This window comes from Apibacter adventoris, assembly GCF_002964975.1.
Classification (GTDB): domain Bacteria; phylum Bacteroidota; class Bacteroidia; order Flavobacteriales; family Weeksellaceae; genus Apibacter; species Apibacter adventoris.
The window spans coordinates 173,015-230,685 of record NZ_PSZM01000036.1 but is presented as its reverse complement, the minus strand read 5'-3'; the positions used below and the strand labels follow the sequence as shown (position 1 = coordinate 230,685).

General features: G+C 30.3%; 51 protein-coding genes and 1 riboswitch (2 of these 52 running past the window's edge). Of the genes, 11 read left to right on the top strand and 40 right to left on the bottom strand.

What is annotated here, in order from left to right; genetic code table 11:
• From C4S77_RS06060 to C4S77_RS06025, 9 genes are all read right to left on the bottom strand, one after another.
• A protein-coding gene (locus C4S77_RS06060) for a hypothetical protein (protein WP_105246796.1) crosses the window boundary here: on the bottom strand, positions 1-99 show its 5' portion. Its footprint begins 207 nt before the window's first position; the window shows 99 of its 306 coding nt (coding positions 1-99); the start codon lies at positions 97-99; the stop codon falls past the left edge of the window.
• Between the two features lie 12 nt (positions 100-111).
• Entirely contained in the window at positions 112-816 is a 705-nt protein-coding gene (locus C4S77_RS12805) for a hypothetical protein (RefSeq protein ID WP_146106053.1), read from the bottom strand.
• A gap of 162 nt (positions 817-978) precedes the next feature.
• Positions 979-1,107 (bottom strand): hypothetical protein, encoded by a 129-nt coding sequence (locus C4S77_RS13365; protein ID WP_260209501.1) that lies wholly within the window; start codon positions 1,105-1,107, stop codon positions 979-981.
• Between the two features lie 203 nt (positions 1,108-1,310).
• A complete protein-coding gene (gene pnuC / locus C4S77_RS06050; RefSeq protein WP_105246794.1) occupies positions 1,311-2,003 on the bottom strand; it encodes a nicotinamide riboside transporter PnuC in 693 nt (230 codons plus the stop codon).
• 6 nt (positions 2,004-2,009) lie between these two features.
• Positions 2,010-2,900, bottom strand: a complete 891-nt coding sequence (locus C4S77_RS06045) for a DMT family transporter (protein ID WP_221405098.1) — start codon at positions 2,898-2,900, stop codon at positions 2,010-2,012.
• 121 nt (positions 2,901-3,021) lie between these two features.
• On the bottom strand, positions 3,022-4,443 hold the full coding sequence (locus C4S77_RS06040; protein ID WP_105191962.1) for a glutamate synthase subunit beta: 1,422 nt from the start codon (positions 4,441-4,443) through the stop codon (positions 3,022-3,024).
• Positions 4,444-4,449: 6 nt separating this feature from the next.
• Positions 4,450-8,949: a glutamate synthase large subunit gene (gene gltB / locus C4S77_RS06035; protein WP_105246792.1), complete on the bottom strand. Its 4,500-nt coding sequence runs from the start codon at positions 8,947-8,949 to the stop codon at positions 4,450-4,452.
• Between the two features lie 285 nt (positions 8,950-9,234).
• Positions 9,235-10,194 (bottom strand): transketolase family protein, encoded by a 960-nt coding sequence (locus C4S77_RS06030; RefSeq protein ID WP_105246791.1) that lies wholly within the window; start codon positions 10,192-10,194, stop codon positions 9,235-9,237.
• 4 nt (positions 10,195-10,198) lie between these two features.
• Positions 10,199-11,053 carry a transketolase gene (locus C4S77_RS06025; protein WP_105246790.1) on the bottom strand — a complete coding sequence of 285 codons (855 nt, stop codon included), beginning with the start codon at positions 11,051-11,053 and terminating at the stop codon, positions 10,199-10,201.
• Between the two features lie 220 nt (positions 11,054-11,273).
• On the opposite strand from C4S77_RS06025, the gene C4S77_RS13200 reads away from it, so the two are divergent.
• From C4S77_RS13200 to C4S77_RS06015, 3 genes are read left to right on the top strand one after another with little or no spacing between them, the layout of a single operon-like run.
• Positions 11,274-12,275: a dihydroxyacetone kinase subunit DhaK gene (locus C4S77_RS13200; RefSeq protein WP_221405097.1), complete on the top strand. Its 1,002-nt coding sequence runs from the start codon at positions 11,274-11,276 to the stop codon at positions 12,273-12,275.
• Between the two features lie 24 nt (positions 12,276-12,299).
• The gene (gene dhaL / locus C4S77_RS13195; protein WP_181044021.1) at positions 12,300-12,938 is read left to right on the top strand and encodes a dihydroxyacetone kinase subunit DhaL; all 639 of its coding nucleotides are present in this window, start codon (positions 12,300-12,302) and stop codon (positions 12,936-12,938) included.
• 18 nt (positions 12,939-12,956) lie between these two features.
• Entirely contained in the window at positions 12,957-13,751 is a 795-nt protein-coding gene (locus C4S77_RS06015; protein ID WP_105191970.1) for a triose-phosphate isomerase, read from the top strand.
• Between the two features lie 220 nt (positions 13,752-13,971).
• On the opposite strand, the gene recA is transcribed toward C4S77_RS06015, so the two are convergent.
• From recA to rimP, 14 genes are all read right to left on the bottom strand, one after another.
• Entirely contained in the window at positions 13,972-14,985 is a 1,014-nt protein-coding gene (gene recA, locus C4S77_RS06010) for a recombinase RecA (RefSeq protein ID WP_105191972.1), read from the bottom strand.
• A 2-nt stretch (positions 14,986-14,987) separates the two neighbouring features.
• Entirely contained in the window at positions 14,988-15,383 is a 396-nt protein-coding gene (locus tag C4S77_RS06005) for an effector binding domain-containing protein (protein ID WP_105246789.1), read from the bottom strand.
• Complete coding sequence (gene bcp / locus C4S77_RS06000; protein WP_105191976.1) at positions 15,380-15,835, bottom strand: thioredoxin-dependent thiol peroxidase; 456 nt, start codon at positions 15,833-15,835, stop codon at positions 15,380-15,382. Before bcp ends, C4S77_RS06005 begins: the two co-directional genes overlap by 4 nt.
• Positions 15,836-16,044: 209 nt before the next feature.
• Entirely contained in the window at positions 16,045-18,354 is a 2,310-nt protein-coding gene (locus C4S77_RS05995; RefSeq protein WP_105246788.1) for a multicopper oxidase domain-containing protein, read from the bottom strand.
• 411 nt (positions 18,355-18,765) lie between these two features.
• Complete coding sequence (locus tag C4S77_RS05990; RefSeq protein ID WP_105246787.1) at positions 18,766-19,689, bottom strand: GYDIA family GHMP kinase; 924 nt, start codon at positions 19,687-19,689, stop codon at positions 18,766-18,768.
• A gap of 59 nt (positions 19,690-19,748) precedes the next feature.
• Complete coding sequence (locus C4S77_RS05985; RefSeq protein WP_105246786.1) at positions 19,749-20,465, bottom strand: nucleotidyltransferase family protein; 717 nt, start codon at positions 20,463-20,465, stop codon at positions 19,749-19,751.
• Positions 20,466-20,469: 4 nt separating this feature from the next.
• The gene (locus C4S77_RS05980; protein WP_105246785.1) at positions 20,470-20,877 is read right to left on the bottom strand and encodes an acyl-CoA thioesterase; all 408 of its coding nucleotides are present in this window, start codon (positions 20,875-20,877) and stop codon (positions 20,470-20,472) included.
• Positions 20,878-20,912: 35 nt separating this feature from the next.
• Positions 20,913-22,853, bottom strand: coding sequence for a putative porin (locus tag C4S77_RS05975; protein WP_105246784.1), 1,941 nt, complete (start codon positions 22,851-22,853; stop codon positions 20,913-20,915).
• A gap of 95 nt (positions 22,854-22,948) precedes the next feature.
• Positions 22,949-24,871, bottom strand: a complete 1,923-nt coding sequence (locus C4S77_RS05970) for a S8 family serine peptidase (protein ID WP_105246782.1) — start codon at positions 24,869-24,871, stop codon at positions 22,949-22,951.
• Between the two features lie 121 nt (positions 24,872-24,992).
• Positions 24,993-26,408, bottom strand: a complete 1,416-nt coding sequence (locus C4S77_RS05965) for a RagB/SusD family nutrient uptake outer membrane protein (RefSeq protein WP_105246780.1) — start codon at positions 26,406-26,408, stop codon at positions 24,993-24,995.
• Between the two features lie 10 nt (positions 26,409-26,418).
• On the bottom strand, positions 26,419-29,574 hold the full coding sequence (locus C4S77_RS05960) for a SusC/RagA family TonB-linked outer membrane protein (protein ID WP_105246778.1): 3,156 nt from the start codon (positions 29,572-29,574) through the stop codon (positions 26,419-26,421).
• Positions 29,575-29,805: 231 nt separating this feature from the next.
• A complete protein-coding gene (gene infB, locus C4S77_RS05955; protein WP_105246776.1) occupies positions 29,806-32,619 on the bottom strand; it encodes a translation initiation factor IF-2 in 2,814 nt (937 codons plus the stop codon).
• Between the two features lie 67 nt (positions 32,620-32,686).
• Positions 32,687-33,922, bottom strand: a complete 1,236-nt coding sequence (gene nusA, locus C4S77_RS05950) for a transcription termination factor NusA (RefSeq protein ID WP_105191995.1) — start codon at positions 33,920-33,922, stop codon at positions 32,687-32,689.
• Positions 33,923-33,930: 8 nt separating this feature from the next.
• Positions 33,931-34,401, bottom strand: coding sequence for a ribosome assembly cofactor RimP (gene rimP, locus C4S77_RS05945; protein WP_105246774.1), 471 nt, complete (start codon positions 34,399-34,401; stop codon positions 33,931-33,933).
• A 358-nt stretch (positions 34,402-34,759) separates the two neighbouring features.
• Between rimP and C4S77_RS05940 the strand changes: the two genes are divergently transcribed.
• The 4 genes from C4S77_RS05940 to C4S77_RS05925 all read left to right on the top strand — a co-directional run bounded on the left by C4S77_RS05940 (position 34,760) and on the right by C4S77_RS05925 (position 38,545).
• Positions 34,760-35,488 (top strand): CDP-alcohol phosphatidyltransferase family protein, encoded by a 729-nt coding sequence (locus tag C4S77_RS05940; protein ID WP_105246772.1) that lies wholly within the window; start codon positions 34,760-34,762, stop codon positions 35,486-35,488.
• Entirely contained in the window at positions 35,469-36,233 is a 765-nt protein-coding gene (locus C4S77_RS05935; RefSeq protein ID WP_105192001.1) for a 3'-5' exonuclease, read from the top strand. Before C4S77_RS05940 ends, C4S77_RS05935 begins: the two co-directional genes overlap by 20 nt.
• Positions 36,230-36,838 (top strand): fumarylacetoacetate hydrolase family protein, encoded by a 609-nt coding sequence (locus C4S77_RS05930; RefSeq protein WP_105246770.1) that lies wholly within the window; start codon positions 36,230-36,232, stop codon positions 36,836-36,838. The genes C4S77_RS05935 and C4S77_RS05930 overlap by 4 nt, the downstream gene beginning before the upstream one ends.
• A gap of 63 nt (positions 36,839-36,901) precedes the next feature.
• Positions 36,902-38,545 (top strand): AMP-binding protein, encoded by a 1,644-nt coding sequence (locus C4S77_RS05925; RefSeq protein ID WP_105246768.1) that lies wholly within the window; start codon positions 36,902-36,904, stop codon positions 38,543-38,545.
• 248 nt (positions 38,546-38,793) lie between these two features.
• On the opposite strand, the gene metE is transcribed toward C4S77_RS05925, so the two are convergent.
• The 5 genes from metE to tpx form a co-directional block, all read right to left on the bottom strand.
• The gene (gene metE, locus C4S77_RS05920; RefSeq protein ID WP_105246766.1) at positions 38,794-41,103 is read right to left on the bottom strand and encodes a 5-methyltetrahydropteroyltriglutamate--homocysteine S-methyltransferase; all 2,310 of its coding nucleotides are present in this window, start codon (positions 41,101-41,103) and stop codon (positions 38,794-38,796) included.
• A 175-nt stretch (positions 41,104-41,278) separates the two neighbouring features.
• Positions 41,279-41,462, bottom strand: a riboswitch (cobalamin riboswitch).
• Between the two features lie 61 nt (positions 41,463-41,523).
• Complete coding sequence (locus C4S77_RS05915) at positions 41,524-42,630, bottom strand: NADH:flavin oxidoreductase (protein WP_105246764.1); 1,107 nt, start codon at positions 42,628-42,630, stop codon at positions 41,524-41,526.
• A gap of 15 nt (positions 42,631-42,645) precedes the next feature.
• Positions 42,646-43,380 carry an SIMPL domain-containing protein gene (locus C4S77_RS05910; protein ID WP_105192011.1) on the bottom strand — a complete coding sequence of 245 codons (735 nt, stop codon included), beginning with the start codon at positions 43,378-43,380 and terminating at the stop codon, positions 42,646-42,648.
• Between the two features lie 100 nt (positions 43,381-43,480).
• Positions 43,481-44,548, bottom strand: a complete 1,068-nt coding sequence (gene fbaA / locus C4S77_RS05905; protein ID WP_105192013.1) for a class II fructose-bisphosphate aldolase — start codon at positions 44,546-44,548, stop codon at positions 43,481-43,483.
• A 126-nt stretch (positions 44,549-44,674) separates the two neighbouring features.
• Entirely contained in the window at positions 44,675-45,175 is a 501-nt protein-coding gene (tpx, locus tag C4S77_RS05900; protein WP_105246762.1) for a thiol peroxidase, read from the bottom strand.
• A gap of 251 nt (positions 45,176-45,426) precedes the next feature.
• On the opposite strand from tpx, the gene C4S77_RS05895 reads away from it, so the two are divergent.
• The 3 genes from C4S77_RS05895 to C4S77_RS05885 all read left to right on the top strand — a co-directional run bounded on the left by C4S77_RS05895 (position 45,427) and on the right by C4S77_RS05885 (position 48,798).
• A complete protein-coding gene (locus C4S77_RS05895; RefSeq protein WP_105246760.1) occupies positions 45,427-45,954 on the top strand; it encodes an NUDIX hydrolase in 528 nt (175 codons plus the stop codon).
• A 605-nt stretch (positions 45,955-46,559) separates the two neighbouring features.
• Positions 46,560-46,877, top strand: a complete 318-nt coding sequence (locus C4S77_RS05890) for an MGMT family protein (RefSeq protein ID WP_105246758.1) — start codon at positions 46,560-46,562, stop codon at positions 46,875-46,877.
• A 61-nt stretch (positions 46,878-46,938) separates the two neighbouring features.
• Complete coding sequence (locus C4S77_RS05885) at positions 46,939-48,798, top strand: Nramp family divalent metal transporter (RefSeq protein WP_105246756.1); 1,860 nt, start codon at positions 46,939-46,941, stop codon at positions 48,796-48,798.
• A gap of 78 nt (positions 48,799-48,876) precedes the next feature.
• Here the strand turns inward: C4S77_RS05885 and tsf are convergent, their stop codons facing one another.
• From tsf to rplM, 4 genes are all read right to left on the bottom strand, one after another.
• Positions 48,877-49,695 (bottom strand): translation elongation factor Ts, encoded by an 819-nt coding sequence (tsf, locus tag C4S77_RS05880; RefSeq protein WP_105246753.1) that lies wholly within the window; start codon positions 49,693-49,695, stop codon positions 48,877-48,879.
• Between the two features lie 29 nt (positions 49,696-49,724).
• On the bottom strand, positions 49,725-50,525 hold the full coding sequence (gene rpsB, locus C4S77_RS05875; protein ID WP_105192022.1) for a 30S ribosomal protein S2: 801 nt from the start codon (positions 50,523-50,525) through the stop codon (positions 49,725-49,727).
• A 153-nt stretch (positions 50,526-50,678) separates the two neighbouring features.
• Positions 50,679-51,065 carry a 30S ribosomal protein S9 gene (rpsI, locus tag C4S77_RS05870; RefSeq protein WP_105192024.1) on the bottom strand — a complete coding sequence of 129 codons (387 nt, stop codon included), beginning with the start codon at positions 51,063-51,065 and terminating at the stop codon, positions 50,679-50,681.
• A gap of 13 nt (positions 51,066-51,078) precedes the next feature.
• Positions 51,079-51,534 carry a 50S ribosomal protein L13 gene (gene rplM, locus C4S77_RS05865; RefSeq protein ID WP_105192026.1) on the bottom strand — a complete coding sequence of 152 codons (456 nt, stop codon included), beginning with the start codon at positions 51,532-51,534 and terminating at the stop codon, positions 51,079-51,081.
• Positions 51,535-51,706: 172 nt separating this feature from the next.
• Between rplM and recO the strand changes: the two genes are divergently transcribed.
• Entirely contained in the window at positions 51,707-52,417 is a 711-nt protein-coding gene (gene recO / locus C4S77_RS05860; RefSeq protein ID WP_105246750.1) for a DNA repair protein RecO, read from the top strand.
• A gap of 4 nt (positions 52,418-52,421) precedes the next feature.
• Here the strand turns inward: recO and mnmA are convergent, their stop codons facing one another.
• The 8 genes from mnmA to C4S77_RS05820 all read right to left on the bottom strand — a co-directional run.
• Positions 52,422-53,612 (bottom strand): tRNA 2-thiouridine(34) synthase MnmA, encoded by a 1,191-nt coding sequence (gene mnmA / locus C4S77_RS05855; protein ID WP_105246817.1) that lies wholly within the window; start codon positions 53,610-53,612, stop codon positions 52,422-52,424.
• 73 nt (positions 53,613-53,685) lie between these two features.
• Positions 53,686-54,006, bottom strand: coding sequence for a preprotein translocase subunit YajC (yajC, locus tag C4S77_RS05850; RefSeq protein WP_105192032.1), 321 nt, complete (start codon positions 54,004-54,006; stop codon positions 53,686-53,688).
• Between the two features lie 14 nt (positions 54,007-54,020).
• Complete coding sequence (locus C4S77_RS05845) at positions 54,021-54,479, bottom strand: DUF1573 domain-containing protein (RefSeq protein WP_245915768.1); 459 nt, start codon at positions 54,477-54,479, stop codon at positions 54,021-54,023.
• Between the two features lie 13 nt (positions 54,480-54,492).
• Positions 54,493-55,398 carry a transcription antitermination factor NusB gene (gene nusB, locus C4S77_RS05840; protein WP_105246748.1) on the bottom strand — a complete coding sequence of 302 codons (906 nt, stop codon included), beginning with the start codon at positions 55,396-55,398 and terminating at the stop codon, positions 54,493-54,495.
• A gap of 77 nt (positions 55,399-55,475) precedes the next feature.
• On the bottom strand, positions 55,476-55,796 hold the full coding sequence (gene secG, locus C4S77_RS05835) for a preprotein translocase subunit SecG (protein WP_105192038.1): 321 nt from the start codon (positions 55,794-55,796) through the stop codon (positions 55,476-55,478).
• A 21-nt stretch (positions 55,797-55,817) separates the two neighbouring features.
• Positions 55,818-56,978 carry a hypothetical protein gene (locus tag C4S77_RS05830; protein ID WP_105246746.1) on the bottom strand — a complete coding sequence of 387 codons (1,161 nt, stop codon included), beginning with the start codon at positions 56,976-56,978 and terminating at the stop codon, positions 55,818-55,820.
• Positions 56,979-57,485 (bottom strand): LptE family protein, encoded by a 507-nt coding sequence (locus C4S77_RS05825; RefSeq protein ID WP_181042834.1) that lies wholly within the window; start codon positions 57,483-57,485, stop codon positions 56,979-56,981.
• Positions 57,475-57,671 carry the final stretch of a sigma-54 interaction domain-containing protein gene (locus C4S77_RS05820; protein WP_105246743.1) on the bottom strand. Its footprint extends 1,069 nt past the window's final position, so 197 of the gene's 1,266 nt are visible here — the last part of the coding sequence; the start codon falls outside the window, past its right edge — the gene reads right to left on this strand; its stop codon occupies positions 57,475-57,477. Before C4S77_RS05820 ends, C4S77_RS05825 begins: the two co-directional genes overlap by 11 nt.

The following is a 57,671-nucleotide window of genomic DNA, read 5'->3' as shown; positions in this document are numbered from 1 at the left end:
TAATGTTTCCGAATCTAAAGACCGGAAAACTCCGCAGGAAATCCCTTTACCACATTCTAATACGGCATTTTCCGTTACTATAAAATTGTACTTTTTCATAAGATTTTAACTTTAAAATCCAAACAAGCGGTCAAACCATCCTTTGCCTTTGTTTTTTAAATATTTCTGATAGACTACCTCATCTTCATCCAGCTTTTTTCTTTCTTCTTCGTATTGCTTTTCATAATCTATTACCGGCTCTTTTTCTCGCTGTTGCCATATACTTACTTCCGTAAGTGGTTCTTTATGTCCTTCTTTTATACGGAAAAGCGTTGCCAAAATATCTTTGATGGTAAACCGTTGCTTTTCCAGATTATACTCTACTTCCAGTTCATAGCGCACCCCTGCTTTTATCGCCTGTCCGTGAAAATGAAGAAATACACCTCCTACCTGGTTATATTCTTTTTCCACCCATTGTTTTCCCTTAAAAAGAAGAGGCCGGTTATACTCTCCTATATTGAACCAAAGGCTGCTTTCTTTATCTAATTCCGAAGAATATTCTCCGTACAAGGAATGACAATAGAGAGAAAAAAACAGATCATTGCTAAGTAAAGACTTTCGAAACCGATGGTCATCGGCCAATTGTTCTTCAATTGTATGCTTATACAACTCTAATAACGCTCCGCCATATTCTCTTTCTAAATATGGAACCAGTTTATTCCAGTTATTTTGTATTTCTTTTCGGTTAATTATTTTTTGTTTGCGGGTATTATAATCAATATGTAATTCCAAAGGATACAAGGCTCGGGTAGTAAGTATAGCCAGTTCATCGGCCACCCTCTCCGGAGAATGACCATTAACAAAGAACCGGTCTTTCTGAAACCGAATCCGGGTTATATTCTGAGCAGTACCCCGCCCTTGTGTTGTAATTTCATAATTTATCTGCGAAGATGATAGCGGATATTTAATGAGTACTCGATATACCCTTAGGGGAAGATCTTACAGGTATAAGGAATTTTTTGCTCCCCAATGTACTTTTTTTGATTGAGTAGAAGCTAATACTTCTTTCTTTTCGCTTTTTAAAAATTGCTTTTCCGAGTCGTCTATATAAAAACCTAAATTAGACATATAAGTATTTAACCATTGGATAAATTTACTTATTTTTATTTTAAATTAAAAATTACACATAAAAAATTTATTAGATATTTAGTTTTTTTTACATCTGAAAAGTAAAATACGAGTATTCATTTCAAAAAAATAAATAAAATTTTACACATATCGTGTACAATATTCATCTAGAAATTACTATTTAAGTATTTGATATACAAATATTAATTACGAGCTTCTTTATACCATTTATAAACTCCTACAAGGGCATTAATCTCATAAAGAACCGATTGTATAGCAAAAATATAGTTATGAGATAGTATATTTAATATAAACCAAACGCAATTGCTTATACTCCACAAAATCCAGGAAAAAGGCTGACGCATGATCATGGTAAATTGAGCTGCAACCCCCAACAGAAAGGCTATACTATTCAGGACAAATACATACATATTTTTTTTATCCTTAAATAAAAAATCTCCGTAATTATATAAAAAAAATATTCCTGCTATACAGAAAATAAGAGTAAAAATCAGTGCTTTTTTATTAGTATGTGAAATTTTCACTTTTCCTTCTTCATCCAGATTTTCTTTCCGGGTCCACAGATACAATCCAAAAATATGAGTAATAAAATAATACACACTACTAAGAGCCATTCCCGGGTTTCTAAACAAAATCTGCATATAAATTTCTCCGGTATTGGCAGACATTCCCAACACATTGGAAAATACAGGAGAGCGGCTCACTAAAACACTTACACAAATGTATCCCAAAATAACGGTTATCATTGAAATAACGGTTACATAGAATGGAATTTTGCCGGTTTGTAAATCACTAATTCCTACATATAATGTGAGTCCAAAGGCAGCTATATACCAAAAAATCCTGAATATTTTTTCTGATTTTACTGAAATCATATTTTTCTATATTCGTTTTTGAGTTATATTTTTTATGAATTGAAGGTTTATTCCTCTTTCTGCCATATATACTCCCAATAGAATACAAATAGAACCTAAAATAGCTATTTTGGTAATCTGCTCTTCTAAAACCAGAGAGGAGGTGAGTAAGGTTACTAAAGGAACTACGTATATATAATTGGAGGTTCTGACTACTCCTAATTTTTTGACAGCAGTATTCCACATGAAAAAACAAAGCATGGAGGCTATAAAGCCTAAAAATGATAAATTTAAAATCACGGATGGTCGAAATAAAATATCCTTATTAAAGTGTATAGGCTGAAAATACATAATGGGCAAAAGGGTAACTATTCCATAAAAAAAGACTTTGCGGGTGATAAATAAGGTAGGATAATTATTTTCCATCTTCCTTAAAATCAACCCATAAAAAGCCCAGGACAAGGCTGCCAATACAGTTAAAAAATCTCCTAAAGGATTTAGCTGTAATACAAAACTCCCGTTAAAAATTACCAAAGTGACACCTACCAAAGCTAGCAATGACCCATATATTAAATTTTTGGTAGGTTTTTCTTTTTTTCTGTACACAATAAATGATAAAAAGGCTGTAAGTAAAGGAGCTGTACATATAATCAGAGATACATTGGAAGCTAGGGTAATCCCTAAAGCCATGTTTTCTGCAACAAAATATAAAGACCCTCCGCACAGTCCTAATAAAACAAAAAGAAATTCATCTTTTTTACTTTTTGAAAGTAATGTTTTAGGTGTAAAAAACCAAATACAGAGATATGCCATTAAAAAACGGTAAAAGAATATTTCTACCGGGCTAAGACCATTATTGATAAGGATTTTCGTCGAAATGAATGTAGTTCCCCAAATAATTACCGTAATTACAGCCATTAAATGGTATTTTATACTCAAATTTTTCGTTCCCATTATTTCATAATTTTATAAATATACTGGCAGCTATTGATATAGCTGCCAGTAAAATGCTCTAAAATGTATTTTTATTTTATCAATCTTATTTTTTTAAAAATGCATCTATATGCTCAGCCGTTTTTCTTCCTGATGCAATACAGCTAACTACCAGGGATTGTCCGCTTACGCAGTCTCCGGCGGCAAATACTTTATCGATATTCGTTTTCCTAACCTCATCAGTATGAATATTCTTTCGCTCATTCATAACAATTTCCATTTCTTCCAAAAATCCTTCTTGTATGGGGTGTATAAAACCTAAGGCTAAAAAAACCAAATCAACTTTTAAAATTTCTACTTTACCGGTTTCTTTCATTATAAATTTACCGGACTCATCTTTTCCCCATTCTATTTCTACCAATTCTACGGCTGTTAGTTTCCCATTTTCTCCGATAAATCTTTTGGTATTTAATGCCCAGCGCCTTTCTCCTCCCTCGAGGTGAGATGATGAAGTTTTTAAATACACAGGAAATGGAACCGGCCAACGATTTTCTATATCTTTTAATTCTTTTGGCTTAGGCAATATTTCAATTTGGGTAATACTGGCAGCTCCTTGTCTGTTTGCAGTACCTATACAGTCTGAACCTGTATCCCCACCTCCGATTACCAATACATTTTTTCCTTTTGCATTTATTAGTTTTTCTTCTGAAACAGGCTCTCCCGCATTCAGTTTATTTTGCACAGTAAGGTATTCCATAGCATAATAAACCCCTTGCAAATCTCTTCCTTCTATGGGCAAATCGCGAGGTACTTGAGAGCCAATGGCAATACAGATTGCATCATATTTTTTATGCAATTCTTTGGCTTTAATTTCTTTTCCTATTTCTGTATTGGTTATGAATTCTATGCCTTCTTCACGCATTAAATTCACTCGTCTTTCTACTATATTTTTATTAAGCTTAAAATCTGGTATTCCATAACGTAACAATCCTCCGATACTGTGTTCTTTCTCATATACAGTAACCTCATGTCCTTTTTGGTTTAATCGGTTAGCTACGGCTAATCCGGAAGGCCCCGAGCCTATAACCGCAACTTTTTTTCCGGTTCTAAATTGTGGGATTTTAGGCTTCATATATCCTTCGGAATAAGCCTGTTCCATAACAGCAGCTTCGTTTTCCCTTATGGTTACGGGTGAATCATGAATGGAGAGAACACAAGTCTTTTCACAAGGGGCGGGACACACTCTACCTGTAAATTCAGGAAAATCGTTGGTTGATTGCAAACTTAACATTGCTTTCTTCCAATTTCCTTTATATATGTAATCTTGCCATTCGGGCATTTTATTTCCTAAGGGGCAACCATATTGACAAAAGGGTACTCCGCAGTCCATACACCGGGATGCCTGAAGTAATCGGTCTTCTGCATTTAATGTTTGTTCTACTTCACCATAGTCTAATATTCTTTCATGCTTAGGACGGTATCCTGCCTCTTTTCTATGTACTGTTAAAAATGCTTTTGGATTTCCCATTTTTTCTTAATAATCAAATTCTAATTTTGAAATTTTTTCGTTAATTGCCGCTATTTTTTCATCATGTAATACTTTTTTGTATTCTATTGGCATCACTTTTATAAATTTATTTACCTCTTCTTGCCAGTTGTCTAAAATTCTTTTAGCCATTGGACTTTGGGTATATTCAAAATGAGTTTTTATTAAATGATGTAATTCTTTATTTTCAGAAAGATCTTCGATTAAAGATAGTTCAACCATTTCCATATTACAATAGTAGTCAAAATCGTCATCAATATTATACACATAAGCAATTCCTCCGCTCATTCCTGCCGCAAAGTTTCTACCGGTTTTTCCAAGTACTACGGTTCTTCCTCCCGTCATATACTCACAACAATGGTCTCCTACTCCTTCCACAACCGCTATAGCTCCACTATTTCTAACACAAAAACGTTCTCCTACTTGTCCGTTTATATACACTTCGCCAGAGGTAGCGCCATATAATAAAGTATTTCCGGCTATAATATTGCTTTCTGGTTTAAAATTTGAAGATCCGGGAGGTAATAGAATAATTTTTCCTCCGGAAAGTCCTTTTCCTAAATAATCATTAGCATCTCCATTTAAGGTAAAAGTTATTCCTTTAGATAAAAATGCTCCAAAACTCTGTCCGGCCGATCCATTAAAGGCACATCTGATAGTATCGTGAGGAAGTCCTGTATTTCCGTATTTCATAGCAACTTGTCCGGACAACATAACTCCTACGGCTCTATCGGTGTTATTTATTTTATGAGTAAGGTCTACCGGCATGGCTTTTTGTATAGCCAAGCGACAGGTTTCAATAAGTTCTTTGTCTAAAACTTTTTCTAATTTATGATCTTGAGTTTTGGTATGACGTAAAGAATTTGTATTATTTTTTGGATAATAAAGGATTTTTGAAAAGTTTAATTTTTTATGTCTCGAATCTTCTATTCCTGTTTTTTCTTTTAAAAGGTCTGCTCTACCTACTATATCTTCTAATTTTTGGAATCCTAAATTTGCCAGATGCTCTCGGACTTCTTCTGCTAAGAAATTGAAAAAGTTAATTAAATAATCGCTTTTCCCGTTAAATTTAGCTCTGAGCTCTTTATTTTGTGTAGCTACACCTACCGGGCAGGTGTTTAAATGACATTTTCTCATCATTACACAACCTAAAATAATTAACGCACTGGTAGCAAAACCAAACTCTTCCGCACCTAACATAGCTGCAATTACTATATCTTTACCGGTTTTTAATTGTCCATCGGTTTGTAATCTGATATTTCCTCTTAAATTATTTAAAACTAAGGTTTGCTGAGTTTCAGCCAGCCCTATTTCTAAAGGTAAACCGGCATGTTTAATGGAACTTAATGGACTGGCTCCGGTTCCTCCGTCACAACCACTAATCAAAATCAAATCTGCTTTAGCTTTGGCTACTCCTGCAGCAATAGTACCTACTCCACTTTCAGAAACTAATTTTACACTTATTATTGCCTGAGGATTAACATTTTTTAAATCGAATATTAATTGTGCCAAATCTTCTATGGAATAAATATCGTGATGAGGAGGAGGGGAAATCAAAGAAATTCCCGGAATAGAATGACGCGTTTTGGCTATAATTTTATCTACCTTGAAACCAGGCAACTGCCCTCCTTCTCCTGGTTTCGCACCTTGTGCTACTTTGATTTGTATCTCGTTTGCATTAACCAAATATTCTGCAGTAACCCCAAACCTTCCGGAAGCGACTTGTTTTATAGCTGAACGCGCATTGGTAGCAAAACGTTCAGACAATTCCCCTCCTTCACCGGTATTACTTTTACCCCCAATGGTATTCATAGCTACTGCCATTGCCTCATGTGCTTCCTGACTGATTGACCCGAAGGACATGGCTCCTGTAACAAACCTTTTCATAATTTCTGAGGCAGGTTCTACCTCATCTATTGATATAGGATGAGCAGTATAATCTATAAAGTCTCTTATAAATATTTTATCTGTTTTATTATCTACTTCTTGAGTAAATTCTTTGAATTTCTTGTAATCTCCTAAACGAGTAGCTATTTGAAGTTTAGCTATTGTTTCAGGATTCCATGCATGGGATTCTTTTCCTTTTCGCCAGGAATAAAATCCTAAGTTGTCTGTAGTTGAATCTACCTTATGTTCTTCAAATGCATTTTCAAAAGATTTTATGGCATCTTCTGCAATGTCTTTGAGATCTATTCCTTCTATTTTTGAAAGAGTATCTCCAAAATAAGTGTTTAATACTTTAGTACTTATTCCAACAGCTTCAAACACTTGAGCTCCTATATAACTTTTAAGTGTAGATATTCCCATCTTTGAAAGTACTTTCAACAAGCCTTTATGGATGGACTTCATATAATTCCTTTCTGCTGTAGAGAATATCATTTGAATTTCTCCATTTTTTACTAAATTATTTAAAATAGCAAAGGAAAGGTATGGATTTACTGCGTTGGCTCCGTAGCCAAATAAAAGTGCAAAATGCATCACTTCTCTTGGCTCGGCAGATTCTAATACAATATCTATCTGCATTCTTTTTCTTTGAGAAATAAGATAGTGATGTACCGCAGAAACAGCTAGCAATGAAGGAATAGCTACTTTTTTATCATTGGCAGCTCGGTCACTTAATATGATATAATTACTACCGGCATCTACGGCCTGTACTGCTAATTGACAAATTTCTTCCAATCCTTTTTCTAATCCTAATGCTTCTTCCTGTGAATCAGGTGTAAAGAGTATAGGAATAACCGTTGATTTAAATCCTTTATATTCTAAGTTTTGTAAAAGGTCTAATTCTTTATTGGTAATTATAGGATAAGATAATCCCACCATTTTACAGTGTTCCGGCATTGGTTCTAATATATTCTTATGAATAGAACCTATATAGCCTTCTAATGACATAACCAATTCTTCACGTATAGGATCGATGGGCGGATTGGTTACCTGTGCAAAATGTTGTCGAAAATAACTGAATAAGCGATTGGGCTCTTTAGATAATATAGCTAAAGGAGCATCGTTCCCCATAGAACCTATTGGTTCTTTTCCATCTAATGCCATAGGAACTATAAGCTTTTCTATATCTTCCCGATAATATCCAAAAGCAGAAAGTAAGGTTTCAAAATTGTCTACTTCATATTTTACGCTTCTTCCTGAGCTTATATCATCTAAAGATATTCTATTTTTGCTTAACCATTTCTGGTAAGGATAGGCCTTGGCTAAATCTTCTTTTAATTCTTTATCATATTGTATAATACCGGTTTCTGTATCTATCATTAACATTTTGCCGGGCTTTAGTCTTCCTTTTTCTCTAATTTCTGATGGATCAAAAGACAATACTCCGGTTTCTGAAGCAACAACCATTACGTCTTTATGGGTAATCAGATATCTGGCAGGACGTAATCCATTTCTGTCTAAAAGTCCTCCGGCATATCTGCCGTCACTAAAAAGAATAGTTGCGGGTCCATCCCAGGGTTCCATCAATATGCTATGATATTCATAAAAAGCTTTGAGTTCGGAAGAAATTGGATTTTTTGAATTCCAGGACTCAGGAACCATCATCGCTAACGCATGGGGAAGAGATTTACCAGACATGACTAAAAATTCCAATACATTATCAAAAGAGGCACTATCACTCATCCCTTGTTGTACTATAGGCCAAATATCTTCTATTTTCCCAATTTTTTCTGATTTAAGTACACTCTCTCTGGCTTCCATCCAAAGGCGATTCCCTTTAATTGTATTAATTTCTCCATTATGCCCTACAAAACGAAAGGGTTGGGCTAAATCCCAAGTAGGAAATGTATTGGTACTAAATCGTGAATGGACAAGAGCTATAGCACTTGTAAAGTTAGGATGTAATAAATCAGGAAAATATTGTCTTAGCTGCATTGAAGTTAGCATTCCTTTATATATTATTGTTTTAAGGGAAAGACTCACTATATAGCAACTTCTTTTGTCTTGAATTTTTGAATTTAATAGTTCTCTTTCAAATTTTTTGCGTAATAAATATAATTTAAGTTCTAAAACATCCTTTGAAAAATTATCTCCGGTTATAAAAATCTGTTTAATTACAGGCTCACTGGATCTAGAAATTTCTCCTAATATATGCGTGTTAACCGGAACATCTCTTACTGCTAAAAGATGCAAATCTTCTTTTAAAATTAGATTTGTAAGCAACATCATAGCTGCTTCTTTTTCTTCTTCATCCTTAGGAAGAAACATTAATCCCGTGCCATATCTTCCTCTTTCCGGAACTGCTACTCCCTGTAGTAAAATGAACTCATGGGGAATTTGAACCATAATTCCGGCTCCATCTCCGGTTTTATCATCTGCACTTTCTGCTCCCCTATGGGTCATATTTTCCAAAACCTGTAATCCATTTTCAATAATAGAATGAGATCTCATTCCTTTGGTATGGACAACTAAGCCTACACCACAAGCATCATGTTCAAAATCAGGACTATATAACCCTTTTTGTACTACTTCTTTTTGTTGCATATTTCTTTTCGGATAAATTGAGACTATAAAGCTACAATTTTTTTTAATTATATAACCATTTTTGTGTCAATAAATTATATTTATTATCACAATTTTGTTTGATTAATAATTATTTAGAAATATTCTTAATAAAGTCACAGAGTAATTTTATTTTAAAATAATAATAATTTTAAACATTCTCTTAAATTAATTTAAATTATTATTGTTTTAAACCTGTTTTTTTAACTAATTATTATTTATAAAATTATAATTACCTCAATTATAAAAAATAAAATCAGTATTATTTTATTTTTCCGAATTTGAAATATTTTGTAAAAAATCTAGTACTTCCTGATAAATGCCCTGAGCATCTATTTTGTAATATGCAAATATTTCTGATGGTTTGGCATTAATTACATTTTCATCAGGAATTCCTAATATTCTCGTGGGAACCGGGTAATTTTGAACAACTATCTCTGATACGATGGCACCTAATCCGCCATACACGCTATGTTCTTCAACCGTTACTATTTTCCCCGTTTCTCTAGCTGCTTTTAATACAGCTTGTTCATCTGAAGGTTTTAAAGTATGCATATCAATAACCCGTGCACTAATTCCTTCTTTTTTTAGAAGATTGGCTGCCTGTAAACAATGATATACGGTTTCGCCCGTTCCTATTATGGTAATATCTGTTCCTTCTATTAAAGTATTGGCTTTTCCTATTTCAAAACTTATATTATTCTCTGAATAAATTTTCGGAACAGAATTTCTCCCCATTCTTACATAAACCGGGTTTTTATGATCAGGCAATATTTCCGTTATTTTCTTAGCCTGAATAGCATCACTTGGAGAAATAATTTGTATACCCGGAAAAGTACGTAAAGTAGCTATATCATGTAAGCAATGGTGGGTTGCTCCAAAGGCACCATAACTAACCCCTGCATTTACTCCAATAATTTTCACATTTATTCCGGAATAGGCAATATCCACTTTTATTTGTTCTAAACTTCTGGAGGTATAAAAACAAGCCGGACCGCAAACAAATACTTTTTTCCCTACTGATGCAATACCTGCCGCTACTCCTATTGCATTTTGTTCAGCAATTCCTACATCTATAATTTGGGAGGGCAATTCCTTTGCAAATTTATTTAGTGTTACCGTTCCTGCTGCATCTGAAGTTACTATTATTATTTCTTTATCTTTTTTTGCAAGCTCTAATATTGTATCAGTAAAACTTTGCCTACAAGGTATATGGAATTGTGACATAATTTTATTGCGTTATGGTATTTTCTAATTTTTGGATTTTTTCTGATATTTCTTTTTTCGCCTGTATATATTGAGCTTCTGTAGGAACTCCATGGTGCCATGATAACTGATTTTCCATAAATGAAACCCCGTACCCCTTGGTTGTCTTTGCTATAATAAGAGTAGGTTTATGATTTTCGTAATCTATAGATTTTAAAGTTTTTAACAGCTCAGAAGTATTATCTCCATTAGATTCTTTAACGTCCCACCCTAAAGACTCCCATCTATCTTTTAAAGGTTCTAACCCCATCACTTTTTCTGTAGAATTACTAATTTGCAAACCATTTCTATCTACAATTGCTACTAAGTGATCAAGTTTGTAATGACTTGCAGCCATAGCAGCTTCATAGATAGAACCTTCGCCCAGCTCTCCATCTCCCATTAATACAAATGTTCTAAATTTTAATTTATATAGTTTTCCTCCTATAGCCATTCCAACCCCAATTGAAAGTCCATGCCCCAAAGATCCGCCACTTATTTCTATTCCCGGAACTTTATGTGATGGATGACCTGTCAATAAAGTATTAAAGGAACCATATGTATTCAACTGTTCCGAACTTATAAATCCACAGGCTTCTAATATAGAATATAAAGCTTCTATACTATGCCCCTTACTCAGAATAAATCTATCCCTATCTTTTTTCTCTTTATTTTTCGGATTTACATTTAATATGTTAAAATACAAGGTTGCTAAAATATTTAAAGATGATAAGTCACCTCCAGTATGTCCTGTTTTAGAATTATAAATAACGTCTAATAAACGCAAACGCGCCCTTTCCGTTTTTAACTCCAATTGTTTCAGCACATCTAATTCATTCATATTTCATACATTTTTATACAAAAGTAGAAAAACAAACTTTATTTTTTTATGCTTCCTAATTATATAAAATTATAATTCATAGCCAAGACCTCATTTATATTTATAATATAATCCACCCATTAAGATCTTAATGAAATGATAAGAATCACTTATAATTTATATGGAAAATTAATATGTTTTTATAATATTTGTAAGTATAAAAACTAATTTGTTTTATAATATGAAAGAAATTGTAAACCATATAGATTATATAATCCCTGAAGTAATGGAAGGCTTTATAGGAGCACATAGCAGGTATTATGATAAAGTAGAAGATGTAAACGGAATCTTATTAAAAAACAGGAGAAAAGAAAAAGTTTCTTTAGTTATTGGAGGAGGCAGCGGCCATGAGCCTATGTTTGGAGGGTTTGTTGGAAAAGGGTTAGCCGATGCTGCTGCTTGTGGAAATATTTTTGCTTCTCCTGACCCAAATACTATTTACCAAACAGCCATGGCCGCACATGCAGGAAAGGGAATTTTGTTTGTGTATGGAAACTATGCGGGTGATAATTTAAATTTTGACATGGCTGAAGAAATGCTTCAGGATGAGGGTATTAAAACTGCCACTGTTAGAGTTTGGGACGACTGTGTTTCTGCTCCAAAAGATAGGATAGAAGACCGAAGGGGAATTGCTGGAGATGTATTTATGGTAAAAATTGCAGGAGCAGCCTGCGATGCTGGTCTATCTTTAGAAGAGGTAGTTAAGGTAGTTGAAAAAGCCAGAGAAAATTTACGTAGTATTGGTATTGCTACTTCTCCCGGTCAAATTCCAGGAAATGAAAAGCCTACATTTGAATTAGGCGAAAATGAAATTGAATTTGGAATGGGTTTACATGGAGAAGCCGGAATAAAACGTACGATCATGCAACCAGCAGATATATTGGTAGAAACTTTATATGAAAATTTAAAACAAGACATTACTCTTAATAAAGGAGATGAAGTTTGTGTTTTAATCAATGGTTTGGGTTCTACAACTCTTATTGAAATGAGCATTGTTTACCGTAGAGTAAAGCAACTTTTAGAAGCAGATGGTATTTCTGTATACGATGCAGATATAAATAATTATTGTACTTCTATGGGTATGGGCGGTTTTTCCATAAGTATTTTAAAATTGGATTCTGAATTAAAAAAATATTATAATGCTCCTTGTTTCTGTCCTTACTATGCAAAAGAAGGAAAATAATTTAACAAATAAATATTAAAATATATGACTGAAGCTCTGAATGTTAATAGTACCAAAGAAATGCTTATTTATATAGCTGATAAAATTATAGAAAGTAAGCCTTTTTTAACCGAAGTAGATAGCAAAATAGGGGATGGAGATCATGGTATCGGGATGGCTGGCGGATTGCAAAAAGCAAAAAATAAGCTTTTGACTTTAGACAATATTTCAAATGTATATGATTTATTCAATACCGTTGGAAAAACTATGCTTATGTCTATGGGAGGAGCTTCGGGTGTAATTTTTGGAAGTTTGTTTCTTGCCGGTTCTAAAAATGTTGATCCAAAAACAGAACTAAATGCACAAGATATTGCAGAAATAATGGAAAAAGGCTTAATTTCCATAAAAGAAAGAGGAAAAGCTCAGGTAGGAGATAAAACTATGATAGATGCTTTGGAACCTGCTGTGGAATCTTTAAAAGCCAATTCATCGAAAGGTCTTCACCTTATGTTACTGGAAGCAGAAGCCGCTGCTGCACAAGGAGTTGAAAATACAAAAAAGTATGTAGCAAAATTCGGTAGAGCTAAATCTCTTATGGAGCGAGCAATTGGTTATCAAGATGCTGGGGCTACTTCAGTATGGATTATTTTCCGTTCCATGCGAGAATATGTAGAAAAAAAATAATTTTATATATCTAAAACCATGACTAAAAATCGAAAACTATTGATCGGTACTAATACGAAAATGTATAAGACGATCGCTCAAACCGTTGATTTTCTCACTTGTTTACATAAATTAACCTCTGATATAGATCGCAAGCAAATAGAAATTTTTGTAATTCCATCCTTTACTACATTAGAAAATGCGAGAAAATGTGTTCCGAAATCTTCAATTACTATTGGTGCACAAAATATGTGCTGGGAAGATGAAGGTCAATTTACCGGAGAAATATCTCCTTTAATGTTGAAAGAGGTAGGTGTTGATTTAGTAGAAATCGGGCACTCTGAACGTAGGCATGTTTTTCATGAAACCAATCTGGAAGAAAATAAAAAAATTCTTTGTGCTTTACGTCATAATTTTACCGGATTATTATGCATTGGAGAAACTTTAGAGGAAAAAAATTACGGTATAAGTGACGAAGTATTACGCACTCAGCTAAAAATAGGTTTATGCGGAGTGAATCCTGAACAAGTCCATCATCTTTGGGTAGCTTATGAACCTGTATGGGCTATAGGGGTAAACGGAATACCTGCCAGTAAAGAATATGCAAGTGAGAAGCATGGGGTAATTCGTAAAACTTTAGTTGAATTATTCGGAAAAGAAAAGGGAAATGAAATCCCAATTTTATATGGAGGAAGTGTAAATCCTGAAAATGCCTCTGAATTAATCCAAATGCCTGAAATTGATGGTTTATTTATTGGAAGAAGTGCTTGGCAAGCAGATAATTTTAATAAGATAATACGTGAAGTATTACCTTTATTTCAGAAAAAAAATTAAGTTTAAATTTCGTAAAAAGCCAATGAAATGGAATCTGTAGTTTTTTATGATATGTTTATTCTTAAAAAGTATTTATAAAATATTATTTTGCAATATTCTATGATTAGTTTATTTTTTATTAAATGTAATCAATAGATAAATCCTATTAAATTATTTTCAATTAAAAAAATAAAAAGGCAGATTAAATCAATCTGCCTTTTTATTTCTAAATAAATGTCTATTATTTTTCTGCTAATTTTTCTTTTATTCTAGTTTCTATTTCTTCTAATAGTTCAGGATTGTCTTTTAATAATTGTTTTACAGCATCTCGTCCTTGTCCTAACTTAGTATCTTGATAACTAAACCATGAACCTGATTTACCAACTATTCCCATATCCACACCTAAATCTAGAACTTCTCCCACTTTTGAAATACCTTCTCCATACATAATATCAAATTCTGTTTGACGAAAAGGCGGAGCGACTTTATTTTTAACTACTTTAACTTTTACACGACTCCCTATGGCATTTTCTCCATCTTTAATAGGTGAACCTGATTTTCGTATATCTATTCTTACTGAAGCATAGAATTTTAATGCGTTTCCTCCTGTTGTTGTTTCAGGATTTCCAAACATTACTCCTATTTTCTCTCGTAATTGATTAATAAATATTACCGTACATTTAGCTTTATTAATAGTTGCAGTAAGCTTCCTTAGTGCCTGAGACATTAAACGGGCATGTAATCCCATTTTAGAATCCCCCATTTCGCCTTCTATTTCCGCTCTGGGAGTTAGCGCTGCTACAGAATCTATTACTACAATATCAATAGCTCCGGACCGAATCAGATTATCAGCTATTTCCAACGCCTGTTCTCCATCATCTGGTTGAGAAATAATTAATTCATCTAAATTTATACCTAAATGTTGTGCATATGTAGGATCAAAAGCATGTTCTGCATCTATAAAAGCGGCTACTCCTCCTTTTTTTTGAGCCTCAGCTATAGCATGCAACGTTAATGTTGTTTTTCCTGAAGATTCCGGACCGAATATTTCAATTACTCTCCCTCTGGGATACCCTCCTACGCCTAAGGCTAAATCTAATCCAAATGAACCAGTAGGAATTACATCTATCTCTTCTACAGGTTTATCCCCCATTCGCATTACTGCTCCTTTTCCATAGGTTTTATCTAATTTGTCTAATATTAAATTTAATGCTTTCTTTTTTGCGTCTGAGTTATTTGCTTCTTTTTCTGCCATGTTTATTTTTCTTTTATATAAATTTCTATCCTTCCAGAAGGATCGTATTTTTCAAAATCATAAGTATAAGCTCTATGTAATTTCCCATCTTCTTCTAATTTCCATATTTTATGCCAAGTTAAAAAAACACTTTCTTTATCAGTCTTTTCTTCGTTAAATATTTTATAATTTTCCAAAGATAACTCTATTCCTTTCTTATTGTCTTCTATCATTATGCTTACTGTATAGTCTCCTTTGTAGTTTGACTCATATTTATGATATACTCCGTAAATATTTCCTTTATAATTTAATTTTTGAATATCTTGCATAGAGTCATTCCAAAGAGTTTGAATTTTATTAATGATTTCTGAATCATTAAAATTATTTGTTCTAACTTCTCTTATAACCGATAATTTCATTCGTTTTTTTCTAGTATTTGTTCTGCATGGTTTTTGGTCTTTACTTTAGTATAAATTTGGGAAACAATACCTTTTTGATCAATTAAATAAGTGTATCTTAAAATTCCCTCATATTCTTTTCCCATAAATTTCTTTTTTCCCCAAGCTCCGAAAGTTTCTATTATTTTTTTATCTACATCTGCTATAAGTGGAAAAGGAAATGAGTATTTATCATGAAATACTTTTTGTTTTTCTACAGGATCTTTACTTATTCCTATAATTTGATAACCTTCTTTTTGTAATGCATCATAATTATCACGCAAACTACATCCTTCGGCAGAACAACCTGGGGTATTAGCTTTAGGATAAAAATAAATTATAAGTTTCTTTCCTTTATAATCTGTAAATTTTATAGTTTTGCCATCTTGATCTACCCCTTGAAAATCAGGTACTTTATCACCTACTTTTAGCATATTATTTTTTTAAAAAATATTAAACATGTAAAGATATTTATAAAAAATATAAGATTCAATTTTAATGGAATTATTTTCGAGGATTCTTTGATTTAAAATTCTATAAATTACTAGAAATTTAATTCAATAAAATAACTTTTAAATGTTATCTAATTTTTCACACCATTTTTAGTTTTTTATTTTTATTCGATTAATTTTAAAGTTATTTATTAATATCTAAATGTTAAGCCTGCTCCCCATTTCATTTTACTATCATAAAAGCCTGAGATGGAAGTAGTTTTTGTAAGTATATATTTTGCTCTTGTTGTAAAATCTAAATGATTGTTTATAAGTAAATCCATTCTTATTCGTGGAGCAATTACCATACCTTCTTTCTCAAGTTTCATTGTTACTTCTCCATCATGTGATACTCTTGCATCTAAAAAAACTCTCATGGGTAGTAGGTAACGAAAACCTGCAGTAAATAAATTCCGAGTATCATCTGTATACTTTTGACCAAAAATATTTTTGTCCTTTTTGCCTCTATTGTAAGAAAAATTATATCCTATATAGGGAAAAAACCATTGCATTTTCCCTATATATCTTCCAAATCTTGCTTCCACGTCATATCCCGGATCTGATTTATATGCTAATTTCCATTCTGCCTGTGTGCCCCATCGTTTGTTTTCTAACCTAGCTTTTCCTATATTTCCTTGGTTACTAACTTCATTCTGAATCATAAATCTTTTCATTTTATCCATCATGGTAAACATTTTCCAATCCATTTTGGGATCATGTAATTGTGGATTTTTCGGAGAGTTTACATAACTAAAAACTCTACCCATCCCACTCATCATATGATATAAAATATGACAATGGAAAAACCAGTCTCCGGATTCACTGGCTTCAAATTCTATTGTATCTGTTTCCATTGGCATAATATCTATTGTATGTTTTAGAGGAGAGTATTCTCCCTGACCATTTAGAATTCTAAAAAAATGACCATGAAGATGCATCGGATGTCTCATCATTGTGTTATTGTACAGGGTAATTTTTATTTTTTCTCCTTTTTTGATCAAAATCTTATCTGATTCTGAGACTGTTTTATTGTTAATAGCCCATAAATACCGATTCATATTTCCTGTCAATTCAAATTTTAATTCTTTTACCGGACCTTCTGGCAATATTGTAGGTACAACAGATTTTAAGTTAGTATAATTTAATGTTACAGGGGTAGAAGAAAGTGTTGTGTTTGATATATGATGCATACTTTGTTCCATTGATCCCATATTTGCCATATGAGATTCAACGTTTTCTGAATCATGATTTGACCTATGTATGGTGTTTTGATCCTTCGTATTTTTTTCTTCATTCATTTTCCCATTGTTTTGATTTCGCTTAGGCTCCGGTGATATTTCTGGATACATTACTGCATTCATATCCATTTTCTGTAGACTCATATCCATATGAGATTTTTCTAAATCCCCATTCATTTTCATCATTCCATTCATCATTTTCATTCCTTCAAAATATTTTAAAGGCTTTAAAAATTCAGCATAATGCTTTTCTCCATTTCCTAACCATAAAGAAGTACTTCGTGTTCGGTCTTCAGTAGTAGCTAATAACTGGTAAGATTTATTATCGGGTATTGTAACTATTACATCATAAGTTTCCCCTATTCCTATAATTAATCTATCTACACTGACCGGTTGTACTTCTTTACCATCTGTTGCTACTACACTCATTTTCCCTCCGGCATAATTTATCCAAAAGTAAGAAGATGAGCCACCATTTATTAGTCTTAATTTAATTTTATCACCCGAATATAAGGGTAATAAACACTGATCTTCTTTTTTTCCGTTAATTGTTACTATATCATAATAAATATCACTAACATCCATAGCTTCCATCCGTTTCCATTCATTTTTAAGTTTTGTTCCTAAATATCCTTGTTTTAATGCATCCCAGTAACTTTGAGTGACTCCTTTCTGAATTTTATTTTTTTGAATGGAAAACCAATCCTCTCCAAAATATAATCTTCTCATTACATCTTTAGAGTTTGCATTAGTCCAATCTCCTAATAATACTGTATATTCAGGTAAAAGCTGTTTTTCGTTTCTTTTATGTATTATAAAAGACCCATACATTCCATCTTGTTCTTGGAATCCCGTGTGTGAATGATACCAATAGGTTCCGTTTTGTATTATAGGAAATTTATAAACAACAGTTTCTCCTGCTTTTATAGGGGCTGAATTTATATAATCTACTCCATCATACTGACTGGGAAGAATAATCCCATGCCAATGTAAGGATGTTGTCTTTTTCTTTAGTTTATTGTGTATGTAAATGAGTGCGGTATCTCCTTCTGTAAATGTAATGGTAGGCATGGGTATTTTCCCGTTTACAGAAAAAGCTTTTTTTGTTTTTCCTGTATAATTAACTATTGTATCTTTGATAGTAAGATCATATCTTATGGTTTTTTGGGCTTTTACTATTAGATTGAAAAACACAAATAGTAATAAGAATAATTTTATTTTCATATAGTAAATGATTTTGCATCTTATATGCTTTGTGATAATTTCAACACAAGGTAGTGATTTTTATTAAATACGCATAAAAACAACTTTAGTTTATATTAAAATATTTAACAAACATTTCATTTATAAAAAAAATAGAAGTTTTTTTTGAGGGAGCTACTAATCGTATTTGTGCAAAAGCTTAAATTTACAAATTTTAAACAAGTATCTATATTTTGTGATGATGTTATTATTCTTCATCACATATTTTATATTTTGTTTTAAAATAATTATAATTTATGGACTTATAGTTTTTAAAGCTTAACTTAAATTTATTTATATTAGATGAAATTATTTTTATGGGTAATTGTTTATTTAATATATTAGATATATCGATAAACCCAATGCTTATAATTTTTTACACAAAAAATCCTATTACAATAAAAATTCATCGTAGGTTTTTAAAATTTTATGTCCTTTATTTTTAAAATAGTTTTCTGCTCCGTAAATTTTTTCTGCCATTATAAAATCTCCCCCCCAAGCACCTAAACTTTTTATAAAACCTGAATAATCTGAAAATAATTTCTTTTTTATCGTAGGAATTTGAATATGTTTTGAAATTAAATCCTCATGCTCTTGTATTAATTCTGAAAATTGTTTAAAACTACAATTGGGTTCTATAATTTTTTGTGTTATATAAGATACTTTTTCAATTAGCTCTTCCGATTTTTGCTTATTTTTGTAGTGATTAATTCCTTCTCTCGAATCTTGTTTTTTATTTAAATAAATAAATAATAAATTGTCTGTAATTTGAGATGGAAGAAATACTTCTTTCACTATAGGTTTCTTATTTTGTAACTGATAGGTTATAGGTGAATGTGCTTCAGCACAAGCTAGGTCATATCCACTTCCGCCAAATGTTTTTTCTAACAATAAATAGGGGCTTATTTTTAGCCATTTAGCTATATTATTTATTAGTGTTGAACTAGATCCTAATCCCCATTTTTGTGGAAATTCTAAATGGGTTTCGCATTCATATCCAAAGTTAGGTTGATTTATAATGATAGAATCTAGTTTTTTTGCTTGTATAAATATATTTAAAAGAGTTTTTGCTATTTTAATATCATTAGTTTCTATAATTTTTTGTTGTGATATATCTAAAATTGTCTTACTCCATAATTCACCATTATATTTATAAGCGAGCCATGAAATAATATTTTTTTTTTCTTCTGTTGGATAAACCGTTAAAGATTGACCTAATTGCGTAGGAACCGCCAAGGCTAAAGCTCCGTCTAAAACCGTATATTCTCCTGTAAATAGGAGCTTCCCCTTACTTTTATATTTATGTAATGAATCCACTTTATAGATTTAATGCGTTTTTAAAATGTATTATTTTTATTATTGAAAAATTCCTTCCTTTATTTAAAATGTTTTTCAGCTTCTTTAATAGACTCCGGCTTTCCTACATCTAATATATAAGATTGATGTTTATACCCTAAAATTTTCTGTGTTCTCATTAAATCTAAATATGTATCAATTATAGAAAATTTACCTTCCTGAGTTATTAATGAAAATATTTCAGGATTTAAAACTTGAATTCCACTAAATGCCAAAGGAATAGATTTTTCTTCTTCTTTTGAATTAATAAATATTTTTTGTTGTGTTTGTAAATTTTTCCAGCCTACTAATTTTTTATCTTCGTTAAAGTATAATTTTCTAGAAGATTGTCTATCAGAAACAGCTAAAGTAACCAGAGATTGGTTTTCATAATGATCTTTAATAAGAGCGTGAAAGTCCATATTAGTAAGTATGTCAGCATTCATAACTAAAAAAGACTGTTTACCAAAAAATTTTTGCGCATATACTAATCCTCCGCCTGTTTCTAAAAGTTTTTCTTTCTCGTGTGAAATATTAATGACACAATTGAAATAGTTATGTTTTTGAAGATAATCTAAAATTTGATCTGCAAAATGATGAATATTGATTACTATTTCACGGATACCAAAAGATTTTAAATAATTGATATTTCTTTCTAAAAGAGTTTTCCCATTTATTTCTACTAATGCTTTGGGGTGTTTTTCTGTAAAAGGTTTTAACCGCGTTCCTAAGCCGGCAGCAAAAAGCATAGCTTTCATTTTTTTATTTTAGGTATTGACTAAGAGTTTTATCTAAAATTGCAGGAAGACTTACATGTCCTTTAACTAAGGTTACAACTTCTGCTCTTGCTTCAGAACATATTTTATTATCAGATAAACGTATTATTTTCTGATTAAAAAAATAGCGAATTCCTTCTTTTTCTATTGAATCTATGGTGCATGCTAAAAGATCTCCGCCTTTTAATGAATTGCTATATTTCACAAAAATACTTACTAAAACTAGGTCTATACCTTGGGTATGCAATTCATAAAAATTTAAACCATTATATTCTAAAAATTCATGTCTACATACTTCATAATAATGTTGATAATTTGCATTGTTTACAATTCCTTGTGCATCACATTCATAATCACGCACTTTTAAGTTAAAATTGAAGATTGAATGTTCCATAACCGTTTATATTTTCATATATAATGTAAATTTTGTTAGGTAAAAATGTACCATAGTATTCCGACATTTAAACGGAAATCTATATAGGGATTACCCGGAGTACTGTAAAAATCATAACCGGTAAAGCTGGAATTGAAATGTTGCCCTTCTAAAATAATCAGCATTCTTTTTACTTTAAAGTGTAAAAAGATATCTAAAATTGGATATTCTCCTATTTTACTTCCATTTTCTGATTGTAATTTAAATTCATTGGTGACCGGAAAAAATTCTCTTGATTTAAATTTAGTAAAATAATAAGCATTTAAACCTAACTGTATTTCTGAGTTCTTTTTTAATATTTGTGATTGATAATATAATGTAGCTCTTCCCACAAATTCAGGAAGTGGTAAGTATTCATCATTACTTGTTACCTTTTGATACATTAAAGATGTTTCTAAATGAAACTTTTTATATTCAAAAGAATTTTGTAATCCTAATTGAACTAAATTAACAGAAGAACTCAATTGTTGAGGCTTATAATCCGAATCTACATATACGTAATTATCTATATTATAGAATTGTGCAGAAATTCTAGAATTAAAAGGTTTTAAATGTATTTTACCACCAACTTGTACAGTTCGTTCATTTTCAAAATTATCATTAAAGTAATTAAATTTTTTATAAAAACTTTGGTTATATAACTGATTTAAAGATGGTATTTGCGATTTGATTCCTAAATTTACCTCAAGAAAATAATTTTTTAAAGGTTGTAGAGTTAAATAATTATTTAGAAAATATGAATTCCCAAATTTATCTCCTGTTAACGCTTCTGCTTCTGTATTTAATTTAACATCTTCCTTCCAATTGAATGATAATTTCCCTGCTATTCCTAATCTATTATCAATAATAGTTCTGGGAAATGTAATACTGGGATCTATCATTCTGTCAAAACTAAATTCTAAATGTTCATATTTCAATCCGGCTTCTACATGCAATTTTTCAGTCCAGTCAACTACTGCTGATGAAGTATTAGAAATTTTTCTAAGTTTTTTAGTATTATTATGTGAATCTAATGTACTTCCAAACATATTTTCAGAAGTATCAAAATATTGATTTAAGAATTCTTTTTCTTCATATTTATAATGTGCCGATTCTGCGCTAAATATATTTTTGACAGATACAGGATACTTATTATTCAAAGATTTAAAAATACCCAATTGTTGCCCAAAATAGAATCTTCTTTTTTCATATTCTGATTTAGCACCTGTTAAATTCACTTCCATATTATTCCGGTTTTTAAATCTAGAATCTCCATCTTCAAAATTATTCGGATATTTTATCCCACCATTCTCTTCATTATTTACATGCGTAACTAAATAATGTGTCCAATAATTATATCTTTGATTTTTGGTATGATAGTTAGAAGTTATTAATAAAGTATTATTTTCTGCTAATTGCTCCATATATTTCCCTGAAGACCTTAAACCTTTATATTGAATGGAATAGTTAAATTGTGAATTTATATTGTGGGTGAATAAGCTTGAAAGAGAATGACCTTGTTTGTATCCGTTATTATATTGAAATTCTGTCATGGGTGTTTGAACATCAAAATATCTTATATTTTTTTCATCCATTAAATTAAAGGATTTACCTTGAGGTAACAGATCTATGGATGAACTTATATTAGTAGTATACAATAACGGATTGAAAGCTTGACCTATATTAGAAAAAGGCATAAGTCCGAAACTGTCTTCATGATTATACATTTTATTTTTATAATATTTATCAAGGGTCAAAACTGTATCAAAAATTGCCTTAGCCTTATCTTCAGTCCAATATTTATAAGATTGTATGGTAGGATTATAATACTTTACAGAATCATTTTCTGTTCCCGATTTTATATTGAATAATGAGTTTGCTTCCTCTTTCTTATTATCTTGAGAAAAAGAAAAAATATAAAAAAGAGAAGCCAATACTAAAAACTTTGTTTTAATCATTTATGCAAACAATATGCAAATATATAAATAAAATGCCGGCAGAAAAGCCGGCATTTTAATTCAGTATGTTAAATTATTATGGATATTGTTAATATTTATAATATTATAATTTTTTGTGTATGTGATTTTGAACCGGTTTTTGATTTAAAAAAATACACTCCTGCAGATAAATCAGAAACTTTAATTGTATTTTCTCCTTCTAACAATTCTCCTGATTGAATGAATTTCCCGGTAACATCATAAATCTCATATTTTCCTGCTGATTTTATAAAAATGTTTAAAATATCTTTAGCAGGATTGGGATATAATTGATTAGCTTCTAATTTAAGAGGAGCCTCGGGATTTAAATTTAATCCTGAACTTGTTATAATTAAAGAATACTCTTGATTCCCAATAATTTGGTTTCCAGAAGCATCAATTTCTTGTAAATTTCCTTTATGTGAAACTGTAATTGTATATATACCTTTCTTAGGGTTAGGAATGTCAATCCTTTCAAAATTATCCACTATATTATCTCCTTGTGTAGCTGATAGCCATGGTTTTTTGCCATCTAATTTCCAAGGGTAATATATTTTTCCTGAGGGATCTGTTACCCTTACATCTAAGTCATTAACTAAATATACTACATCAGGATCAGTTTCATCTAAATTAAAATTTTTTGCCGGTAGATCTGTCCATGAAATTGATACTATCAATGGTTTTTTATCATCTTCTATGCTAATTATTTTAGTATAAGTTTTATTATTTTCCAAAATATTTTCTTCTATTAATGAAGCATTTTTATTATTGGTAATTGCTTCAGCTGAAGCTTTAACATTAGCCAAACCCCATCCAAAAGAATAATCCGGACCATCAAATGCTCCAGCCTCTAGAGCTGTATGTTGTAATAAACCTCTGACGGTTGCTGATCGCATATACACAGTATTCAGATTTTTGTAATGCTGCTGCAATAGTAATACAGCACCAGTAATCGCCGGTGCAGCCATTGATGTACCTGGTAATTCTTTATAACTTTTATTATCAGGATTATCGTAAGTGGAATATACTTTTACTCCTTTTGCTGAAATATTAGGTTTTATACGTCCGTCATCTGTCGGTCCTGGACTACTGAAGGTAGACATTTTAACATCTGAAGGTTTTGTATAGTTTAATAATTCTTCTACAGCAGCTACTGTTAGCACATTTTTAGAAACGCCTGTAGTTGTTATTAATTCATATCCTTTTTTATGTGGATTAATATACCATGCATTTGCCCTATCATTTCCTGCCGCTTGCACTATTTGATAATTTTTATTGGCATAGGTTATTAAATCTGCCTGATAAGCTGATTTCATATAAGAGCCAAAATACAAAGTTGGCAGCACAAATTTATTATTATCAATAGATGCTTGCCCATAAGAATGATTAGATACTAAATATCCATTTGCTGCAAAATTTGACATTTCATCAAAATCGTTAATCCAATCATATGAAATAATGGAAGATTCGGGGGCTATTCCTTTGGCTTTTGGATCTATACCTTTTGCAGCTATTGTTCCTGCTACATGTGTAGAATGCGAGTTTACTTTTTGCACCCCATCTCCTACCGTTATCTTCCCTCCTGCAAATTCTACATGAGTAGGCAAGACTAATCCTGAATCCCACACCCCTGCAACCATATTTTCTCCATTTATTTCTAATCCTAATTCTCCTCCTGTATATAGGCTAGATGCTTGTATGGTTTTAGAAGATCCTTCGTTTAGTGTTTTATAATAAATCGGAGTTCCGAAGGGAGAAATATCTGCTATTTCATAGATTACACCATCTTTTTCATAACGTTTTAAAACTTCTGGATTTTTATTTAAAAAGTTATCAATTTTTTGCTTTTTATCTACGCTAAAAGCTTGGATTTGCTTTTGCATCAAGGATATTGTTTCTTCATTATTAGATCTTATAATTGCTTGTCGATCTTCAAGAGATTGTGAAAACACCCAACAAGCAAAATAAAAAAACAAAATAGAAAATAATTTTTTTTTCATTTTATTATTACTTAATTACACAAAATTATAAAAAAATAAAATGCTCAACATAGTTTAGTTAATATTAATCTAAATAAAAAGCCCCCTGTTTAGGGGGCTTTTTTTATAAATATATTTTTTATTAATATTTTTTATTTTGATTTCCTTGTAGCCCAGGATTATTATCTACTTCTTTTTGCGGAATAGGGAAGGCTAATTTATAATCTTCACTTATTTGAAGTGTTTGTAAAGGTTTACCTGCTGCATTTACTGGAGTTAAAGTTTTATTCCATCTTAATAAATCCCATACTCTAAATCCTTCCCCTACTAATTCCTTTCTTCTTTCTTCTTTCAATTCTGTCATAGTAATTGTAGATAAAGGTGCTATTCCTCGTTCAACTCTAATACCATTAATTAAATTCAATGCTTCTGTAACGGATCCTCCGCCTCCCATTAATATGGCTTCTACTTGATTTAAGGCTATTTCTTCATATCTTACTAATTTTTGATTAGCTTCTCCTTGTAATATTGGATATTTACCTTCTAAAAACGCTACTTCTGTAGAAGTTTTTCTAAGCATCCCAGTCTTATCGTCTGGATCATTATTATCTTTTAATTTAGCTCTTATATCGGTAGGATCATAAGCTTTCAATAAACTTGGATTTAAACGAACATTCGCATATCCAGTTGACCAAAACATATATGCAACCCCAGATGTTCCAACAGAACCACTAACTCCATAGGAAAGTTCAAAAATTGAATTAAGTCCTTCAATTCTCCAACTAATTACGTATAATCCTAAATTAATGGGTTTATATTTACTAGTAACTTCGCTTGCATATTTATATACATTAGCATAATCTTCTTTATATAAATAATATCTAGACATCAATCCGGCAATTGCGCCCTTTCCTAAACGGGTTGCAGTGGAAGTATTTTTAGAATTGTTATATGCCATAGTAAAATCTGATTCTATTTGAGCATAACATTCATCTAGAGTAGCCCGAGAAGGAAAAAATGATATTGGTTCTTTTGTATTTTCTAATACTAGTGGTACTCCTAGGTTTTTATCGTTAGTATATTTTTGTCCGTATAATTTAATTAAATCAAAATAGGCCCATGCTCTGATTGCATAAGCTTCTGCTTTAATTGCATTAACATTTTCAATTGAAGAACCATCAGAAATATTTGCATTTATAACAATATTTGCATTAGCTATAACACTATAAATTGCTTGCCAAGTGTCACTAGCATAAGCATCATTTGAATTTAAAGAGAACATAGAAGGAGTAATGTAACGACCTGACCTACCCGTAGAAAACATTTCATCGCTCCCTCTCACCTCTCCAAATACTATATAATCACATCCGTAATAATACTTGGATCTCATCAAAGCATATGTACCATTCATAAATGTTTTTAACTGTTCTAAAGTTGTAATTGGTGTATCTTCAATTATGTCGTTTTGTTGTAATTGAGGATCAGTAAAATCATCGGAACATGAATATGTTAAAAATCCTAATGATAAAATAGCTACAATTAATATTATTTTTTTCATCTTTTTTTTATTAAAATCCGATATTAACTCCTAATGTAAATGTTTTTAAAATGGGTTGTTCAAAATTAGTTCCACCTCCATTTAAATTTTGCTCCGGTTCAAGATCTAGATCCCTAACTTTTTTATCAAAGCAATACGTCCAAATATTAGTTCCTCTTAAATAAATTTTCAAATTTGTAATACCTATTTCTTCTATAACATTTTTAGGAAATGAATATCCTAATGTTAAATCTCTTAATCTTATAAAATCACCATCATATAAATATCTTGTCGAACGATCATTTGAATGAGAGTTATTAAGTAAAACCGGTTTAGGATTGGATGCATTTGGATTTTCCGGAGTCCAAAAATCTCCTTGCATTTCATATCCTCCATAATTATAAATAAATTGACCATCACTTGTTGTATACGATCTAAAATTATCATAAATCTTATGACCAAAAGCCCCACTAAAAGATGCAGATAATGAAAATCCTTTATATGAAAAATCTGTAGAAAATCCAGCCATAAATTTAGGAAGAGGTGAGCCTTTAACTACTCTTTGAGCTTTAGCATAATTAGTTGTAATAAAATTACCATTTTCATCATAATAAACATCTTTAATATCATCTTTATCGACCTGTTTCAATTCATCATATTGAGCTTGATAGGCTTTATCATTTACAAACCATTGAGCTGAACCATTAGAAGCATTAACACCAGCCCATTCTTTCAAATACCAACTATTTACAGTTTCTCCTTTTCTAACAATATTAATTCCATTAATAGATTCCCCTACTGGTAAATGGGTAACTTCATTTTTAATATATGTGAAATTCGCTGAAACATGCCAGTTAAATCCGTTAGGATCTTTTGATTTAATAATAGTTCCACCTAAATCTATTTCAACACCTTTATTCACCATATCTCCAGCATTTACTCTAATATCAGAAAATCCTGTGGTCATAGAGATCGATTTAGGAAATATTAAATCTTTTGTTTTTTTATGAAAATAAGAAGCTGAAAAGTTCATTCTTCGGTTAAAAAATTCTGTTTCAAAACCAGCATCAAACTGACGGATTTTTTCCCATGTGAATTTTCTATAGCCTAATTGATAAATATAGCCTCCTGCCGCATCATTATAATTTAAATCATATCCATAAAGTGAAAATGAATTATAATCATCATATAATAATTGATTACCCAACTCACCATAAGAAGCTTTAATCTTTAACAAATTTATAGAAGACAAACCAGACAAAAATTGTTCATTAGAGATATCATAGGCTGCTCCTACAGACCAAAAACTCCCCCACTTATTATCAGAGCTAAAATTATTTAATGCTTCTCGTCTTACTGTTCCATCAAAATAATATTTTTTTGAATAATTATAACTTAAGTTTGCGGCATAAGCATTTCTTGTAGCCACAAATCCATTTCCTCTATTAGACTCATTTTTAACAAATACATCTGAGGCATAAAGACCTATTCTTCCTAATCGAGTATTACTTAGTCGTAAAAACTTATAATCTTTTTTGTATGCTTCTTGAATAATTCTTGCATCAAAATTATGATTTTCTCCTAAGGTAAAATAATAATTTAAAATATTCTGTACATTCCAATTAAAATATCTTGTTCTTTCATTTCTTAGTCTTCCTTTAACAGATGCCCCATCTCCATGAATAGGGTTATTATAAATTTCACGCTCTATGTTAATATACTCAGGTGCAAAATTTAATATATATCTAAAATTATTTAAAATCTTATATTCTCCTTGTAAATTAGCAAAAACCCTTACTGTTTTAGTTTGTGTATAATCATTATCTAAAATGTAAGCTGAATTATAAAGCCCATTAGTTAAAAAACCATCTTTTCCTAAATTATAACTACCATCAGCATTTTTAGCAGGTTCTGTTGGAAGCATAAAGTATTTAGATAATAATGGATTAGAAAAATATGCTCCATTTAACACGCTATTTTGTTTTGTATATGCCGCATTAATATCTGTACGTATTGTTAATTTATCTGTAGCTTTATAATCTGTAGCTAATCTTCCTGCAACTCTATCAAAATCAGAGCTTCTAACCACTCCTTCTTGTGTAAAATAATTTAATGAAGATGCGTACGTAAGCTTATCTGTCCCGCCTGTAACACCGATATTTACATTACTTTGAGAAGTATAATTTCTTTCTATCAACTTTGTCCAATTTGAAATCGGAGATTGACCATCCCATAAAGGTAAAGTAAACCCGTCAGGGGCCAATTCTGTATTAATATAGTCAATTGCATCTTGGTGTGTAGCCCCAGAAGGTAAATAATTTTTAACTGACTCTGTAAGTACTTTATTCCAAGTTTCTGCAGAAATAGACTTTGGTCCATCTAAAGCTTTTTTCCCAAATCCTCTTTCTAAGTCAACATTAAATTTAGCTTTACCTTGCCTTCCCTTTTTAGTAGTAATTACAATTACCCCTGCCCCGGCATCTGCCCCATAAAGTGCAGTAGCTGCAGCATCTTTTAATACTGTATATGATTCAATATCATTAGCGTTTAATGTTGCTAAAACATTTGATGAAGGATCGGAAGTAAGGTTATTCCTATCATTAGACAAATTGCCTGAAGAAATCCTAACCCCGTCAATAATATATATTGGATTATTATTTCCATTTACAGAAGTTACCCCTCTTAATCTTATTTGGGCTAACCCTCCAGGCTGTCCAGTAGTTGAATTAACTGATAAACCTGAAACTCTTCCTACTAATGCCTTATCAAAAGAAGCTATAGGAGCATTAGCTATATCTGCTCCTTTAATGACAGATGCTGTACCTACTACCTCTTTAGCATCTCTTACTCTACCAAATCCTAAAACAACAACATCTTCAATTTGTGTTTCTTTTTTAGTTCCTAAAGGTGCCGAAAACTTAAAAACCAAATCATCTGAGGCTTTTACCTCTTGTTTTTGATCATCTAAATTCGTTATTACTAATACATCTCCAACTTTTGCAGTAGATAATTCAAATTCACCTTCATCATTGGTTCGTGTAAAAGTTCCTGTTCCTTTAATTTCTACTTTAGAACCTATTGACGGAAGCCCGTCAGATTCTTGCACTTTTCCCTTAATTTGAGCAAAGGCCAATTGGCCTGTTAAGGATAGGGCAAGCACACTTAAAATTTTAAGTTCTTTCCTCATACAATAATTTATACTTAGTTAATTGGCAAAGCTCTAACATTTTTTTAAGAAAAACAAAAAAATAACAATATTTTCCGATAATTTGTAAAATTAACATAATAAGTGTTATAATAATTATATAATTATATTAAAAAATCAAAACAAAAGCTGTTTTTTTATTATTTAATTATAAAATAAAAGCTGTTTATCTATAGATAAACAGCTTTTATTTACTATTTTAAATATTATTTTTTAGATTTTTAACTTTTTCTTCACTTCTACTTCTTCAAAAGCTTCTAATAAATCCCCTATTTGTATATCATTAAAGTTTTTAATATTCAGACCACATTCATATCCTTTAGTTACTTCCTTAACATCATCTTTAAATCTTTTTAAACTTTCTAATTCTCCTGTATATACTACGATTCCTTCTCTAATAATTCTAATTTTAGAGTTTCGTGTTATTTTACCATCTAAAACCATACATCCGGCAATAGTTCCAACTTTAGAAATTTTAAATGTTTCTCTAATTTCAACATTCCCTATAATTTGTTCTTTAATTTCTGGAGAAAGCATGCCTTCCATTGCTTCTTTGACTTCATTTATTGCATCATAAATTATAGAATAGGTTCTAATTTCTATTTCTTCTTTTTCTGCTAAATCTTTAGCACTTAAATTAGGTCGTACATTAAATCCTATCAATACAGCATCTGAAGCTACTGCTAATAAAACATCTGATTCAGTAATTTGGCCAACTCCCCTATGAATTATATTGATTTGAATCTGATCATTAGATAATTTTTGTAATGAATCTGTTAAGGCTTCTACTGATCCATCAACATCTCCTTTTATAATGATATTCAATTCTTTAAAATCACCTAAGGCAATACGTCTTCCAATTTCATCTAATGTGATGTGTTTTTGTGTTCTGATAGATTGCTCTCGCATAAGCTGCTCTCTTTTATTAGCTATCTGCTTAGCTTCTCTTTCGTCTTCAAACACCCTAAACTTATCTCCGGCTGTAGGTGCCCCATCTAAACCTAATATAGTCACCGGAACTGATGGTCCCGCTTCTTTCATAGGTTTTCCTCTTTCATCTAACATGGCACGTACTTTTCCATGATTTTTACCTGCCAACACATAATCTCCTACACGTAAGGTTCCATTTTGCACCAAAATGGTTGATACATATCCTCTACCTTTATCTAAGGTTGCTTCAATTACTACTCCACTTGCAGATCTATCCGGATTAGCTTTTAAATCTAATAATTCAGCTTCTAATAATACTTTTTCGAGTAACACATCTACGTTATTACCAAATTTTGCAGATATTTCCTGAGATTGAATATTTCCTCCCCAATCTTCTACCAATAAATTCATTTGAGATAATTCTTCTTTAATTTTATCTGGGTTAGATGTGGGTTTATCTATTTTATTAATTGCAAAAATCATTGGAACTCCCGCAGCTTGCGCATGGCTGATTGCTTCTTTCGTTTGAGGCATTACATTGTCATCTGCAGCTACTACAATAATAGCTAAATCTGTTACTTGCGCCCCTCTAGCTCGCATCGCTGTAAAAGCCTCATGACCAGGGGTATCCAAAAATGTAATTCTTTGTCCATTTGCTAATTTAACGTTATAGGCTCCTATATGTTGGGTAATTCCTCCGGATTCTCCGGCAATTACATTTGTTTTTCTTATATAATCCAGTAAAGAGGTTTTTCCATGATCCACATGTCCCATTACGGTAACGATAGGTGCTCTTTGCACTAAATCTTCAGGATTATCTATTTCTTCATCTGCTGCGGATTCTTCTACTTCAGCATCGGTAAATTCTATCTTGTATCCAAATTCCTCTGCGACTAAAACTAATGTATCTGCATCTAAACGTTGATTCATAGTAACCATAACACCTAGGGAAAAACAAGCAGAAATAACCTCTGTTGGAGAAACATCCATCAAACTAGCTAATTCGTTTACTGTAATAAATTCTGTGGTTTTTATTACATTATCTTTTGCCAATTGTTGATATTGTTCTGCTTCTTGTTCTTTTCTTTGAATCCTTTTATCTCTTCTAAATTTAGAACTTTTCGATTTACCTGTTTTAGAGGTTAATTTCTCTAATGTTTCTTTTATTTGATTTTTAACTTGTTCATCAGTTAGTTCAACCGGACGTGTATTTCTATTATTGTTTCCTCCTGATTTTTTATATCTATTTTGTCCTTGACCTGATTGTCCTCCAGATTTTTTTTCTCCATTTATCGTTTTAGCAACCTGGTTCACATCTACTTTGGAATCTTTTACAATTCTTTTTCTTTTTTTCTTTTCTGCATTATTTTCTTTACTGACTTTCTTTGGTCTTTGAAATTGAGTTAAATCAATTTTTTGACCAGTCATTTTAGGACCATCTAATTTTTGATATTGTGTTTCAATTTTTTCAGGTTCTGATGCATCTCCTCCATTTACAACGACTGCTTCCTTTTCTTGTTCATTTATTTTTGAATTTTCCTCTACTTCTTCCTTCTTATTTTCAATTGTATCTGTTTTTTGTGGCTCTTGAACATTCTTTTCTTTTACCTTCTTTGTAGGATGAGTGGGTTCTTTAGATCTTTTTAATTCTTCGGGAGACATTTTACCAATAATTTTAACTCCTGAAAATTTCTTAGATTTGTCTTCTTCTACAATAGGCGCTTCCTTCTTTTCTTCCTCTGGAACAACCAACTCTTTTTTTGTTTCTGTTTTGGTTCTTTTTTGTGATTCCAGGTCAATTTTACCTAAGGTTTTAGGCTTAGAAATTTCTTTTGCTTTGGCTTTAATAACTTCTGTTTGAATCGGCTTTTCTTCCTTTTTCTTCTCAGGAATTTTATTAATGACCACATCTAAAGACGCCACTTTTTTTAGTTTATCTTCTGAAAATTCAGTTACTAATAATTCGTGTGCTTTTTGATCTAACTTCACGTTAGGGTTCTTCTCAATCTTAACATCCTGGGATATTAAATATTCCACAGCTCTGTCAAGAGAGATATTAAGGTCTTTTATTACTTTACTTAATCGAATACCCGACATACTATATTTTGTTGTTATTCTTATATTTATTTACAAATATGATAAAATTATTTGGTGTAATTCCTATTTATTCTTCAAATTCTTCTTTAAGAATACGAATTACATCTAAAATTGTTTCTTCTTCTAAATCTGTTAATTCTAATAAATCGTCTACATCTTTTTCTAATACTGATCTTGCTGTATCTAAACCAACTTTATTGAGTTCTTCTATAACCCATGAGTCAATTTCATCAGAAAATTCTGTTAGTTCAATATCTTCTTCTTCCGGTTCATCTCTGCGAACATCTATTTCATATTCTGTAAGCCAACTGGCTAATTTTATATTCTGACCACCTTTCCCTATTGCTTTAGAAACTTCTTCAGGTCTCAAATATACAACTGCATGTTTATTTTCTTCATCTATTTCTATAGAAGATATTTTTGCCGGACTTAAAGCTCTTTGTATATAAAGTTGTTTATTATTTGTATAATTAATCACATCTATATTTTCATTCCTAAGCTCTCTAACTATAGAATGAATTCTTGACCCTTTCATTCCAACACAGGCTCCCACCGGATCTATTCTGTCATCATAAGACTCAACAGCTACTTTCGCTTTCTCTCCAGGAATACGTACTGTTTTTTTAATGGTAATTAAACCATCGTATACTTCAGGAATTTCAAACTCAAAAAGCTTTTCCAAAAACTTAGAAGACGTTCTAGATAATACAATCTGCGGCTTCCCTCCTTTCAACCCTACTTCTTCAACGACAGCCCTAATTGTTTCACCTTTTCTAAAAAAATCTGAAGGAATTTGATTTTCCTTAGGAAGAATCATATCATTTTGTTCTTCATCCATTAGGATTACTTGTTTGTGTCGAATATGATGAACTTCTCCGCTTACAATATCCCCCTCTATTGATTTGAATTTTTCATATAAATTTGAATTATCATATTCTGCTATTTTAGTATTTAAAACCTGTTTAAATGCTAAAATATTTCTTCTTCCTAATTCGTTTAATTCTATCTTTTGGGTATATTCTTCCCCTACTTCAAAGCTGGGATCAATTTTTCTAACTTCGCTTATTTCTATTTCTAACAAATCATCCTCAGACATTTCATCTTCAACTATTTTTCTGTTTAAATATATTTCCAAATCTCCTTTATCTGGATTAACAATTACATCAAAATGATCATCTGAACCATATCTTTTCCTTAATACAGTTTTCATCGACTCTTCAACTATAGCCATTAAAGTAATTCTATCTATATTTTTCTCGTCTTTAAAATCTGCAAATGACTCGATTAACTCTATACTGTCCATTGATTCGCTTATTTAAATTTTAATGATATTATTGCTTTCTTTATATTTTTATAAGAAATAAATTCTTCTAATTCTACGGTTTCTTTACCTTTCCCCTTTTCTTTGGGCCGCCTTTCTTTCCATACTAAATAAATACCTTCTTCATCTACCCTATCTATAATACCTGTGAGTTCTTTATCTTCTATAGTAATAAGATTAATTTCCCTTCCTATATTTTTTTTATATTGCCTAGGAATTTGTAAAGGACTAGAAATCCCAGATGAATACACTGATAATTCAAAATCTTCTTCTTCTCTATCTAAATTATTCTCTATAGCTCTACTGCAATCTAAACAATCTTGAATAGAGACATTGCTGTCTCCGTCTATAATCACCTCTATTTTATTTGTAGGAGAAATTTTACAGGATATCAAAAATAAATCTGATCTTAATAATAAAAATTTTTCTAAAAATAAATTAACTTTTTCTTCTAACGTCATTTTATACTTTAATCTAAGAAACTGAATTTAAAACATTTGTACTACAAATACCTTACAGAGCATAAATACAAAAAAAAGCCCTTGTAAATAGGCTTCACATTTTTAATTAGTCCCAAAAACTATGCAAATATAACACATTTTTTTCAATTATAAAAATATTAAGCCCTTAGAGTTAATTGATTATATAAATGTTTATTATATTTTGTAAATATTGTATTTGCTACCGTTATTCTAGTTATCTTTAATCTTTGTTTACTTTCTTTAAAAAGAAATCTTTTATGTATTAAAAATGAATAAAAAAATTAGAAGCTGACTCTCTATTTTAAAAATTCATAGATTTGTGATGAAATATTCAATAATGAAACAAATTCCAAATGTACTTACGCTTTTAAATTTATTATGTGGTTGCATAGCTTCCATTTTAATGATTAAAAATTCAAATTTTATTGATACTGCTATTATATTGCTTTGCTTAAGTTTAATATTTGATTTCTTTGATGGTTTTGCTGCCCGATTAACTGGATCTAATGGGGATTTAGGCAAACAACTGGATAGTTTAGCTGACATGATTTCTTTTGGTTTTTTTCCAGGAATACTCATGATGTTACTTTTTAAAGAATCAATTTCTTTTTCTTTCTTTGGACAATATATTTATAGTAATTACTTACCATTTTTAGGGTTATTAATTACATTATTTTCTGCATTAAGGTTAGCGAAATTCAATATTGACCAAGAACAAACATATTACTTTAAAGGATTAAATACTCCAGCTAATACTATTTTTATTTTTTCACTTTTCCATATCCATAAAAATTATACATTTGAATTATTAAATAATTTCTGGTTCTTATTGATTATTACTTTTATATGTAGTTATCTTTTAATTGCTAATTTACCTCTATTCTCTTTAAAGTTTAAAAGCAAAAAATGGAAAGATAATTCTCTAGTTTTTTCTTTTATTTTTATTTGTTTAATTCTTTTTATTTTTCTCAAAGTACTAGCTATTCCGTTGCTAATCATTATATATATTATATTATCAATTATATTTAGAAAAAAAATTATTGCCCATGGAACTAAAACTACATAAACCTATCTGCTTTTTTGATCTTGAAACTACCGGAATTAATGTTAGTAAAGACCGTATAGTTGAAATAAGTATATTAAAAATTTCCCCTAATCAATCTCAAGAAAGTAAAACTTGGCGTATTAATCCTCAAATACCTATTCCTGAGGAATCTTCTTTAATTCATGGCATCTATGATAAAGATGTAATTAATGCTCCTACTTTTAAGGAAATAGCTCCGCAAATACTAGGAATGATCAAAGATTCTGATTTAGCAGGGTATAATTCCAACCGATTTGATATTCCTTTATTAGCAGAGGAATTATTAAGAAATGATTTTGAATTCGACATTAAGAAACATCGTCCCATAGATGTCCAAGTTATTTATCACAAATTGGAGCCACGCACATTATCTGCGGCATATAAGTTTTATTGTGATGGAATTTTAGAAAATGCTCATTCTGCTTCTGCAGACACTTTAGCCACTTATGAAGTTTTAAAGTCTCAGATTGAAAAATATGATGAGATTGAAAATGATATCAAATTTTTGCACGAATTTACTACACAAAATAAAAATGCAGACTTAGCAGGATTTGTTGGTTTGGATAAGGAAAACGATGAAATATTTAATTTTGGGAAATATAGGGGAAAGAAATTAAAAGACATTTTTAAAACGGACTTAGGGTACTATTCTTGGTTAATGAATGCAGATTTTCCTCTATATTCAAAAAAAATATTTACTAGAATTAAATTAAAAAATGGGTTATGAAAATAATTTGTGTAGGAAGAAATTACTCTAACCATGCTAGAGAATTACTTAATGAAATTCCTAAAGAACCTGTTCTTTTTTTAAAACCCGATACATCAATCTTAAGAGCAGGCGAAGATTTTTATATCCCCGAATTTACTGATGATTTACAACATGAAGTAGAAATTTTAATAAAAATATCTAAGGTTGGAAAGTATATACAGCCGCAATTTGCCGGAAATTATTATTCTGAAATTGGCTTAGGTATTGATTTTACTGCTCGCGACTTACAAAACAAACTTAAGGCTAATGGGCTTCCTTGGGAAAAAGCAAAAGCTTTTGACCATTCTTCTCTTATAGGTAATTTTGTACCAAAAGAAAGTTTGAATCTTTCCAATATCAATTTTAGTTTATTAAAAAATAAATTATTACAACAAAAGGGAAATACAGCCGATATGATTTTTTCTTTGGATAATCTTATATCTTATATTTCGCAATATTTTACGTTAAAAACAGGAGATATTATTTTTACAGGAACTCCAGAAGGAGTATCAAAAGTAGTACAAAACGATTTTTTAGAAGGATTCATTGAAAATAAAAAGGTTTTTGAAGTCTCTATAAAATAATCCCATATTTTATATACATTAATATTCGTAAATATTACACAAATACTATTTAACAGACACATTATGAACAAACAACTTTCATATATATTTGGAAATTCCAATAAACCACTTTTAGGAGAAACTATTGGACAAAACTTAAAAAAAACTACTCTTAAATTCCCTAAAAGAGATGCTCTTATTTGTGTGAAACAAAATTATAAAGCTACTTATCAACAATTTTGGGACCAATCCAGCGTGGTTGCAAAAGCTCTTATTTCAAGCGGAGTAACTTCTGGTGACAGAATAGGAATTTGGGCTCCGAATCGTTATGAATGGGTTTTACTACAATATGCAACTGCAAGAATTGGAGTTATTCTGGTTAATATTAATCCCGCATATAGAAGTAGTGAACTCAAATTTGTATTAAAACAATCTGGTGTAAGGCTATTATTTTCTGACTTAGTTTTCAAAACCAGTGATTACAAAAAAATGGTGGCTAAAGTTGCTAAATATTGTAATGAACTAAAAAATACTATTTTTTTTGATGAAACATGGGATGAATTTTTAAAATCAGCATCTTCTGTTTCAGATGAAAAATTAGAATTATTTGAAAATTCCGTTCAATTCGATCAGCCGGTAAATATACAATACACATCAGGCACTACAGGTTTTCCCAAAGGGGTTACTCTTTCACATCATAACCTTATAAATAATGGTTTTTTTGTAGGAGAAAGACTTCACTATTCAGAACATGACCGAGTATGTATACCTGTCCCCTTTTACCATTGTTTTGGTATGGTCATAGGTAATTTAGCCTGTACTACTCACGGAGCGTGTATGGTTGTTCCCGATGAAAGTTTTAATCCGGTTTCAACACTAGAAACCGTTGAAAAAGAAAAATGCACTTCCCTATATGGAGTGCCTACTATGTTTATAACAGAATTGCAACTCCCAAATTTCGATGACTATGATTTATCATCATTACGTACAGGAGTAATGGCAGGCTCTCCTTGTCCAGTTGAAATAATGAAACAGGTACAATCTAAAATGTTTATGAAAGAAGTATCTATTTGCTATGGAATGACAGAGACGTCTCCTGTTTCTACTCAAACTATAATTGGTACCTCAATAGAAAAGCAAGTAAGTACCGTAGGTACTATTCAAGATCATTTGGAAATAAAAATTATAGATTATGAAACGGGTGAAATTGTAGAAAGAGGTGTTCCCGGAGAAGTCTGTACACGTGGTTATTCTGTGATGCTCAAATATTGGAATAACCCTAAAGCTACCAATGAAGTAATTGATGAGGCTCGCTGGATGCATACAGGAGATTTAGGTGTTATGGATGAGGAGGGATATATTAATATATCAGGAAGAATCAAAGATGTTATAATACGGGGAGGAGAAAATATCTCTCCTAGAGAAATTGAAGAATTTTTACACACATGTCCTGCTATAGAAGATGTTCATGTAATTGGAGTTCCCAGTGAAAAATTTGGTGAGGAAATTATGGCTTGGGTAAAAGCAAAAAATGACGAAGTGGTGACTAAAGATAGTTTAACTCGCTTTTGTAAAGAGCAAATTGCACATTATAAAATACCTAAATATTGGAAATTCGTAGATGCTTTTCCTATAACCGTAACAGGTAAAGTAAGAAAGGTAGAAATGAAAGAAATTTCAATAAAAGAGCTTGGGCTTGAATCTATTGCAAAAATTAAAACTTCATAAATAAAATATTTTCAACTTTTTACTTATAAAAAAGCCATATCTGCTTTTAAAAAATCAGATACGGCTTTTTATATTTCTTCTATAATTCTTATATAATTTATCTATAGATTTTTTTCTCTTTGATCATGTAATTTAAATTTATTTTTTTAATAATCCATTAAATTTAAATGATTAACTATATTATAATTTTACAAGACGCCATACCGAGATTACAATTTTATTTTATATTTTTTATCTATTAAATATTATTACATTATTAATTGTTTTCTCATTTCAGAAGCTGCCAAGACCATTTCTTTTAATGCCTTTTCTGTCTCTTCCCAATTACGTGTTTTAAGTCCACAGTCCGGATTTACCCATAATCTTTCAACAGGAATTACTTTACTCGCTTTGTCTAAAAGTCGTTCCATTTCCTCTTTAGAAGGAATTCTTGGTGAGTGTATATCATATACTCCTGGTCCTATATCATTAGGATAATTGAATTTTGAAAAAACATCTAATAGCTCCATATTAGAACGTGAACATTCAATGGTTATAACATCTGCATCCATTTCCGCTATATTTTCAATAATATCATTAAATTCAGAATAACACATATGGGTATGTATCTGAGTTTCATCTTTTACACTACTTGATGATATTTTAAAAGATTTTACAGCCCAATGCAAATATTCTTGCCAATCAGATTTTCTTAAAGGAAGACCTTCCCTGATCGCAGGTTCATCAATTTGAATAATTTGAATTCCGGCTTTCTCTAAGTCTTCTACTTCTTCTTTTATTGCTACCGCAATTTGATTACATGTTTCTGAACGTGGCTGATCATTACGAACAAAACTCCATTGCAAAATAGTTACCGGACCTGTTAGCATTCCTTTTACTTTTTTGTCAGTTAATGATTGAGCATAGGAAGACCATTGAACAGTCATCGGTTCAGGCCTTGAAACATCTCCATAGATGATAGGTGGTTTTACACATCGGCTACCATAACTTTGAACCCATCCATTTTTAGAAAAAACAAAACCTTTTAATTGTTCTCCAAAATATTCGACCATATCATTGCGTTCAAACTCACCATGAACTAATACATCTAATCCTATTTTTTCCTGAATACGAATTGCTTTTTCAGTTTCTGCTCTTAATAATTGTTCATATTGCTCTGCACTTATTTGTTTTTTTTTGTATTGAGACCTCCAACTGCGAACCTCTTTAGTTTGTGGAAATGATCCTATCGTAGTTGTGGGTAATATAGGTAGTTGTAAAATATAATTCTGTTTTTCTTTCCTTATTGGAAAAGTATTTTCTCTTTTAATTTTTAAATTTATATCGGTTATTTTACTTTTTATTCTTTGGTCATGAATTAAATCTGATATTTCTCTATTTCTATGTGCTTTTATATTTTCTTTTAGTAAAGTAGTATTAGGTTCTGAATTTCCTTTTTCAATAAGTTTTTTTAAAGAAGCTAATTCTTCTATCTTTTGCTTTGCAAATGCCATCCATTGTTTAATCTCTGATGTAAGGATTTCTTCGTTAGTCTCTAAATCCAAATCACATGGAGAGTGTATTAAAGAACATGATGGAGCTATCATAACATTTTCTTCCCCTATTTTTTCAATTGTTTTGTGTATCGTTTTTAAAGACTGTTGATAATTATTTTTCCATATATTTCTTCCATCAACAATACCTAAAGATAGTTTTTTACCACTAGGAATTTTTTGTAATATTTCATCTATTTGTTGCGGACAACGAACTAAATCTAAATGAATTGCCTGTACTGGTAAGGATAAAGCTAAGGTAGTATTGTCTCTTAAACCTTCAAAATAAGTAGCTACTAATTTTTTAAGAGTTGGAAACTTTTTATTTATTTCTTCATATGCATATATAAATGCTTCTTTTGCAGTTGAATCTAAATCTAAGCCTAAGAATGGTTCATCAAATTGCACCCATTCCACTTGTGCTTCTTTTAGCCTGGTAAGAATATCAATGTAGACAGGTAACAAATTTTTTAGTAAATCTAATTTATGAAACCCTGTTTCTTTTTCCTTTCCTAATAATATAAATGATACAGGTCCTATTAATACAGGCTTGGTTTGTATACCTAAATTTTTTGCTTCTAAAAATTCATCTACAATTTTTGTAGAAAACAAACTAAATTTCTGGTCTTTAGTAAATTCCGGAACAATGTAATGATAATTAGTATCAAACCATTTAGTCATTTCCATTGCTTTTATGTCTAAATTATTTTTTTGATATCCCCTAGCCATTGCAAAATATAAATCAATTTCCGAATTTGATTTATCTAATATTACTTTATGATATCGCTTAGGTATAGCTCCTAACATCAATGACATGTCTAATACATGATCATAAAATGAAAAATCATTAGATGGAATTAAATCAATACCAGCTTTTTTTTGCAATTCCCAGTTGGATTTACGTATTCCAACTCCTGTACGTATCAGTTCTGTAACTGATATTTTTCCAGCCCAATATTTTTCACTGGATTTTTTTAGTTCTCTGTTACTACCAATTCGTGGATAGCCAAGGTTGTTTGTCTGCATTTTTTAACTTTTTAAAGGATTAACTATAAAAAGTTCTTTTGCTAAACTTCACAATGCTCTATATTTATGAAGAGAAATAGAATTACATTATAACTAGAATTATATTACAAAATTTATCATATAATAATCCCAATTACAATACACATCCTGACTCTTAACTTTATACCGCGAAAGCATTGTCAATTCAAAATAGGCAGGTCTCCTGGCTTATAACATTTTTACCATCCTTCTCGCTATTTGCAATGGAATGCTATGGGTAAAAACTTTTTTTATTACTTACAGTTGCGCGTCAGCTCATGATTTTCACATGATTCCCTATTAATTTGCAGTTAAGCAAAACCTAATTTTAGTTGATAAAGAAATTAAGGAAAGAACTTAACTCAACAAAGATAGTAAAAATAAATATTGATTAAATATTTTTTAAAATAAGGTTTTTAAATACTCTTTTTTAAAGTCTTTAAAATCATGAATATTATTATTTTTAACTTTTATAACCCACTCCGGGTCTGCTAATAAGGCTCTACCGACAGCTATTAGATCAAATTCATTTTTTTGCATTTTATTTAATAACTGTTCTATAGACCCTGCATTAGGCTGTGAAGATTCTCCTTTAAAAGTACCTAAAAAATCTGAGGTTAATGCCACTGATCCTACAGATATAGAAGGTTTATGAGTTATTTTTTTAGCCCAACCGGCAAAATTTAAATCAGAACCTTCAAATTCCGGCTCCCAAAATCTTCTTTGAGAACAATGAAAAATGTCTATTCCGGCTTCTGACAAAGGTAATAGCCATTCTTCCATTTCTTTAGGATTGGTTGCTATCTTAGCTGTATAGTCCTGTTGTTTCCATTGAGACAATCGTATAATAAGAGGAAAATCTTCTCCTACAGCTTTTCTAATAGCTTTTATAACGGCTATGGCAAATTGATTGCGATCCTTAATAGTTTCTCCTCCCCAATGATCGGATCGCTTATTCATCTTTTTCCAAAAAAACTGATCTATTAAATAGCCGTGAGCCCCATGAATCTCTACTGCATCAAATCCTAGGTTTTTTGAATTTAAAGCGGCTTCTGCATAGGCGGATATTGTTTTTTGAATATCTTCCTCTGTCATTTGTATTCCGGATTTTTGTTCCGGATTAATATAACCAGAAGGTCCTTCCATCGGAACTGAGGGTCTCCAGTTTTTCATATATGGAACAATTCCCATATGCCATAACTGCGGGGCTATTTTTCCTCCTTCTTCGTGCACTCTATTCACTACTTGTTTCCATCCTTCCAATGATTCTTCACCATATATATGAGGAACATTGGGATCGTTAGATGCTGAAGCCCTATTAATCACTGTTCCTTCCGTAATGATCAATCCGACATCAGCCCTAGCCCTTCTGGCATAATATTCTGCAACTTCTGTTGTTGGAACTCCATTCGCAGAAAAGAAACGAGTCATCGGGGCCATAACAATTCTATTTTTCAGATCTAATTTAGAACTGTTGAATTTCTTAAATAATACATCGGATTGATTCATTATTATTCTACATTTTTATTTAACTTCATAATCTAATCTAATGGTTATACTTGCTGTCTTGTTTTTAGAAGAAGTATTAAATGTTCCTCCCCAGGAATAATCTTCGTCTGATGAGTTTTGTGCAGTAATTTGAAAAACTCCTAAGTTCGCCTTTTTTAAATTGCCTAACTTTCCTCCTGCATTAACTGCAATTTCTTCTGCTCTTTTTCTAGCATCTTTAGTGGCATCCGCTATCATCTGTATCTTAAGATCTGCCAACTTGGTATAATAATAAGAGGGAGCTCTAGAATACAGTTCAACTCCGTTATTAATTAATTCAGTAATCTGGCGGGAAAGGTTTTCCACTTTTTGAACATCTTTAGACTCTATTGATACGGTTTGCTGCAACTTATATCCTGTAAAAATTCTCTGACTGCCTACATCATAACCTTTATAATCATATTCCTTGTCAATATCTACGGCAGAAAAAACAATATCTGCTTCTGCGAATCCTTTAGACATAAGATATTCTTTTATTTTTTGCCTGTCTTGTTCTAATCCTACATAGGCTTCTTTTAAATCCATATTTTTCTTAGAAAATCCTCCATTCCACACTATAAGATCTGATACAAAATCTTTAGTTCCCGACCCTGTCACGGAAATAGAAGTTGTTTTATTTTTATTTTTAATAGAATTCCCTAAAAAGTAGGCAGCTAAAATTATAGATAAACCTCCAATTATTGCTGTTATTAAATACTTTGATTCTTTCATAGTTTTTAATTTTTAATTAAGTATAGATTATAATTTATAAATGTACAAAAAAAAAGACTCCCGAAATCATGGAAGTCTTTTTTATTTTTGATATTATTTTTTATAAAGTGTTGATATTATTTAAATCTTCAAAAGCTTTTTCTAATCTTTTAGAAAAAGAATCTTCAGCTTTTCGAACCCATACTCTTGGATCATAATATTTTTTATTAGGAGCATCTTCTCCAGTTGGATTACCTACCTGAGATTTTAAGTAATCTATATTTGTTTCCACATAATTTCTTACTCCTTCTAAATAGGCAAATTGTAGATCTGTATCTATATTCATTTTAATTACCCCATAACTAATAGCTTCTCTTATTTCTTCTAAAGAAGAACCTGATCCTCCATGAAACACAAAGTTAATTGGCTTGGAAGTACCTCCAATTTGCTTTTGAATATATTCTTGGGAATTATGTAAAATTTTAGGTTCTAATTTTACATTTCCAGGTTTATAAACCCCATGTACATTACCAAAAGCTGCTGCTATTGTAAAATTGGGACTTATAGCGTTTAGTGCTTGGTAAGTTTTATATACATCTTCCGGTTGTGTATATAGTTTAGAACTGTCTACATCTGAATTATCTACTCCGTCTTCTTCTCCTCCGGTTATACCAATTTCTACTTCTAAAGTCATTCCTATTTTAGCCATTCTTTCAAAATATTGGGAAGAAATTTCTAAATTTTCATTCAATGGTTGTTCTGAAAGATCTAACATGTGAGAAGAATATAAGGTTTTCCCTTCTTTTTTATAAAATTCTTCATTTGCTGTTAGTAACCCATCTATCCAAGGTAATAATTTTTTTGCACAATGGTCTGTATGTAAAATTACAGTAGCACCATAGGCTTCTGCTAATGTGTGTATATGTTTTGCTCCTGCAATAGCTCCTAGTACATCTGCTCTTTGGGTTTCACTTTTAAATCCTTTTCCGGCATTAAATTGTGCTCCTCCATTAGAAAACTGTATAATAATAGGTGCATTTAACCTAACAGCAGTTTCCAACGCTGCATTTATATTACTAGAACCTATTACGTTACATGCGGGTAAAGCAAATTGTTTTTCTTTAGCATACTCAAATATTTCTTTTACTAATGAACCGGTTGCTACACCAGCAGGAAATTTTCTACTCATGATTTTTATTTTTTATTATTTTTTGATGTAAAGGTACAAAATAGTTGAAATATAATCATTTAATCAAACCTGAGTTTCCTCATAAAATATATCAAAACATTTTTTTTTATATTTTAATTTTCACATCTATTTTATTAGTGTTTTTAAAGCAGAATCATAATCCGGCTCGTGTGAAATTTCAGGAACTTGTTCTTCATATATAACTTTTCCTTTTTCATCTACAATAATTACTACACGACTTAATAGCCCTTTCATAGGTCCATCTGAAAACTCTAGCCCATAGTCTTTACCAAATGAAGAACGAAATGCTGAAAGCGTAATTACATTTTTCAATCCTTCAGCAGCACAAAAACGTTTTTGAGCAAAGGGTAAGTCCTTAGATATACACAACACTACTGTATTTACTAATGTTGAAGCTTTTTGGTTAAATTCTCTCACTGACATTGCACATGTACCTGTATCAACACTTGGGAAAATATTTAATACTAATTTCTTTCCTTTATAATCTGATAATTTTTTTGGTGATAAATCTGCATCTATCAATGTAAAATCAGGAATTAGTGAACCCACTTTGGGCAAATTCCCTGTTGTATGTACTAGGTTTCCTTTTAATGTTACTGTTGCCATAATTCTTATTTTATAAATCTAAATCAAATTTACTAGTAATAAATTCAGATAAAAAACAATTTGTTTTTTATTTTATTATAACACAATAGGGAAAATATATACTATCCGATTTTATAAGTAATAATGTTTTAACTGTTTTATTTTTATTTATTTAACAAATTTATATTTAGTTTATAACAAATAGATTTTTAATATTTTATGCAAAATATTATATTTTCCTGCTTACATTTGTTTGTCAAATAAATTTTCTTATGGATCCTATTTTCAAATATTGCCCCAATTGTAAAAGTCCTCATCTTATATTTGATAAAGGAATTAAAATTACGTGTACCGATTGTGATTTTGAGTTTTACCATAATACAGCAGGTGCTGTAGCTGTTATAATTCAAAAAGAAGACAAAATCCTACTAACTGTACGAAATAAAGATCCTCAAAAAGGTTATCTGGATCTGGCAGGTGGTTTTATAGATCCCGCAGAAACTGCCGAGTTCAGCTGTGTACGGGAATTAAAAGAAGAATTAAATATAGACATAGACAAAACAAAACTTCAATACATAAATTCTAATCCTAATACTTATTTATATAAAAATATTTTATATAATACTATTGATTTATTTTTCCTATATAGAGATGATCATTTATTAATAGAAGATTTTGATACTATAGAATTAAAAGGGTTCTTATGGAAAAAAATTACAGAAATAGACATAGACGAATTAGCTTTTGAAAGTCAAAAAAAGACTCTTTCCCTCCTAAAAAAACAATTGAATAAAGGTTGATCAAATATTTTTTATTATTTTAAAAATATGAACATATCTTTTCCAACATCATTTTCTTTTTTAACATTTTTCATTTCTTCGTTATAAATAAATTTACTATCCTTTAATCTATTAAAATTATAGCGTTGATAAAACAAAATATATTTAAACTGTTATATTTGATATTTTAAAAATTCCGTGATTTATTAACTTCTTTGTAATTAATTACATAAAATTTTAGTACAAGAATCAGTTTAATTTATAAAAAAAGAATGACTCTAAATTTACTTAGAGTCATTCCTTTATTTTACTTCCTTAACCTTCTAAAATATTAAAAAACATTAAGAAAACAAAATATATTTTTTCTCATTTTTTGGTTTGTGCTTGAAGTCTTAACTTCATTTGCTCTAATATAATAATATTTTTAATATATGAACAAAAATGAATGAAATTTTTATACTTTTAATAAGTGAATTTATCTGTACGCTATCAAATAAATGAAAATCAATAAATTAAAATAAATTTCATAAAAGTATATGTTTATCTCAACTAATAATAAACTTATAATATTACGTTTTTTTACTATTTTTAACTAATAAAAAAGCTCCAATTTTTTAATATAATTTATGAAAAATGATAATTTTTTTGAAAAAGTTTACCAAATTGTACAAAGAATCCCCTATGGAAAGATAACCACGTATGGAGCTATCGCTAATTTTTTAGGAACTAAAAAGTCTGCTAGATTAGTAGGTTATGCAATGAATTCCTCTCATTCCATTAAAAATTTACCAGCGCATCGAGTAGTTAATAGAAATGGTTTACTAACGGGAAAAAATCATTTTGCATCTTCAAATTTAATGCAAGAATTGCTTGAAAGTGAAGGTATTAAAATAGAAAATAATAAAGTAGTCCATTTTAAAGATCATTTATGGATTCCTTCATAAAAATATTTATAGTAGATAATAAAAATTTATGTAACTTTACAAAATTAGAAAAGTCTAACAATTGAGTAAGAAATCTCTACAAGAAGTACATCAATCTGTAAATACAGATAATAGAAATAAATGGAAAAAATTATTCGCCTTTTTTGGACCTGCATATTTGGTTGCAGTCGGATATTTAGATCCTGGAAATTGGGCAACAGATATTGCTGGAGGTAGTAAATTTGGGTACGCACTTATCTGGGTACTACTTATGAGCAATATTATGGCTCTTCTTCTACAATCCTTAAGTGCCAGATTAGGTATTGTTAGAGGTCTTGATCTTGCTCAGACCAATAGAGAATACTATCCTAAATGGATAAATTATATTCTTTATGTTTTTGCGGAAATAGCTATTGCTGCTACTGATCTGGCAGAGGTTTTAGGGATGGCAATTGGTTTGCAGCTTCTATTCGGACTAGATTTGATATGGGGAGTATGGATTGCTGCTTTAGATACCTTATTATTATTAGTTCTTCAAAGATTTGGCATACGAAAAATGGAGGCTTTTATCATCGTCTTAATTAGTATTATAGGTGGATGTTTTTTAATTGAAATGTTTTTAGCCAAACCTGAAATTGGTGAAGTGGTTAAAGGTTTCAGACCTACTCTTCCAAATAATGAAGCTTTGTATATAGCCATAGGAATTATTGGTGCAACAGTAATGCCTCATAATTTATATTTACATTCGGCTTTAGTACAAACTAGAAAAATAGGGAGAGATTATAAATCTATAAAAAAAGCTATTAAGTATAATTTTTATGATAGTTTAATTGCTTTAAACTTGGCTTTTTTTGTAAATGCTGCAATATTAATACTTGCAGCAGCTACTTTTCATAAAGCTGGATTTTATGAAATCGCTGGATTACATGACGCTTATAAGATGTTAACTAACTTACTGGGAACTCTTGCCCCTTTTCTGTTTGCTATTGCTTTAATTGCCGCTGGACAAAGTTCTACAGTTACTGGTACCCTTGCGGGGCAAATAGTAATGGAAGGCTATTTACATTTTCGTATGAATCCTGCTTTACGTAGATTATTAACACGATTATTAGCAATTATTCCTGCAGTAATTATAATTAGTATACTAGGAGAAAGTTCGGTGGATGAAATGTTAATATTTAGCCAGGTTTTACTTAGCATGCAATTAGGTTTTGCAATAATTCCATTAATTCATTTTGTTAGCGATAAAGAAAAGATGGGAAAATTTGTAATAAAGCTTCCCATAAAGATTTTATCATGGATCATTTGTGGCATTATTGTATTTCTTAATATAAAATTAATTTATGATGAAGAAATTGTAATACTTAATAATTCGGCCATTTCTTCGATTACCAAGATATTTATAAGTATATTTTCATTAAGCCTTTTATTATTTTTATTATACATTCTTTTCTATCCATTTATTAGAAAAACTAAAAAAGTCAATTTCAATATACATAATCTTCCAATTCACAAAAAAATAAATCAAATTAAACCTTTAAAAAATATTGGAATTGCTTTAGACTTTAGTGAAGCCGATAATCGAATATTAAATTATATTCCTTTATTTGTAACCGAAAATTGTAAAATCACAATATTTCATATAACTGAAAGTGTATCTGCTAATTATTATGGAAAAATGGCTAATGATTATGAGGTGAATTTTGACCAAAATAAATTAAATGAATATAAAAATTTTTTAATTAATGAAGGTTATAATAATGTTGAAACAAAGCTTGGTTTCGGTACTCCTTCGTTAAGGCTACCTGAATTAATTAAAGAAGAAAATATAGACTTTTTATTAGTAGGAAAACATGGTCATAAGGCATTAGGGGATTTTATTTTTGGAACAACGGCAAATAAACTAAGACATAAAGCCGATATACCTATATTAATGGTTTAAATCTATAAGTCAAGTTTACATATTTATATGAAAAAAGACTGCATAAAGCAGTCTTTTTTCATATAAATATATATAATTTTATATTCTAATAAATCCAACAATTTTTACTTCAGGGTCAACGGATTTTACATAGTCTTCTACTGAAGTTTTTTCTCCCTTAATATAATCTTGTTTAACTAAAGTATTATCTTTGAAAAATTTATTTAATTTACCTTTGGCTATATTTTCTAGCATAGCTTCAGGCTTACCTTCTTGACGTAATTGGTCTTTAGCAATTTCTAATTCTTTTTCAATTACTGAAGCATCTACCTGTGATTCATCTAAAGCTATTGGATTCATTGCTGCAACCTGCATAGAGATATTCTTAGCTACTTCTGCGGATTTATCAAATGATTTAGATAATCCAACAGCTGCAGCAATTTTATTACCTGCATGTATATAAGAGCCTACAAATGGAGCTTCTAATATTTTTACTTCTGATATTTCAATTTTTTCTCCAATAACGCCTGTTTGTTCTATTAGCTTTTCACTTACAGGAATTCCATTAAAATCAGCAGATAATAATTCTTCTTTAGTATTAAATTTTAAAGCTAAGTTAGCAAAGTCTGTGGCTAACTTAATAAAGTTATCATTTTTAGCAACAAAATCAGTTTCACAATTTAATTTTATTATTGCTGCTTTAGTATTTTCCGGATTTACAACTGCAATTACAGCTCCTTCATGACTTTCTCTATCTGCCCTATTAGCTGCAACTTTTTGTCCTTTTTTCCTTAATAAATCAATAGCCTTATCGAAATCTCCTTCTGCTTCAATTAAAGCTTTTTTTGAGTCCATCATTCCAGCTCCTGTAACGTTTCTTAATTTAGCTACATCAGCGGCTTTTGGTGAATATGACATTTTTATTTTATTTTTTATTAAACTGATTTTTATTCTTCGTTTCCTTCAGCATTTTCTTCTACTATTACTTCATTTTCTTCTCCTAGTAGAATATCATCGTCATTAGCTTCTTCTTTACTTTTAGATTTTTCTGCTTTTTCTGCTTTTCTTACAGATAATCCTTCTTTTATAGAATTTGTTACAGTTTCAAGTATCAAATCAATGGATTTGGAAGCGTCATCATTTCCAGGAATTGGAAAATCTACTAATTGAGGATCTGAGTTAGTATCTACAATTGCAAATACAGGAATTCCTAATTTTTTAGCTTCTGTTACAGCTATATGTTCTCTTAATATATCAACAACAAATATTGCAGATGGTAAACGGGTCATATCTGCAATAGAACCTAAATTTTTCTCTAATTTGGCACGTTGACGATCAACTTGTAATCTTTCTTTTTTAGATAAAGTTTCAAATGTTCCATCTTTTTTCATTCTATCGATGGAATTCATTTTTTTAACTGCTTTTCGAATAGTTACAAAGTTTGTTAACATACCTCCTGGCCATCTTTCTGTAATGTATGGCATATTCACAGATTCTGCATGTTTCGCAACAATATCTTTGGCTTGTTTTTTTGTAGCTACAAAAAGAATTTTTCTTCCTGAAGTAGCAATTTTACCTAATGCATTTGAAGCTTCATCTAATTTTACAGCTGTTTTATGCAAATCTATAATATGGATTCCATTTTTCTCCATGAAAATGTATGGAGCCATATGTGGATTCCACTTTCTGGTAAGGTGACCAAAATGCACTCCCGCATTTAAAAGGTCTTTGACGTTTACTTTTGCCATATTTTTTTTAGTTTACGTTCCGCAGTTTGTGCAATCAACATCAATATTTTTGAGTTTGGATGCTAAACTAAACGGCAATTTTAAATTTACTTTATTTTTTTAATTAAAATAACCACTATTGTATAGTGGTTATTTTTTTGCAGTGAAAAAATATTAACGTTTAGAGAATTGAAATCTTTTACGTGCTTTTTTCTGACCGTATTTCTTTCTTTCCACCATCCTTGGATCTCTTGTTAAAAGTCCTTCAGGTTTTAAAAATGCTTTATTTTCTTCATTTATAGATACCAAAGCTCTGGAAATTGCTAATCTAATAGCTTCTACTTGCCCTGTTACTCCTCCTCCATAAACACTAACTTTAAGATCATATTGCCCTACAGTTTGTGTTAGCTGAAAAGGTTGGTTTATTTTATATTGTAACATTTCTGTTGGAAAATATTCTTTATAATCTCTACCATTAACGGTAACTTGTCCTTTTCCTTCAGATAGATAAACTCTCGCTATAGAGGTCTTTCTTCTTCCTATTTTATGTGTAACTGACATTATGATTAATTAATTAAATGAAAGTGTTAATATCTAATGATTTTGGCTGTTGAGCAGATTGTTCATGTTCTGTTCCCTCATAAAGGTATAGGTTATTAAGGATTTTTCTTCCTAATTTATTTTTAGGAAGCATTCCTCTTACCGCAAATTCCAATAATCTTTTAGGATCTTTAGCTTTAACATCAGAAACACTTGAAAATCTTTGTCCGCCAGGATATCCCGTATATCTTATATACTCTTTTTGTTCATTTTTGTTTCCAGACAAAACAACCTTTTCTGCATTAATAACAATTACATTATCTCCACAATCTGCATGAGGCGTAAAATTTGTTTTATGTTTTCCGCGCAAAATCTTAGCTAATTTTGAAGCTAAACGACCTAAACGCTGTCCTTCTGCATCTACAAGTAACCACTCTTTGTTTGCAGTCTCTTTATTTGCTGATACGGTTTTGTAACTTAGTGTATTCACTTTTATCTTTTTACCTTATTTTAAAATAATTGATCTAAACAGGGTTGCAAATTTATAAAACATTTTTGACTTTCCAAATATCTTGGTGAATTTTTTGTTAATAAGTTTTTTCAATTAAAAATTATTTCTTCTGTTTTAACTTCAAAAATAGTATTTTATTTTTGTATACAAAATGATGCAAAATACTAAGGCTTTTTTACTTTCTTATATAAAATATGGGGATACATCTTTAATTCTTCGTTGTTACACAGATGAATACGGTTTTAAAAGTTTTATTTTAAAAAATTATTTTTCTAAAAAATATAGAAAAAAATATTTCCTATTTATTTTAAATGAAATTGAGATTATATTTTATCCTAAAAAAAATGGTTCTTTAGAATTGGTTAAAGAAATTAATCCTAGCTATTTTTTTAAAGAGATTCATACTGATCTTATTAAATCTTCTATCCTTACTTTTATTGGTGAAATTTTAAATCAAATTCTTAGTAATGAACATGTTAAGGATCTATCTCTATATCAGTATATAAAAACCCACCTCATTGCTTTGGATAATCGTAAAAATAATTTTGCAGATTTCCATCTTTATTTCTTAATAAATCTTTCTAAATATCTGGGATTTTATCCTTTAAATACAAATTCTAAATTACCATATTTTAATTTAGATGATGGAATATTTTCTTTGAAAGGAAAAAGTATAAATCAAGAAAATAATTCACATTTATGGAATATTTTACTAGAATATGATTTTAATGATGAAAAAAATTGTTTTAATTCGACTCAACGTTCCCGAATGTTAGAAGAAATTTTAACCTATTATAAAATGCATTTAACTAATTTTAAAAAACCTACTTCTTTGGATATTTTAAAATTAATTTTTGAATAATATTTTAAGCAATGACACCACTCCCAAGTAATTCATCTGCAACATACCAAGTAGCAAATTGTCCGCTTGTTATTGCTGATTGTGGTTTTTTAAATTCTATGAATAAGTTTTCTTCAAACTGATATAAAGTAGCATGCTGTAAAGATTGTCTATATCTTATTCTTACATCTACATCTAAATGTTGTCCTGATTCTAATTTTAAATCTTCTCTAATCCAGTGTATATCTTTTTTGTTTATAGATAATACTTTTCTGAATAAACCTGGATGTAATTTACCTTCTCCCACATAAATAATATTTTCATTAGTATCAGTGGCTAACACGAAACAGGGTTCTATATGGCCTCCTATACCTAAACCTTTTCGCTGACCTATGGTATAATAATGAGCCCCCATATGTTCTGCTATTTTTTTTCCATCATGTTTACTGTATTGGATCGGAGTAGATAAATAATTTAATTCTTCTTTTTTGTTTAAAAAATCGGAAAACAGTTGCTTTTCTTTATATTTTGGATTATTTGATGAAATTTCTATTATATCTCCTTTTTTGGACTTCAATTGTTGTTGTAAAAAATCAGGAAGACTTACTTTCCCTATAAAACATAAGCCTTGTGAATCTTTTTTATCTGCTGTTACTAAACCTATTTCCCGCGCAATTTCTCTTACTTCGGGCTTAGTAAGATTACCAATCGGAAATAATGCCTTGGATAATTGATATTGATTTAATTGACATAAAAAATAGGATTGATCTTTATTTTTATCAACTCCTGCTAAAAGTTTATAATAGGTTTTACCTTTCAAATCTAAAGTATCTATTCTGGCATAATGACCAGTAGCAACTTTGTCTGCCCCCAACGATAAAGCTGTCTGTAAAAAGACGTCAAATTTTATTTCTCTATTACATAATACATCCGGATTGGGAGTTCTTCCTCGCTCATATTCTTTAAACATATAATCCACAATTTTCTCCTTATAAATATTTGATAAGTCAATTACTTGATAAGGAATATCCAATTTTTGAGCTATTAAGAGTGCATCATTACTATCTTCTACCCAAGGACATTCTTCTTCGAGCGTAAATTCTGCATCATTCCAATTACGCATAAATAAGCCGATTACTTCATGACCTTGTTTTTGGAGCAAATAAGCTGCTACACTTGAATCTACACCTCCTGATAAACCTACTACAACTCTCATTCGTTTATTACTAAAAATTAAAAGCATACTCTATACAGAATAGAGTATGCTATGATTATTTTAAATTTCTATTCTATTTTTTTGCGGGAGCATTTTCCGGATAGCGAGCTATAGAAAGTTCTCTTGATATTGATGATTTTTCAAATTTTATTTTTCCCGCCATTGTTTCAATAATTATTCCATCTTCCATAATTTCAGCTACCTTACCATGAATTCCTGAAGTTGTTACTATTCGAGTGCCTTTGTTAATATTTTCCTGAAAGCTTTTTTCTTCTTTTTGCCTTTTTGTTTGAGGTCTAATAAAAAAGAAATAAAAAACTACAAATAATAAAATTAACGGAAGAAAAGCCGTCCAGTCCATTCCTTGCTTTGCTTGTAAAACTATTGCTAACATATATTGATTCTTGTTTAATTAATTTTTGCTTGAAATTTAATTACTTTTGTATGAAAATTACCTGATACGGTTATTGATTTTAAAACAGTTCCTTCGAAATTAGATGAATCAAAAGTAACGGTTATAGACCCTTTTTTCCCTGGTGCCACAGGTTCTTTTGTATATTTAGGAGTTGTACATCCACAAGAGGGTCTTACTTCTGAAATTACTAAAGGCCTTTTTCCTTTATTGGTAAAATGAAAAACATGACTTACTGTTTCTCCTTTCTTAATTTCTTTGAAATCATAGCTATCTTCATCAAACTGTATTTCTGATTCGTCAATAATTTTAAGAGTTTTATCATTTTTACTTCTCAATTCCTGATTCTCCTCATTTAATTGATTTTGAGAGGTTGATTCTTTCTGTTTAGTACAACTTCCTAAAGTCAAAATCGCAGTCAATAAGATAAATATTTTTTTATTATTTAGTTTCATGATTTTTTCTATATTACACTTTATTGGTATCTCTTGCATATTTATCTAAGATTCCATTTATGAATACATTACTTTTTGAACTAGAATATACTTTAGCTAATTCTATACATTCATTAATAACTACTTTGGCCGGAACTTGTGGAAAATTATTAAGTTCTGTAAAACCCATCGATAAAATAATTTTATCAATTTCAGCAATTCTATCCAACTCCCAGTTTTTAGACCTTTCTTCAATAAGATTTAAACTTTCAGGATAGTATTTAATGGTTGCTCGAAATAAATTTTTTGCAAAGTCTATGTCTTCTTCGGATTTAAGAACTTGAATAAGTGTTTTAAATGGTTTTCCTTCTTCTATTGATTTTAAAGTCTTCAGGACCATATTATTTGCAATATGCATATCATCTGCCCATGATAGTTTTAATTCTTCAAACCATTCATACATTATATCATTATCTGCAATATATTTTAAAAACAATTTTAAAATAATTTTTTTATCTGCCTCAAAATCAGAAGTTGGATTTTCCATATATTCAAAATAGCTTCTGGATGTCAGAAACTTTTTAAAAATCATAGCCGGATAGTTATTGTTTAAATGCCATGATAATTCTAAATGTTTAGCTGAATATTCTTTTCTTGCCTTATTTTCTTCTAATAATTGGAATATTCTGTTTTGAACAAATTTTAAATTCGGATTTTTTTCTTCTTCTGTTGCAAATCTTTTTTGTTTTTTCCTTTCAATTATTTCTAATGCATATTCTTTAACTGCCAATAATAAGTTTAATTCATAAACATATAAATCATAAATCTCTTCTATTGACTGAAACATCTTCTTTTCTACATATTCTATACTATTCCCTCCTATGTTATATGCATAGATAGCTTGTAGAATCTTTTCTCTAATCTGCCTTCTTCCTAACACAACAATGATTTTTTTAAGAGCTTTAAGTTATTATTTTTTTTAGTGTCAATTATATTATTTTCAATGTATAATGTATATTACTTTCCGTTATTAGCCGGATTAACAGGTTGTTGCGAATGACTGGACTGTGGAACTTGTTGGTCTTTAGAATTATATACTGATGGCTTTGCTATCAACACTGCTGCAAAAATTGATAGAACTACAATAATCCCTCCCAACGACCAGGTTGCTTTATCCATAAAATCATTAGTTTTCTGAACACCAAACATTTGGGTTCCGCTTCCGCCAAAAGTTGAACTTAATCCTCCTCCTTTAGGATTTTGTGATAACACAACTAAAACTAGTAAAATACAGGCTATAATTATAAATATCATTATTATACCATAAACTGTTGTCATATTTTTATTTCTTTTTTATTTTCAGTTTTTTAATTTCTTAATTTTTTTAATTTCCAATGCAAAATAACTACTTTTTTCTGGATATTTCAAACTTAATATTTTATATGCTGTAATTGCTGTATCATATCTGCCTTGTTCTACATATAATTGAGCCAATGTTATTGTCATTAAATTCGCAATATCTTTTATCTCTTCTTTTTTAAAATCAAATTCTTGTTTACTTTTCCCTCCTTTTTTGGGAGGAGTTATTTTAGGGTTGTTTTCTATAAATTTCTCTATGACATTATTTTGATTTTTTTTATTTGATGTATCTGTATCTGTCTTTTTATCATCTTTATTGTCTAGAGAATGTTTTGAAAACGACAACCATTGATTAAATGTTAATTTTTCTTCAGAGGTTGTTATATTTATAATTGAGCTTTTATATTGTTCTTTTTCTTCTTTGCCCTTTTCGTCTTCTTGAATATATTGGTTGCCTAACTCTCTGGATACATGATTTTTAGACATATCTGAACTTTCTGATGTATCTAAATCTATACATTCACTTTCTATTTGTAAATCTTCTTTTTTAATATCAGAAACATTTTTTATTTCCTTAAGGCTTTGATCATACTTTGTTTCATCATCTTCTGGTGTAAATAAATAAGATAATCCTAATTTATTGATATTAATTTGTCCTTTTTTATTCTTTTCTTCTTGTGCTAATTTTATATAATTTTCTTCTTCAAAATTATTTATTAAATTTTTATTATGGTGGTTTTCTAAATCAGTAAATTTATTTTCGGCTGATTCTGTTTTCATTTCATCGGTTGTTACTTTATTTTCTTCTTCTGAAATTTTATTTTCTATCTCTTTTTTCGAATTTTCTTCTAATGTAGTAGATTCTAAATTATTTTCCTGAGCCCAATCTTCTTTATCAGTATGATCTGCAAACTTTAATACTTTTTTTTCTGTATGATCAACTATTTCTTTTATTAATTCTCTATGAGTAGAATATATCGATAACTTTTCTATACTATCTGTACAATCTTCTTTCGTATAACTTAACTTCCATTTTAAATAAAGATAATGAAATGATTGCACAAAAGGGTATTTTTCTAATTCTCTTGCAATATATGTTTCATCTGAAAATTCCAACAATTCAGGTGAATTAATTAATTGTATAATTCTGCTTTCACTCATCTACCAATCAGCTACAATGTCATTAAATATTTGATCTATTATTCTTTGATTTATTTTTTGTGTTAAAGCATCCTGAACATTTATTAGAAGTTCAGAACTTGCAAAGTCTTCATAATCTGAATATGATTTTTGAAAGTTTTTATCAGGTTGTAATTTGTTTTCATATCTTACAGCTACAGTAATTGTCAATCTGTTATTAATAGCCTGATCTGATCCACTTTGAATACTAACAGGAGACTCAGCAAAATTAGTAATTTCTCCTTCTATTGTAATATCCGGGTTAATGTTTGTTGCTTGTAATTTTGTTCGTTGATTAAATCTATTTTGTAATGCAGTAGTAAAATCTACACTTAAGTTAGGACTTTGATATGCCGAAAAATTAGGAAAAGATTTTATCTGAACTGTTTTTATGCTTGGGTCTAATGAAGACCCTGTAAAGGTATAACATCCTAATAAAAAAATAGTTACAAAAAAAAATGCCGTTATTTTTATTATTTTATTCTTCAAGATTAAATTGTTTTATTTTTCTGTATAAAGTTCTTTCTGAAATCCCTAATTCTTTGGCAGCCAATTTTCGTTTTCCATTATATTTCTCAAGTGCTTTTCTAATTAATTCTTCTTCTTTTTTCTGTAAAGATAAAGATTCTGCCTGACTAGATATATCTTCATAATCTTCTATAACATCATCGTGAT

What these genes read in the sequence shown, in the direction of transcription:
- C4S77_RS05970 (WP_105246782.1), bottom strand. Translation starts at nt 24,871, where the DNA reads ATGAAAAAAAAATTATTTTCTATTTTGTTTTTTTATTTTGCTTGTTGG.
- C4S77_RS06005 (WP_105246789.1), bottom strand. Translation starts at nt 15,383, where the DNA reads ATGAAATTATCGGTTATAAGAGAAGTTAGAACAAATAATTTTAATGAT.
- C4S77_RS05985 (WP_105246786.1), bottom strand. Translation starts at nt 20,465, where the DNA reads ATGAAAGCTATGCTTTTTGCTGCCGGCTTAGGAACGCGGTTAAAACCT.
- C4S77_RS05940 (WP_105246772.1), top strand. Translation starts at nt 34,760, where the DNA reads ATGAAACAAATTCCAAATGTACTTACGCTTTTAAATTTATTATGTGGT.
- pnuC (WP_105246794.1), bottom strand. Translation starts at nt 2,003, where the DNA reads ATGATTTCAGTAAAATCAGAAAAAATATTCAGGATTTTTTGGTATATA.
- C4S77_RS05890 (WP_105246758.1), top strand. Translation starts at nt 46,560, where the DNA reads ATGAAAAATGATAATTTTTTTGAAAAAGTTTACCAAATTGTACAAAGA.
- C4S77_RS06045 (WP_221405098.1), bottom strand. Translation starts at nt 2,900, where the DNA reads ATGGCTGTAATTACGGTAATTATTTGGGGAACTACATTCATTTCGACG.
- rpsB (WP_105192022.1), bottom strand. Translation starts at nt 50,525, where the DNA reads ATGGCAAAAGTAAACGTCAAAGACCTTTTAAATGCGGGAGTGCATTTT.
- C4S77_RS06040 (WP_105191962.1), bottom strand. Translation starts at nt 4,443, where the DNA reads ATGGGAAATCCAAAAGCATTTTTAACAGTACATAGAAAAGAGGCAGGA.
- C4S77_RS05995 (WP_105246788.1), bottom strand. Translation starts at nt 18,354, where the DNA reads ATGAAAATAAAATTATTCTTATTACTATTTGTGTTTTTCAATCTAATA.
- C4S77_RS05965 (WP_105246780.1), bottom strand. Translation starts at nt 26,408, where the DNA reads ATGAAAAAAATAATATTAATTGTAGCTATTTTATCATTAGGATTTTTA.
- nusA (WP_105191995.1), bottom strand. Translation starts at nt 33,922, where the DNA reads ATGGACAGTATAGAGTTAATCGAGTCATTTGCAGATTTTAAAGACGAG.
- C4S77_RS13200 (WP_221405097.1), top strand. Translation starts at nt 11,274, where the DNA reads ATGAAAGAAATTGTAAACCATATAGATTATATAATCCCTGAAGTAATG.
- C4S77_RS05915 (WP_105246764.1), bottom strand. Translation starts at nt 42,630, where the DNA reads ATGAATCAATCCGATGTATTATTTAAGAAATTCAACAGTTCTAAATTA.
- recA (WP_105191972.1), bottom strand. Translation starts at nt 14,985, where the DNA reads ATGGCAGAAAAAGAAGCAAATAACTCAGACGCAAAAAAGAAAGCATTA.
- secG (WP_105192038.1), bottom strand. Translation starts at nt 55,796, where the DNA reads ATGACAACAGTTTATGGTATAATAATGATATTTATAATTATAGCCTGT.
- C4S77_RS06030 (WP_105246791.1), bottom strand. Translation starts at nt 10,194, where the DNA reads ATGTCACAATTCCATATACCTTGTAGGCAAAGTTTTACTGATACAATA.
- bcp (WP_105191976.1), bottom strand. Translation starts at nt 15,835, where the DNA reads ATGCTAAAAGTAGGTGATAAAGTACCTGATTTTCAAGGGGTAGATCAA.
- rimP (WP_105246774.1), bottom strand. Translation starts at nt 34,401, where the DNA reads ATGACGTTAGAAGAAAAAGTTAATTTATTTTTAGAAAAATTTTTATTA.
- C4S77_RS05975 (WP_105246784.1), bottom strand. Translation starts at nt 22,853, where the DNA reads ATGATTAAAACAAAGTTTTTAGTATTGGCTTCTCTTTTTTATATTTTT.
- rpsI (WP_105192024.1), bottom strand. Translation starts at nt 51,065, where the DNA reads ATGTCAGTTACACATAAAATAGGAAGAAGAAAGACCTCTATAGCGAGA.
- dhaL (WP_181044021.1), top strand. Translation starts at nt 12,300, where the DNA reads ATGACTGAAGCTCTGAATGTTAATAGTACCAAAGAAATGCTTATTTAT.
- C4S77_RS13365 (WP_260209501.1), bottom strand. Translation starts at nt 1,107, where the DNA reads ATGTCTAATTTAGGTTTTTATATAGACGACTCGGAAAAGCAATTTTTA.
- C4S77_RS06015 (WP_105191970.1), top strand. Translation starts at nt 12,957, where the DNA reads ATGACTAAAAATCGAAAACTATTGATCGGTACTAATACGAAAATGTAT.
- C4S77_RS05910 (WP_105192011.1), bottom strand. Translation starts at nt 43,380, where the DNA reads ATGAAAGAATCAAAGTATTTAATAACAGCAATAATTGGAGGTTTATCT.
- C4S77_RS05980 (WP_105246785.1), bottom strand. Translation starts at nt 20,877, where the DNA reads ATGGAACATTCAATCTTCAATTTTAACTTAAAAGTGCGTGATTATGAA.
- tpx (WP_105246762.1), bottom strand. Translation starts at nt 45,175, where the DNA reads ATGGCAACAGTAACATTAAAAGGAAACCTAGTACATACAACAGGGAAT.
- C4S77_RS05935 (WP_105192001.1), top strand. Translation starts at nt 35,469, where the DNA reads ATGGAACTAAAACTACATAAACCTATCTGCTTTTTTGATCTTGAAACT.
- tsf (WP_105246753.1), bottom strand. Translation starts at nt 49,695, where the DNA reads ATGTCATATTCACCAAAAGCCGCTGATGTAGCTAAATTAAGAAACGTT.
- C4S77_RS05830 (WP_105246746.1), bottom strand. Translation starts at nt 56,978, where the DNA reads ATGAGTGAAAGCAGAATTATACAATTAATTAATTCACCTGAATTGTTG.
- metE (WP_105246766.1), bottom strand. Translation starts at nt 41,103, where the DNA reads ATGCAGACAAACAACCTTGGCTATCCACGAATTGGTAGTAACAGAGAA.
- C4S77_RS06025 (WP_105246790.1), bottom strand. Translation starts at nt 11,053, where the DNA reads ATGAATGAATTAGATGTGCTGAAACAATTGGAGTTAAAAACGGAAAGG.
- C4S77_RS05845 (WP_245915768.1), bottom strand. Translation starts at nt 54,479, where the DNA reads ATGAAACTAAATAATAAAAAAATATTTATCTTATTGACTGCGATTTTG.
- recO (WP_105246750.1), top strand. Translation starts at nt 51,707, where the DNA reads ATGATGCAAAATACTAAGGCTTTTTTACTTTCTTATATAAAATATGGG.
- infB (WP_105246776.1), bottom strand. Translation starts at nt 32,619, where the DNA reads ATGTCGGGTATTCGATTAAGTAAAGTAATAAAAGACCTTAATATCTCT.
- gltB (WP_105246792.1), bottom strand. Translation starts at nt 8,949, where the DNA reads ATGCAACAAAAAGAAGTAGTACAAAAAGGGTTATATAGTCCTGATTTT.
- C4S77_RS05895 (WP_105246760.1), top strand. Translation starts at nt 45,427, where the DNA reads ATGGATCCTATTTTCAAATATTGCCCCAATTGTAAAAGTCCTCATCTT.
- C4S77_RS05960 (WP_105246778.1), bottom strand. Translation starts at nt 29,574, where the DNA reads ATGAGGAAAGAACTTAAAATTTTAAGTGTGCTTGCCCTATCCTTAACA.
- C4S77_RS05930 (WP_105246770.1), top strand. Translation starts at nt 36,230, where the DNA reads ATGAAAATAATTTGTGTAGGAAGAAATTACTCTAACCATGCTAGAGAA.
- fbaA (WP_105192013.1), bottom strand. Translation starts at nt 44,548, where the DNA reads ATGAGTAGAAAATTTCCTGCTGGTGTAGCAACCGGTTCATTAGTAAAA.
- yajC (WP_105192032.1), bottom strand. Translation starts at nt 54,006, where the DNA reads ATGTTAGCAATAGTTTTACAAGCAAAGCAAGGAATGGACTGGACGGCT.
- mnmA (WP_105246817.1), bottom strand. Translation starts at nt 53,612, where the DNA reads ATGAGAGTTGTAGTAGGTTTATCAGGAGGTGTAGATTCAAGTGTAGCA.
- C4S77_RS05925 (WP_105246768.1), top strand. Translation starts at nt 36,902, where the DNA reads ATGAACAAACAACTTTCATATATATTTGGAAATTCCAATAAACCACTT.